The following is a 57013-nucleotide window of genomic DNA, read 5'->3' as shown; positions in this document are numbered from 1 at the left end:
GGACCTCCCGACGCCGGCCGCGCCTGGGATTCCGTTCCCGGATTCTGCTAGGAGCGCGGCGATGAAGCGGATCGGACACCGGGTTGCCGGAACTCCCGGACCCGAGGACGAGCGTTTGCCGCTCGGAAAGTCGTACGTCTACGGGTTGCAGCACATCCTGACGATGTACGGCGGCGTGATCGCGCCTCCCCTGATCGTCGGCGGCGCCGCCGGGCTGACCGGCGTCGAGATCGGCCTGCTCGTGTCGGCGGCATTGCTCGTCAGCGGTGCGGCCACACTGCTGCAGACCCTCGGCGTTCCGTATTTCGGGGCAAAACTTCCCCTGGTGCAGGGCATTTCCTTTGCCTCGGTGTCCACGATGGTGGCGGTGGCCAGCGGTCCGGGTGGACTGCGCTCGGTGTTCGGAGCCATCATGGTCGCCGGCGCGATCGGACTGTTGATCAGCCCGTTCTTCTGCAGGATCGTGCGCTACTTCCCGCCCGTCGTCACCGGATCGATCATCACGGTCATCGGCATCTCCCTCCTTCCGGTCGCGGTGCGCTGGGCGATGGGCGGCAACGCCAAGGCGCCGGACTGGGGTTCGATGTCCAATATCGGGCTCGCCGGATTCAGCCTGTTCGTCGTGCTGCTGGTGAGCCGGCTGGTACAGGGAACCCTGTCGCGGCTGTCGATCCTGATCGGCATCGTCGTGGGAACCCTGTTCGCCGCGCTGATCGGCAAGGCCGACTTCGGTGCCGTCGGGAAGGGCGCGATCTTCGAACTGCCGCAGGTGTTCTCGTTCGGCACTCCGCTGTTCCAGATCGGCGCGATCATCTCGATGACCGTGGTGATCCTCGTGATCATGACCGAGACGACGGCGGACATCCTGGCGGTCGGCGAAATCGTGGGAACGAGGGTCGATGCCCGCCGGGTCGGCGACGGTCTCCGCGCCGACATGCTCGCCACCACCGTGGCACCGGTGTTCGGCACGTTCCCGGCCAGCGCGTTCGCTCAGAACGTCGGGCTGGTCGCGATCACGGGGATCAAGAGCAGATACGTTGTCGCGGCCGGAGGTTCGGTTCTGTTCGCTCTCGGGCTGTTCCCCGTCCTGGGGCGACTGGTGGCGTCCGTGCCACTGCCGGTCCTCGGCGGTGCGGGGATCGTCCTCTTCGGTTCGGTGGCCGCGAGCGGAATCCGGACACTGTCCAAGGTGTCGTACGACGGCAACCTCAACCTGGTCATCGTCGCGGTGGCCCTCGGATTCGGGGTCATTCCGATCGCCGTGCCCGAGTTCTACTCGGCCTTCCCGGAGTGGGTGCACATCGTCTTCGACTCGGGCATCAGCGCCGCCAGCATCGTCGCGGTGCTGCTGAACATCCTGTTCAACGAGATCAAGGCCGGCAACCGGCCCACACCCTCGGTGGTCTCGGCGGCACCGCCCGTCCTCGTCCACCCAGCCGAGGACTCGGAGCACCCGGCAGACACGGCGCGCACCTCCGCCGTGCGCAATGAGTAAACAGGCGGAACAGGCCACCCCCCGGTCGAGCGGTGCAGTCGCGACGCTACCGGTCCGCGACTGCACCGCCCTCCCGGCGAAGATCGAGCAGGCGCATCACCCGTGTCGCACTCACCCCGTGGACGAGAACGGAGAGGACGACGGTAAAGGCCACCGTCGACCACAACCATTTCTCGTCGTCCACGCCGGCTTCCGCAGCGGCGTAGGCGAGATAGTAGATCGACCCGATTCCGCGAACCCCGAAGAAGGCGGTGACCCGGCGCTCGGGACCGGACATCTCCTCGCAGCCCAGCAGTGAAAGCCATCCCACCACCGGCCGGATGACGAACACGAGGGCTGCCGCGACGAGAACCCCGCCCCACGTCAGTCCGGTCAGCAGACCGGAGGTGAGTGCCACCCCCAGCAGGAGCAGGACGGCGAGGGTGAGCACGTGTTCGAGTTGCTCGATCAGGCTGTGCATCTCGGCGTGGTAGTCGTGGGCCCGCTCCGTCCGACGGATCGCGACGGCGCAGGCGAAGACGGCGAGAAAGCCGTATCCCCCGGCCAGTTCGGTGAGTCCGTACACGGCGAACGTGGCGGCGAGCGCGAAGATGGGTTCGCTGCGTTCGGCGAGGCGCATGTGGGTGATCGGGAAGCGGAAGACCGCGCGGCCGAACAGATCACCGGCAATCCACCCCAGAGCCGCGCCGATGACGACCTTACCGATCAGCTCCCAGGCCACCCACTGCACGATCCACTGCTCGATCGGCCCCTTGCCGATCATGAACAGTGCCAGATACACGAACGGGAAGGCGAGAGCGTCGTTGAGCCCGGCCTCCGAGGTGAGCGCGAACCGGACCTCGTCGTCCTCCCGATGGGACTCGCCGCCCGAGGTGGGACCTTCGACCTGCACGTCGGACGCCAGAACCGGGTCGGTGGGCGCGAGGACCGCCCCGAGCAGGATCGCGACGGCGGGAGTCAGTGCCGCCACCCACCAGCCGAGCAGCGCGACAGCGGCGATTCCGAGAGGCATCGCGATCAGCAGCAGACGCCACGTCGAATTCCACGTCCGCCAGCCCAGAGGCCTGTCGATCGCCAGTCCCACACCCATCAGGGCGACGATGACGCAGGTTTCACTCAGGTGCTCCGTCACGGCCGGATGCAGTGCCGGCGACAATGTGTCCGTGCCCGACTCGCCGAGCAGCAGGCCGCCGCCCGCCCCGACCGCCAGGACGATCAGCGGCGCCGAGACGGCACGGTCCTGGAACAGGCGTGGAACGGTGGCGGCCAGCAGAAGAGCCAGTCCTGCCGTGAGATACACGAAATCGGTGTTCAGTGCGGTCCACCGCCTCCGCGTGGGGAAGATCCAGTCCGGTCGCCTCCGGTTACCCCCGTGCGCAGATCCGAACCAGCGCCGTCACCCCACCTCACCCCGCAGCAGGGACGCCATCCGTGCGTCGAACGCCACGAACAGCACCCGGGGAATTCCGGCGTCCGACTCACGGACGGCACCAACCGCCTGCCGGACGGCGTCGTCCGCGGGCCAGCCGTACACCCCGGACGAGATCAGCGGGAACGCAACGGACTGTGCGCCGAGATCGGAGGCCACCGCCAGGCTGCTGGTGTAGGCGCTGCGCAGGGTGGCCGACCGATCGTCCGACGCGGAGTACACGGGGCCGACCGTGTGGATCACCCATCGAGCCGGCAACCGGCCCGCCGTCGTCGCGACGGCCTGCCCCGCCGGGAGTCCGTCCTGCAGTGTGGTGGCCCGCAGATGCCTGCATTCGGCCAGGATCTCAGGGCCACCGGACCGGTGGATGGCGCCGTCCACGCCGCCACCCCCGAGCAGTCCGGAGTTGGCGGCGTTGACGATGGCGTCGACCTCGACCGTCGTGATGTCACCCTGCACTACCTCGATGGTGGTCATCACCCCATTATCGCCGCGAGCTCACCGCGACCCGGACGATCAGTCCGGCGACCAGCGCCCAGAACGCGGACCCGATGCCGAGGATGCTCACCCCCGACGCGGCGATCAGGAAGGTGACGACGGCGCCTTCCCGTTCGCGGACGTCGTCGAGGGCGGAGGCCAGTGCCCCGCCGAGGGTGCCGAGGAGCGCGAGACCGGCGACCGCCTCCACGACGCCCTCGGGTGCCGCGGCGATGAGCGTGGCCACCGCGGCGGAACAGGCGGCGAGCACCAGGTAGGCCCAGCCTGCCGTGAAGGCCGCAACCCAGCGCTTTTTGGGATCGGGGTGTGCGGACGGCGCGGCGGCGAGGGCGGCGCTGATGGCGGCGAGGTTGATGGCGTGTCCGCCCGCGGGCGCGCCCACCAGGGTCCCGACTCCGGTCACCAGCATGGCCGGCCGCCACGGCACCCGGTAGCCGAACGAATTCATGACGGCGGTCCCGGGGATGTTCTGGGATGCCATCGTCACGATGTACAGCGGGATCGCGATCCCGATCATCGCCTGCCACGTCCAGGCCGGTGCGGTGACGTCGAGTCTCGGCAGGAGCGCGCTGGTGTCGAGTCCGTCGCTGCCGGAGGCGAGACCGACCGCGATCACCCCTGCGGCAGCCGCGAACGCGGCCGGCACCGCCCACCTCGGCGAGTACCGCTGCAGAACCAGCCACACGAGAACCACGGGCGCGACGGCCAGCGGAGCGTCACGCAGCGCCAGCACCGGCGCCAGGCACAGCGGCAGCAGCACCCCCGCGAGCATCGCCTGCGCCAACGCCGAGGGGATGGCCGCGATGAGCCGTCCCAGCCGCGGCCACAGCCCGGTGAGGATCACCGCCGCCCCCACGACGACGAACGCCCCGACCGCAGCCGGCCAGCCGCCGCTCACCGTCCCCGCACCGGCGAGGAGAGCGGCGCCCGGCGTCGACCACGCCAGCGTGATCGGCATACGGTAGTGCCGCGACATCCACAGCATGCCCAGCGCCTGCGTCACACACAACGCCAGCAGTCCCGACGCGGCCTGGGCGGAGTTCGCTCCCACCGCCGTCAATCCCGTGAGGACGACCGCGAACGAACTGGTGAAGCCCACCAGGGCGGTGACGATTCCGGCGCTGATCGGCTGGGCGGCGGAATCGGGTGAACGCACATCGCTGTCGGGCACAGACATAGGACGCGATTCTGCCCGACGCGTGGTCCGGGGGATCCGTGGCATTAGGGTCGGCACGGTGAAACACGACGACGCCCCCGCGCTGCCGACCGCCGCCGACTTCCCCGCCCTGTGGCCGGTGCCGACCCGTTGGGAAGACAACGACCACTACGGGCACGTCAACAACGTCACGTACTACTCGTACTTCGACACGGCCGTCAACGGCTGGCTGATCGCGACGACGGGCACCGACATCCGCGATCTGCCCGCCATCGGCGTGGTCGCCGAGACGTCCTGCAAGTACGTCAGCGAGTTGACGTTCCCGGACCGTCTGCAGGTGGGGTTGTCCGTCGAGAAGCTGGGCACCCGGAGCATCGTGTATGCGCTCGCGATCTTCCGCGAGAACGACGACGCACTCGAACTCGCGGCTCTCGGCCGTTTCGTGCACGTGTACGTGGACGCGAAGACCCGGAGACCCGTGCCGATTCCCGACGAAATCCGGAGCGCTGCAACCCTTCTGGTGGTGCCGGACGCCGTCTGAACGTCCGGCACGACCAGGCGGTTCAGCGCAGTCCCTCGGCCTCCGCCGTGGCGACCGCCCGGGCGATGATGCCGTCGATCAGCGCGACCGTGGGCGCACCGGTCTCGGCCTTGTTCCGGGGGTCGTCGATCACCCGGCGCAGGACGCCCTCGGCGATGATCGCCAGCTTCCACAACGCCAGCACGTGCCAGTACCCGACATGCGTGACATCGCGTTTCGTGTGGTGAACGTAGGCCTCCACGAGGTCGGCCCGGGTGGGGAATCCCTCCAGGGTGGAGGCCGGGAACGGTCCGGCGTCCTCGTCGCCCGCTTCGGGCCAGTAGGCCAGCAATGCGCCGACGTCGGCGAGGGGGTCGCCCAGCGTGCACAGTTCCCAGTCGACCACCGCGACCACCTCACCTTCCTCGGGCGAGGTGATGACGTTGCTGAGGTGAAAATCACCGTGCACCAACGACAGTTCGGTCTGCTCCGGCATGTTGCGCTCGAGGATGCCCGCCAGGTCCTCGATTGCCGGGACCTCGCGGGTACGGGACTTCTCCCACTGATCCGTCCAGCGCTTCAACTGCCTTGCCGCGTACGGCTTGTGACTGGCCAGATCCTCCAGCCCGGCATCTCCGAGATCGACCGCATGAATCTTCGCGAGAGCCTTCGGCATCGCCAATCCGACGGCATTCCGCTGTTCGGGTGTCAGCTTCTTCGCCACGCCGACACTGTCGATCACCACCCCCGCGACGTAACTCATCAGCACGAGCGGCGCGTCCGTGACCTCCGGATCGTCGGTGAGCCCGAGGATCTTCGGCACCGGAACGTCGGATCCCTGCAGAGAGGACAGAATCCGATGTTCGCGGACCACGTCGTGCGCCGACGCGAGCAGATGTCCGAGCGGTGGCCGCCGCAGCACCCACCGACCACCACCCGCGTCGCTGACCGCGTACGTGAGATTCGACTGACCGTTCCCGATCCTCTCGAAGCTCAGCGGCGCGATCGCTCCCACGCCGAGTCCGGCAATCCACGCAGAAACGGCATCTTCGTTCAGCCCCACAGCATTCACGCGCTCGATGCTAACCGCTCGGAAGCCCGATGCGGAGGGAACCGGTCCGCACCGCAGGTCGCGGCCCTAGGGTGGCAACAGTGAGGCCGATTCGGCCGGAACTGGAGGGACCGACGTGGAAGTTTTCCTCATCGTGTGCGGCGTGCTCCTCGCCGTGAGTGCCGTCGCCGTGAGCATTCCCAAGCTGAGGCTGAAGGGAACCGCGTGGACGGGGTTGCAATCCCGGGGCCTGAGCGGACAGCAGGTGCGGCTGATCGGCGTGGCGGAACTCGCCGGGGGTGTCGGCGTTCTCGTCGGCCTCTACTGGACTCCACTGGGAGTGATCGCGGCGGTGGCGCTGCTGATTCTCCTCTTGTGCGCAATCGCCTTCCACGTCCGGCACGGCGACTACGGCAACCCCGACACCCGGGCCGTCGCGATGCCCGCGGTGTACCTCGCGGTGCTGGCCGTCCTCGCCTCGATCGGGTTCGTGTTCGCGGGGTGATCCGGGGTTCTCCGACCCTTGCAGCAACAACCTGGCGTCGGCTGTGTCCGAATTGGTCATTGGACGCAGCATGACACCTCAACGCCCCCTGAAACTGGGCATTCTGCCCGGAGCCGGCGGTGCCACTTGCGCACTTCGCATTCTCGTGGATGCTGTGAAGTAGGACACACCCTTGCCCTACCGCAGTACCCGTCTCCTACGAACCCACAAGGTTCACGGACTCGACAACGCGAGGTGACCCCGATGGTCGACAAGATTGCCTATCCGGTCCAGCTCATCCAGCCGGACGGCCGACGGGTCTTCAGACCCGACTACACGAGCCTGGTCCGCGACATCGGACCCGACCAACTGCGCGGCTTCTACGAGGACCTCGTGGTCGCGCGTCGGATGGATGTCGAAGCCGTCGCCCTGCAACGCCAGGGCGAACTGGGACTCTGGGCCCCCATGCTCGGGCAGGAAGCCGCACAGGTCGGCTCCGCCCGCGCCCTCCGATCCGACGACTACGCGTTCATCAGCTACCGCGAACACGCCGTCGCCTACTGCCGGGGCGTGGACCCGGGGGTGATGACCCGCATGTGGCGGGGATGCGCCCATTCCGCGTGGGATCCGAGTTCCGTGAACGTGACGAATCCCGCGATCGTCGTCGGCTCCCAGGGGCTGCACGCCACCGGGTACGCCATGGGCGCCCATCTGGACGGCGCGGAGATCGCGACGATCGCCTATTTCGGCGACGGCGCCACCAGTCAGGGCGACCTCGCCGAGGCCCTCGGCTTCTCGATGAGCTTCAACGCGCCGGTCGTATTCTTCTGCCAGAACAACCAGTTCGCGATCAGCGAACCGGTCCACCTGCAGAGTCCCGTCCCCATCGCGCAGCGCGCCGCCGGTTACGGCATGCCCGCCCTCCGAGTGGACGGCAACGACGTTCTCGCGGTCCTCGCGGTCACCCGCCAGGCCACTCAGCGGGCGCGCGAAGGCAGTGGGCCGACGTTCATCGAGGCCGTCACGTACCGGATGGGCCCCCACACCACATCGGACGATCCCACCCGGTATCGGGCGGCAGCCGAGACCGAGGTCTGGAAGGCCCGCGACCCGATCGACCGGATGAGGCGCCTCCTCGACCGGGAGGGCCTGCTCGACGACACGTTCCTCGCCGGGGTGCAGGCCACCGCCGACGACGTCGCGGCGCGACTGCGGTCCGGGACCATCGGTGCTCCCGATCCGGAGCCGCTCGACTTGTTCGAGCACGTGTATTCCGCCGACCACCCACTCATCGACGAGGAACGCGAGCAGTACGCCGCGTACCTCGCGGGCTTCGCAGGCATCGAGGAGGCACTGTCATGACCACCACCACACTGTCGCTCGGCGCCGCACTCAACGCAGGCCTCCGGCGCGCCCTCGAACACGACCGCAAGGTCGTGATCATGGGTGAGGACGTCGGACGCCTCGGCGGGGTCTTCCGCGTCACCGACACCCTGCAGAAGGATTTCGGCGACAACCGGGTCATCGACACCCCACTCGCCGAATCCGGAATCATCGGCGCCGCGTTCGGCATGGCCCTGCGCGGTTACCGGCCCGTCTGCGAGATCCAGTTCGACGGCTTCGTCTACCCCGCGTTCGACCAGATCGTGTCCCAGGTGGCCAAGATTCACTACCGCACGCAGGGCCGGGTCACCGCGCCCCTCACGATCCGGATCCCGTACGGCGGCGGCATCGGCGCGGTCGAGCACCATTCGGAGTCGCCGGAGGCGTACTTCGCACACACCGCAGGACTGCGCGTCGTCACACCCAGCAACCCGGCGGACGCGTTCCACATGATTCAGCAGTCCGTCGCGGCGGACGATCCGGTGGTGTTCTTCGAACCGAAGCGGCGGTACTGGGACAAGGCCGAGTTCGACGTGGACGCCGAACCGGACCTGCCACTGCACCGGGCCCGGGTGGCCAGAGAGGGCACGGACGCCACCATCGTCGCGTACGGCTCCGTCGTGCCGACGGCCCTGTCGGCCGCGTCCATCGCCGCCGACGAGGGGCACTCGCTCGAGGTGATCGACCTGCGCTCCCTCTCGCCGATCGACTTCGACACCATCGAGGAGTCGGTTCGCAAGACCGGAAGACTCGTCGTCGCGCACGAGGCGTCGACGTTCCTCGGCCTGGGCGCGGAGATCGCCGCCCGCATCTCCGAGCGGTGCTTCTACCAACTGGACGCGCCCGTCTTGAGGGTCGGCGGATTCGACGTTCCGTATCCCCCGGCGAAGCTGGAACTGCACCATCTGCCGGACGCCGACCGCCTGCTCGACGCGGTCGACCGCAGCCTCGCGGCCTGATCGCACTCATCGGAGGAGAGGAGCCGTCCGTTGGCGCAGGAATTCCGCCTACCCGATCTCGGTGAGGGGCTGACGGAGGCCGAGCTGGTCTCCTGGGCCGTCGAGGTGGGCCAGACGATCGAACTCAATCAGGTGATCGGAGAAGTCGAGACAGCGAAGGCGCTCGTCGAGTTGCCTTCGCCGTACGCGGGTGTCGTAGAGGAACTGCTGGTTCCGGCGGGCGCGACGGTGCCGGTCGGGACGCCGATCATCCGGGTTGCGACGAATGCGGCCACCGAGGAACCTCCCGCGCGCACGCCCGTTCTGGTGGGGTACGGGCCCGAGGCCGCCGCCGAGAGCAAACGGGCTCGGCGGAGGCTGGTGACCGCTCCGGAGACCGGCACGTCCGGTCCGGACCGTCGGCGCCCCGACGCGTCGCCGGCGGCCCGGGCGACCGCCCGTGAACTCGGGGTCGACCTCGCCGTCGTCGCGGGGACGGGGCCGTCCGGCGCCGTCACCCGGAACGACGTCGAATCCCACGCGGGTTCGGCCGGGCAGTCCGTGCCGTCGACACCGGAGCCGCCGGAACCGTCGGAGCAGTCGGAGCGCGAGACCCGCACCCCGATCCGCAGCGTCCGGAAGCAGACCGCGGCGGCAATGGTCCGCAGCGCGTTCACCGCCCCGCACGTCACCGAATTCGTGACCGTCGACGTGACCCGGTCGGTGGAACTGCTCGAACGACTGCGAGGCCTCCCCGACTTCGAGGGACTGTCGGTGACACCGCTAAGCCTGGTCGCGAAGGCGATGATCGTCGCGCTGCGCGAGAACCCGAGTCTCAACGCCTCGTGGGACGAGGAGAACCAGGAGATCGTCACCAAGCACTACGTCAATCTCGGTATCGCCGCGGCCACGCCCCGCGGTCTGGTGGTCCCGAACATCAAGGAGGCGCAGTCGCTGAGCCTGCTCGAACTGTGCCGCGCGATCACCGAACTGACTGCTACCGCGCGCAGCGGCAGAGCCGAACCCGCGCAGCTGACCGGCGGCACGGTGTCGATCACCAACGTCGGAGTGTTCGGTGTCGACGCGGGCACGCCGATTCTCAACCCCGGCGAATCGGCCATCCTCTGCCTGGGCAGCGTCACCAGGCGACCGTGGGTGCACGAGGACGAACTCGCGGTGCGGTGGGTCACCACCCTGAGCGTGTCGTTCGATCACCGGGTGGTCGACGGCGAGCAGGGGTCGAGGTTCCTGTCGTCCGTGGCGGCGATGCTGCACGATCCCGCCTCACTGCTCGCGCACCTCTGATCCTCGGTACGTTTGGTCGGTGAGCACTTCCCGAGCGTCCGCGGTCGACACGCGCGAACCAGTGGCCGAGCCGCTCCGCCGGGCGCGCGCGGGAACGTTCGGGATCTTCGGGATCAACGGATTCCTGCTCGGCATGTGGGTCGTGCACATTCCGGCGATCGAGGACCGGATCGGCATCAGCCACTCGACGCTGGGTTCGCTGCTGCTCCTGCTCGCGGTCGGCGCGATCGGCGGCATGCAGGTCAGCGGTCCACTGGCCGACCGGTTCGGCAGCAGGCGCATGGTGATCATCGCCGGACTCGCACTGTCGGCCGCCACCGTGGGCCCGGGGCTGGCCTCCGCGGCCTGGCAACTCGGTCTCGCCCTGCTCGTGTTCGGCTTCGCGAACGGCGCACTGGACGTGTCGATGAACTCGCAGGCCGTCGAAGTCGAGCAGCGGTACGGACGGCCGATCATGTCGGCGTTCCACGCCCTGTTCTCCGTGGGCGGGGTGGCAGGATCGCTGCTCGGAGCGGCGACGCTCGCAGCCGGGTGGGCACCCGTGACGGCGTTGCTGGTCGCCGCAGGTGTCGGGGTCGTCACCGTCGCCGCGGGCTCGCGGTGGCTGATGGCGGACCGTCCCCGCTCTCGGCACGACACCGCTCCCGCCGACAAGGCACAGGGCCGGCTGTCCACCCGGGTCCTCGCGCTCGGTGGCATCGCCTTCGTCCTCATGCTGTCGGAGGGTGTCGCGAACGACTGGAGCACCCTGCAGGTCAAGGAACACCTCGGAACGTCCGATTCCGTCGCCGCCCTCGCGTTCGGTGCCTTCTCCGTGATGATGACGGTGGGCCGGTTCACCGCGGACCGTGTGAGCGGAGCGCTCGGTCCCGTCGCCGTCGTCCGCTACGGCACCCTGATCGCGGCCCTCGGAATGCTGCTCGTCGTCGTCTCCGGGCTGCTCCCGCTCACCGTCCTGGGCTGGGCGTTGTTCGGCCTCGGGTTGTCGGGCTGTGTCCCGCAGATCTTCACCGCCGCGGGAAACCTCGGCGCGGGTTCCGCGGGCACCAACATGTCCCGGGTGGTGGGGCTGGGGTACGTCGGATTCCTCGCCGGCCCGGCCACCATCGGCTGGATCACCCAGGTGGTTCCGCTCACCGTCGCGATGGTGGTCCCCCTGGTCTGCGTGCTGGTGGCCGCCACGTTCGCGGGGGCGGTCCGGCGCACCTGACCTTTCAGGCCGGCGTGCGGTACCTGAGCATCATTTCGTGATCCTCGTGATCGAGGATGTGACAGTGCCAGACGTAGCCCTGCAGCGGTCTCGGACCACCGGTGGGTCCGTGTCCGTGGGCGTCGTGTGATTCGCTCCCGAACACCGCGTCGGGGTCGAAGCCCAGCCCCTCCGCCGTGGGAAACCGCACGACGATTCTGGTGACGGAATTGGCGTTCGCCAGCACCGTGTCCTTGAATCCCCGCTCCCACGGTTCCGCCGGAAGGAGCGGAGAGATCGTGAACGCGTCCGCCGACGGAGTCCACCGGATGCCGAGCGGCGGCTGCGGGGTGGCGAACGCGAATCGCAGAGTCTCGATGACCTGACGCCCCAGCACCCGGAAGTTCGCGAGATGCAGATGCACGGGATGCGGATCATTGGTCGCGTTGATGATATTCCACTGCTCTACAGTGCCCTGGCGCGGCAACTCGATGTCCTCGGTCGAATACCGGAGATTGTTCAGGGACATGATCGACGGCGGAAGCCGCACGTCGCTCGGCTGGCTGAGCGTGACGTTCCGGAAGACCTCGGGCCGCGGGATCGGCGGCAGCAATTCCGGCTGCGCTGGTCCTCCGCGCAGTGTCGCCGGGGGCGCGCCGGCGAATCCGCGGGCAGTGCCCACCCGGAAACGGCAGAACCTCGGCATCGTGCGTTCGCCGATCAGTGCGGCCTGGAACGGCGGCGGCTCGTCGTTGCAGAGTTCCACCGTCGATCCCGGTTCCAGAGATCCGAAGTCGGCTAGGACGTCGATACGCTCGGCTGGGCTCAACCGCACCCGCGTCACCGCGACCGGGGCGTCCAGCAGCCCGTTGTCGCCGCCGATCACCCAGAACCGCATGCGGTTGCCGAAGTACAGATTCCACACACTCAGCGAGCCCGCGTTGACGAGTCGCATTCGATACAACCCCCGGGCCACGTCGAGTTCCGGCCACACCTTGCCGTTCACGACCCCGACGTCGCCGACCGCGCCCCCTTCCCAGCTCCCTCGCGGGACGGCGGGCGTCGAGCGGATCCGTTGCCTGCCCTCGGCGGTGAACATCTTCTCCTGCAGCACGAGGGGAACCTCGAACTCCCCCGCCGGCAGACGCAGCGGATTGTCGGCGCGCCCGGTGTCGAAGTCGTCCCGCAGCAGGTACTGCCCGACGAGGCCCGCATAGATGTTGAGTCTGGTCACCCCCATGGCGTGGTCGTGGTACCACAGTCCGGCCGCGTCCTGCCGGTTCGGAAGATAGTGCAGGTACTCCTGACCCGGCCGGAGCACCTGCTCGGGGTGCCCGTCGAACTGCGGCGGATTCACCCCGCCGTGCAGATGCGTCGCCGTGGGCACCTGCGTGCGGTCCCGTTCGCTCAGCCCGTGCAGTGACGTATCGAAATCGACGGCGAACGGGTGGACGGTGATGCTGTTCCCGAAGGCGATCGTCGTCGGCTGATCGACGTGCGCCTCGATCGTCGCGCCGAGATAGTCCGCTCCGCTGTATGCCAACGCCGGCGAGGGCGGCAGATCGGCGTGGAACTGGTGGAGTGTGCTGCTCGCGTGGACGTCGACGGTCGTCCCGGACATCGTCGGCAGGATCGGGAGCCGATCACGAAAAGGTTCGAGCGGGGGCGAGGAGAACATCAGGGGTCGCAGCGGATCGATGTCGAAGGGGAAGGCGCTCGCCGACCCGGCCGAAACCGCGCCCAGCCCACCGCCGAGCGCCACCGCACGCAGGAACGATCGGCGCGAGATCCGTCCACTCATATCGGTCACATCGTGTGTGTTCACGCGGAAAGACGATTCGAGATCGGTCGGCGACGACGTTACTCCGCCGGGTGCGGCACCCACCCGCGATCGGGACACACACTCGCCGCACGAACAGGGCCGTTCACCGACCTCACAGCGGCCTCTCATCGATCGTTCAGCGTCGGTTGGCACACTGTGTGTCGTGACCGAATCGACTAGCAGGCTGCGTCGCAGTCTTCGTCGCCTCGCCTTCGCCGCGGCGGGTGTGGCGGCACTGTGCGCGCTGTACCTCATCCGCCCCGAATCGTCGGGTCTCGTCCTCCCGGAGGCACTCCGACCCGTCGCCGATCCTGTAATCCAGGCGATCGACATCACCACGGTGCTCGCAGCGACCGTCGTACTCGCCATCGTCGCGGCGATGCGAAAACTTTCGTACGGCATGGGTGCGGTACTGCTGCTGTGTATCGGCGCGAATCTCACCAGCGCCGCAGTCCGGGCATGGGAATCGGATGCGCCGTCGGTGCTCCTGCCGAGCGGGCACGTCGTCGCCGTCACCGCGCTGTACGGTTCGGCGCTGCTGGTGTCGGCGCCGCGGTTCCGGCCCGTCATCGCGGGACTGGGTTTCGCCGTCGTCCTCGGTGTCGCGGGGGCAGCCGCGCTGGTCGAACCGATCGGCATCTTCGGCCTTGCGGCCGGCCTGATCATCCTGGCGATCTGGTGGGCGCTGGCGTCCACCCTGATGCTGTACTCCCCCGTGGCCGCCGAGCGTGAAGAGCGACGGCCCGACACCGCGGCCATCGCCTTCTCCCGGCACCGCGGCAGTCTGCGCCTCTGAGGCGCTTCGCGCCCGTGCGTGGTCTGCGAGTCTCTGCACTCGTCAACCACGCACGGGCCCGGAGGGCCTACAGGGCCTTGAGTTCCTCGGTGACCTCGGAGACCGACTTCTTCGCATCCCCGAACAGCATGGAGGTGGTGTCGGCGAAGAACAGCGGGTTGTCGATGCCGGCGAACCCGGAATTCATCGACCGCTTGAGCACGATCACCGACTTCGACTGATCCACATTCAGGATGGGCATCCCGTGGATCGGCGACGACGGATCGTTGCGGGCGGCGGGGTTGGTGACATCGTTCGCACCGATCACCAGGGTGACATCGGTGCGGGCGAACTCGTCGTTGATGTCGTCCATTTCCTTCATCGCGTCGTACTCGACGTCGGCCTCCGCCAGCAGCACGTTCATGTGCCCGGGCATCCGGCCGGCGACCGGGTGAATGGCGTACTTGACCTCGACACCCTTCGACTCGAGCATCTTGGCCATGTCCTTGACCGCGTGCTGGGCCTGCGCGACGGCCAACCCGTAGCCGGGGACCACGATCACCTGGTTGGCGTACGCCATCTGGATCGCCGCATCCGCCGCCGAGGTCGACTTCGCCGTCTTGACGGTGCCGTCCCCGACCGCCGCCGCGACGCCGCCGCCACCGAACCCGCCGGCCACGATCGCCGGGATGGACCGGTTCATCGCCTTCGCCATCAGGTTGGTCAGGATCGAACCCGACGCACCGACGATCATGCCGGCCACGATCATCGCCTGATTATTGAGCGCGAGACCGGCGGCCGCCGCGGACAGACCGGTCAGCGCGTTGAGCAGCGAGATCACCACGGGCATGTCGGCGCCGCCGATCGGCAGCACCACCATCAACCCGAGCACCGCCGCCAGCACCAGCACACCCACGATCCACCACTGCGACGTGGGGCCGGTCGGCTCGATCGCCTTGACCCCGATCGCCACCGCCAACGCGACGGCCCCGATCAGCAGCACCGCATTGAGCGGCTGCTGCAACCGGCCGATGCCGATCGGCCGGCCCGGCAACGTTTCCTGCAGCTTGAGGAACGCGATCACCGAACCCCAGAACGAGATCGATCCAATGATCGCCGCGAACAGCGACGCGATGACGATGTGCACCGTCGGCAACTCACCGTGCTGGAACGCGGTGAACCCGTCCGAGTCCAGGAACTCGGCGTACGCGATCAGCGCGACCGTGCCACCACCCACACCGTTGAACAGGGCCACCAGCTGCGGCATCGCGGTCATCTTCGTCCGCAACGCCGGCGGCACACCCAACACCACACCGATCACCAGACCGGCGACGATCAGCACCCAGTTGGAGGTGTCCCGGATCGCGATCAACGTCGCGACCACCGCGACACCCATGCCGACCGCGGCGATCTGGTTACCGCGGACCGCGGTCTTCGGGCCGGTCAGACCCATCAGACCGTAAATGAACATCGCGAACGCCACGATGTACAACACGTTGACCAAATACTCCATTACCGGTCCCCACCCTTCTCAGCAGCAACAGGGGCGGTGGGCTTGGACTTGAACATCGCCAACATCCGGTCGGTGACCACGAAACCACCGACCACGTTGATCGTTCCGAAGACCAGGGCCACGAACAGGATCACCTGCAGCCCCCACGGCGGGTTGTCGACCTTGCCGAGCACCACCAGCGCGCCGAGGACGACGATGCCGTGGATGGCGTTCGTGCCCGACATCAGCGGGGTGTGCAACGTGTTCGGGACCTTGGAGATCACCGCGAACCCCACGAACCCGGACAACACCAGGATCGCGATGTTCGCCAACAATTCGGTGTACATCTAGGACACACCCTCCTCACGGGTGACGCAGGACGCGGCGAGGACCTCGTCCGAGAAATCGGGGGCCAGCGCCCCGTCGACGAGCATCAACTCGAGCAGCGCGGAGATGTTCTTCGAGTACAGCTCCGAGGCGTGCTCAGGCATGCTGGCAGGCAGGTTCAGCGGCGAGCAGATCGTCACCCCGTGCTTGACCACGGTCTGACCGGGCTCGGTGAGCTCGCAGTTACCGCCGGTCTCACCGGCCAGGTCGACCACCACGGATCCGGGCTTCATGCCCTCCACCGCGGCGGCGGTCACCAACCGCGGCGCCGGACGGCCGGGCACCAGAGCGGTGGTGATGACCACGTCGAAGCCCTTGATCGCGTCCTCGAGCGCCTGCTGCTGCTGCGCCCGCTCCGCCTCGGTCAGCTCGCGGGCGTACCCGCCCTCACCGGCGGCGTCGATCCCCAGATCGAGCCACTGCGCACCGACCGAGCGGACCTGGTCGGCGACCTCCGGGCGCACGTCGTAGCCGGTGGCCCGGCCACCGAGACGCTTCGCCGTGGCCAGGGCCTGCAGGCCGGCGACACCGACCCCGAGCACCAGCACCGTGGCGGGCTTGACGGTGCCCGCGGCGGTGGTGAGCATCGGGAAGAACCGGGTCGATTCCGACGCCGCGAGCAGCACCGACTTGTACCCGGACACGTTCGCCTGCGACGACAACGCGTCCATCACCTGGGCACGGGAAATCCGCGGGATCGCCTCGACCGCGAACGCCTGCACCCCGGCCGCCTTCAGCGCGGCGACCTGATTGTCCTGGTTACGGGGGGCGAGGAACCCGATCAGGGTCTGCCCGGCATGCAACCGGCCCACCTCCTCGTCCGACGGCGGCGCGACCTTCACGATCACGTCCGCCGCCCATGGATCGGCGATGGCGGCTCCTGCCAATTTGTACAACTCGTCCGGGATCAGCGCGCCCAAACCGGCACCCGACTCGACCACCACGTCGACGCCCTTGGCGATCAACGACGCCACGACCTTGGGCACCAACGCGACCCGACGCTCACCGTCGTTCGACTCCCGAACGACGCCGACCGTCGGGCGCGCAGTGGACGCGCTCTGCGATGTATCCATGTATCGACTTCCTGCGGTAGATGGTGTGTGTGCCGCGACGAGCGGCGATCAACCGATGATGAGCGGAAATATTTCCCCCGACTCGACTGAGTTAGCTGATAGTAGCCAGAGAACGCGTGACGTAGGGAACAGAGAAGTCCGTGAGTAGGCGTCTGAATCGAGTCCGAACAGTCGTTCTCACAGATCTTTCTGCTCGTTTGTGAACCCGGTCACAGGGTGTTTGGTCGTAGTCTGACGGTAGACAGCCGCACGGAAGCGGAGGTTCGGCCATGAGCACACCGAAGGAACGGAACGCGGAGGACGTCACCGCGGATCCGCCGGTCGTCGTCGAGCGGGTGTACGACCATCCGACCGAGGGCGACGGACTGCGGCTGTTCGTGGACCGGCTGTGGCCGCGGGGCCTCCGCAGGGACGCGTTCCATTTCGACGACTGGGCCAAGGACCTCGCTCCGTCGACGGAGTTGCGTCACTGGTACTCGCACGACGTCGCCGCGTTCAGCGAGTTCCGCGAGCGGTACGTCCACGAACTCGATTCGCCGACCGGCCGGAAGGCCGTCGCGCGGGTGCAGGAACTCGCGCAGGGGCGGCCGATCGTTCTCCTGACCGCGACGAAGGACGTCAGTCACAGTCACGCCGAGGTACTTGCCGAATACATGCTGGATCGGTTGTGACCGCCCACCGCGACGACGCCGCGCCCGTCACCGAGCCGGACGACGACCTCGGCGGCGACCCCGTCTGCTGGCTCGACCGCGTGTGCCCCGACTGCGGGTTGTTCCTCACCGATCACACCGCGGGCACCTGCCCGCGCTGCGGGGCGGCGCGCGGCAGGTGACGTGCGGGAGTTCAGCCGGCGTTCAGGTACCGGGCACGGAGTTTGTGCTTGACGAGTTTGCCCGTGGGTGTGCGCGGCAGGTCGTCGGAGAAGTCGATGCTGCGCGGCGCCTTGAAGTGACTCACCCGGTCGCGCACGTAGTCGAGTAATTCGCGGGCGACGGCATCGGACGGCTCCACCCCCTCGACGAGTTGCACGACGGCTTTGACCTGTTCGCCCATCTCCTCGTCGGGCACGCCGATCACCGCGACGTCGAACACCTTGGGATGCATGGTGAGAACGTTTTCCGACTCCTGCGGGTAGATGTTCACCCCACCCGAGATGATCATGAACGCGGCGCGGTCGGTGAGGTAGAGGAAGCGGTCGGAGTCGATGTACCCGATGTCGCCGCTCGTGGTCCACGTCGGATGGTCGGGGTGCGTCGCGGATTCGGTCTTGACCGGGTCGTTGTGATACTCGAACGGCCGTTCCTCCCTCTCCCAGTAGACGGTCCCGATGTCACCGACGGGCACGTCCGCACCGTTGTCGTCGCAGATGTGCACGATGCCCATGACCCCGTCGTGGCCGACCGATCCCGGCTTCGCGAGGGCCTGGGCGCTGTCGATGAACGTGGCACCGGCCCCTTCGGTGGATGCGTAGTACTCGCGGATCACCGGGCCCCACCACTCGATCATCGAACGCTTCACGTCGGGCGGGCACGGCGCCGCCGCGTGGATCGCCACCTTCAGACTCGACACGTCGAACTTGTCGCGAACGTCCTTGGGCAGCTTCAGCATCCGGACGAACATCGTCGGGACCCACTGGCTGTGGGTCACCCGATACTCCTCGACGAGCCGCAGCGCCTCCTCGGCGTCGAAGCGGTCCATCAGGACGATCGTGCCGCCGACGGAGGTGATGGTGCCGCAGAAGCGCAGCGGCGCTGCGTGATACAGGGGTGCGGGGCACAGATAGACGGTGTCGGAATCGAATCCGTACATCGGGGCGAACACGGCGGTGTACGGATCCATCGTGGTGTCCACCTCGCCCTCCGGGAGAGCGGGTTTGATCCCCTTGGGCCTGCCGGTGGTGCCCGACGAGTACAGCATGTCCTGCCCGCGGGGCTGCGAATCGAGCGGTTCGGCCGACTGCGCCGCCACGGCGTCGTCGTAGCTGTCGAATCCGTCGAGTTCGCCGCCGTACACGAGACGGTGACGGATGCGGGGCAGCTGATTCTCCTCGCGCGGCACGGCGCCGCCCGCGTCGGCGGAAACGATGAGCACCTCGGCTCCGCAGTCGTCCACGACGTAGCCGGCTTCCTCCGGGGTGAGATGCCAGTTCACCACGGTGATGTACAGCCCCGATCGCAGCGCTGCCCAGTACACCTCGAGAACCCGGAGGTCGTTGCTCGACACGAGCGCCAGGTGGTCGCCGACCTTCAGGCCGAGCGAACGCAGGTGCCGTGCGAGGCGGGTGGACCGCTCGTCCAGCTCCCGGTAGGTCAGCTGCTCCCCCGTCGAGGGACGAATGACAGCGGGCTTGTCCGGGGTGGTCGCCACGAAGTTTCCAGGGAACATCCGCACTCCTTTGTTAATGGAGATTCTCACCACGGGTCTACCACACCGGACCCGGGACGGGGAGGTCTTCGACGCCGTCACCGGCGCATTCGTCCGCCCGCGGCGAAAACGCTCGGACGCTCCGGCGGGAGGTCCTACAGTTGAGGCAAAAGGAGGCGTACGACCCGTGAATGCCCTGCAGAAGGAACCGATCCTCGACGCATTGTTCGAGGAATGGGACGTACTCGACGACGTGCTGTCGACGTTGTCCGGCGACGCGTGGTTCACGCCCACCGCGCTCCCGGGCTGGACCGTCCACGACGTGACCGCGCATCTCATCGGCACGGAGTCGCTCCTTGCCGGAATCTCCGCACCGCACACCAGTATCGACGTCCGCTGCCTCGCGCACGTGCGCAACGAGATCGGTGCGTTCAACGAAGAGTGGGTCGAGGGCCTGCGGGGGTGCTCCGGCCCCGAAATGCTCGAGCGCTTCCGGGTGATCGTGGCCCGCAGGCGGTCGGAGCTGAGCGAGATGACCGACGAGGCGTTCGAGGCCGAGACCACCACACCGGTCGGTCCGGCGCCCTACCTCCGGTTCATGCGCATCCGCGTGTTCGACTGCTGGATGCACGAGCTCGACCTGCGCGACGCCCTCGCGCTGCCCGGCGACGAGGGCGGCCTGCGCGGGGAGACGGCGTTCGAGGAGATCGCGGGCGCTGTCGCGTTCCTCGTCGGCAAGCGCGGCAAGGCCCCTGACGGGTCGAGGATCACCCTGGAGCTGACGGGACCGCTTGCGCGGAACATTCACGTCGCCGTCGACGGCAGAGCCGCGGTGGTCGACGCACTGCCGTCCGAGGCCACCGCGACCGTGACTCTCGACTCCCGGCTGTTCACCCGGTTGGCGGGCGGCCGGACGACGGCGGCCGATCACCGCGACGAGATCGCGTTGAGCGGCGACACCGCCGTGGGCAAGAGGATCGTCGACAACCTCGCGTTCACGATCTGACCGCGGTGCGCCTGTTCCTGTCCTCGTATCGGTTCGGCGCGGATCCCGCGCCGCTGCTCTCGCTCGTCGGCAACCCGGGGCGCGTGGGGGTGATCGCCGCGGCCGCGGACGCGTGGCCGCGGACGGCGCGGACGTCCGCGGTCGTGAGTGACGTGATGCCGCTGACGCGGCTGGGCTTCACCCCGGAAGAGGTGGATCTGCGCGACTACATCGGCTGCGACGGACAGGCGCGGTCGGCCGCGCTGAGGGAGCGGCTGGAGGGGTTCGGCATGCTGTGGGTGCGCGGTGGGAACACGTTCGTGTTGCGCGCGCAGGCCCGGAGCGGGGCGGACCGGGTGATCCCGGAACTACTGCTGAGCGATTCGCTGGTGTACGCCGGCTACAGCGCGGGGGCGTGTGTGATGACTCCGACGCTGCACGGTCTCGACTCCTCCGATGACCCGGCGGAGGTGGTCGCAACCTGCGGCATGGAGCCGCTCTGGGACGGCCTGGGCGTGGTGGGCTTCGCGATCGTGCCGCATCACCCGCCTGCGGAGCTTCCAGGGGCCGAAGACGCCGTGCCCTTGGAGGACGCGGCAGCCGTTCGGCGCACTGTCACCGCTTTGAGGCTCGCCGGCATCGAGTACCGCACCTTGACGGACGATCAGGCGATCGTCGTGAACGGAGATCGAACCGAACTCGTGTGACGACGGCGAGCCCTGCGGCGGGAAGGCCTTCAGCCGAAGACGGCGACCGGCACGGACGGAGTGAACGGGGCGACGCGGTCGAGTGCGGCCCAGGTGACCTCGCAGCGCTTGGCGGTGACTTCGTCCGCGTCGGCGAGGAGCGTGTTCAGGAGGGTCTTCGGGTTCAGGCGCCATTCCTGCACCATGCACCGAACTTCCTCGTTGGTGAACAATCCCGAACCGGCCAGTGCGAAGATCCATTCGTCGAACTCGCCACGGTGGATCTGTTCGATGGAATCGTAGTCGATGCCACCGTCCAGGAACTCGTACGAGAACATCGCGGAGATGTAGCTGCTGGGATCTCGGTGGAGTGCATTCATCGGTGCGGGTCCTTCCAGGGTCGGTGCGGCAAAACCCGGCCCCAACCGTGTTCTAGCTCACATTTCGTGAGAATCTCCGTTTGGGTGTAACGCCTCGCCGGTGTTTGACGATGCAAGACGCTAACCCGTAGAAGTGAGTTTTTGCATTGCCTGGTCGATACGATCCGGTAACAGAGTGACGAATGTGACCTGTGTTACACCCGATTCGTCCGGGTCCTCACGGTTCACGGGACGCCCCTACCTGCATTTTCTCCTCCGGACCGACGTGCATACCCCATCGCCGGAACCCCGGAAAAAATTCACCCCCCTGATCCCACATCCTGAGACTCCTACGCGTAAGTAACTAACAGATGGACTATTGGGGTGTCGCTTCTGCACCGAACGTCCAGGTTGGAGCGATATCCGAACAATCGGGTCGGAATCGGTTCAGTTGGACGTCTGACCAATTCGAGGACACCTGCGGCCCGCTGGGTTACCGTCGGGGCGCCCGACACCCGCATTTCAGGAGTCACGATGACGGTCACCGACGACGCACTCGCGACGCTCGCCGCCGCGCTCCCCCAGGGGTGCCTCGTCACCGATCCGGACATCCTGGTCTCCTATCGCCAGGACTGGGCGCGCGACCCCGACGCCGTCCGCCCCCTCGCCGTCGCCCGCCCCGCGACCACCGAGGACGTCCAGGTGGTGATGCGCTGGGCGACCAAGCACCGGGTCCCCGTGATCCCGCGCGGTGCGGGATCCGGGCTCAGCGGCGGCGCCACCGCCGTAGCGGGGTGCGTGGTGGTCAGCACCGAGCGCATGCGCCGGATCGAGGTGGACCCGGTGACACGGACCGCCGTCGTCGAACCGGGACTGCTCAACGCGGAGGTCAAGGCCGCCGCCGCCGAGCACGGACTCTGGTACCCACCGGATCCGTCGTCGTTCGAGATGTGCTCGATCGGCGGCAACGTCGCGACCAACGCCGGCGGGCTGTGCTGCGTCAAGTACGGCGTCACCACCGACTACGTCCTCGCGCTGCGCGTGGTCCTCGCGGACGGGACGGACGTACGCCTGGGCGGGCCGCGTCTGAAGGACGTGGCCGGCCTGTCGCTGACCAAGCTGTTCGTCGGAAGCGAGGGAACCCTCGGCATCGTCACGGAGGCGACGCTGAGGCTGATCCCTGCCCAGCCGCCGTCGAGCACCCTCGTCGCGTCGTTCGCCTCCGTCCAGGCCGCCGCCGACACGGTGCTGGCCATCACCCGCACGCTGCGGCCGTCGATGCTCGAATTCATGGATCGCGCCTCGATCGGCGCCGTCGAGGACGCGCTGAAGATGGGCCTGGACCGGACGGCGGAGGCGATGCTCATCGCCCGCTCGGACGCGCCCGGTGCGATTGCGGCCGAAGAGATTTCCGTGATGGCGGACGCGTGCACGGCGAACGGCGCATCCGAGGTGTTCACCACCGACGACCCCGAGGAGGGCGAAGCCTTCGCCGCGGCAAGACGATTCGCGATCCCCGCGGTCGAGAGACTCGGCAGCCTGCTCCTCGAGGACGTCGGGGTCCCACTCCCGAAACTGCCTGCGCTGGTGGAGGGAATCGCTGCCATCTCCCGCGAGCGTGACGTGATGGTGGCGGTGATCGCGCACGCGGGCGACGGAAACACGCACCCGCTCATCGTGTTCGACCCTGAGGACGCCGCGATGGCCGAGCGTGCTCACCTCGCCTTCGGCGAGATCATGGACCTCGCAATCTCTCTCGGCGGCACGATCACCGGCGAGCACGGCGTCGGCCGGCTGAAGAAGGCCTGGCTGCCCGACCAGTTGGGCGAGGACGTCATGGAATTGACGCATCGAATCAAGAACGCACTGGACCCGCTGGGGATCCTCAACCCCGGAGCGATTCTGTAGCTACGCCGGCGGGATGCGAGACCCAATGGTTACCCAAGGGACTGGTGTGGCAGGTGAGGTATTGCTAGCGTGACCGGACCCGACTCGATTCCTCGCAGAGAGGTGCGCTCGTGACCAGACTCCGCCGTGTCGCCTCCCTGGCGATGCCCGCCTTACTTGCTTCTACCTGCACGTTTTTCACGATGACGCCCCCCGTCGCGACGGCGGCGCCGTGCCTCGGCGGAACCGGCAGCCTCGGATCGAGCGGCTCCAACCAGGGCATCAACCCCATTCCCTGGCTCAACGGAAGCGACGGTCGCCTTCCCGAGTTGCGTGGCAAAACTCAGGCTATCGCGCACATCACCGGACCGCGCAGCTCCAACGACACGATCGGCAGGTTCCGGGTGCTCGGCACCGACCTCGGCATCATGTGGGACAACGGCGGCGGTGAGATCCTCACCGCGTTCGGTGACACCGTCGGGCTGAGCGACAACCCGCTGTGCGGTCTGGTCGGCGACTGGCGCAGCAACATCCTGTTGCGCAGCTCCGACAAGGACCTCACCGACGGGATGCGCATCGACAATTCCCCGGTCGATACCCCGAACCATTCCAAGGAGATCATCCAGAGCAAGAAGATCCCGGGTGTGGAGCAGACCGTCATCCCCACCACCGGCATCTCGGTCGGCGAGGGCCCCGGCGCGACGCAGTACATCAACTACATGTCCGTGCGGAGCTGGGGTGCCCCCGGCGAGTGGGACACCAACGCGTCCGGCATCGCGTACTCCGTGGACAACGGCGAGAACTGGGTCACCGATCCCCTGACGCTGCGGCCCAACGTGCCCGGCACGGGCGCTGAGAACTTCCAGATGGGCTCGTACGTCAAGCACGACGGGTTCGTCTACGGTTTCGGCACGCCGTCGGGTCGTTCCGGCGACGCCCGGTTGTCGCGGGTGAAGGAAGCGGATATCCGGAACCTCACGTTGTACGAGTACTGGGACGGCAAGGCGTGGGCGAAGGCCAACGCCACCGTCGCCGCACCCGTCATACCCGGACCCGTCAGCGAGTTGTCGGTGCAGTTCAACCAGTACCTCGGTCAGTTCGTGGCGATGTACACCGATGCCGGCAATTCGGTGGTCATGCGCCGGTCCGACCACCTCGAATCCGGCTGGAGCGAACCCGAGGTACTGGTGAGCAGCCGGGACGTGCCCGAGCTGTACGGCGCGTACATGCACCCGTGGTCGCAGGGATCCGATCTGTATTTCCTGGCCACCACCTGGTCGGACTACAACGTCATGCTGCTGCGCACCAACCTCGCGGACTGACGGTAATCTGCGAGTGACAGCGTGCGCGGGTCAGCGCGCACGCCACACGAGCAGAGGAGCGGTCTGTGGCGGCCACGGTGGAGCACGACGTGTCGGAATCCCGGTTCGAGATCTACCTCGACGGCCAGCTGGCCGGATACGCCGACTATTTCGAGCGGAACGGTGCCCGCGACTTCCACCACACCGTCACGTACCCCCAGTTCCGCGGTCAGGGTCTGGCCGCGGAAGTGGTGAAGGCCGCCCTCGACGATACGAAGGCCAGCGGGCTCACCGTGATTCCGTCGTGCTCGTACGTCGAGAAGTACATCGCCGAGAATCCGAGCTATGCGGAGCTCGTCTGATCCGGTCCGCCTGACCGTCCGCGCGTCGTGTCTGGTCGCCGCGGCGGTCGTGCTGGCCGGCTGCGGTGCCGGCGACGGTTCCGAGACCGATCCGGCGGTGTCCACCCAGACCACGACGGTGGCCGCGCAGCCCGGCGCGTTCGTGGGTGAATGCGGATCGCTGACCGACGCGGAGGTGTACGAGCGCGCCGGGATCACCGCGCTCACCCCGGTGTCACGCAACGGCATCAAGTGCCGGTGGGAAGCGGACGGCGGCGAACGGTACGTGATGTTCACCTGGTACCGCGGCAGCCCCATCGACCGGGAGCGGTCGGTGGCCAAGGGCATCGGTCACGAGGTCCACGACCTCGAGATCGCCGGGCACCGCGGGTTCTCCTCGCAGAACGTCGGATTCTGCGAGGTCGCGCTCGGCACGGGTTCCGACTTCGTGCACTGGCTGGTCCGCTACGGCACGGCCACCGCACCCTCCGATCCGTGCGCGGCCCCGACCGCGCTCGGCCGGCTGACGTTGGAGAAGGTCAAGTGAGCGCCGGCCGCCGGGTCGCCGCGGCGCTGGCGTCGGCGATGATCCTGGCCGGCTGCGGCACCTCCGTCACCGGTAGTCCCCTGCCCGAGGGCGCCGCAACCACCGACGACGGCGGCTCGCCGCAGTTCGACAAACTCCTCCGCGAGTGCGACGCCGTCCCCAACGACAAGATCGCGGAGACCCTCCACGGCGCCGGCATCGACCAGTACTTCTTCGGCGCGGTGTGCATGTGGACGGTGTCGTCCGCCGCCGGTTCGATCGACGTCACGTTCGGCTGGTTCGAGAACAACTCGCTGCAACGCGAGCGGAGTGTGGCGGATGGGCTGGGCTACCAGGTGGAAACAACGTCGATCGCGGGCACGTCGGCGTTCAGCGCCCGGCGTCCGGGTGATTCGGCGACGTGCGGGATCACCGCCGCCTACTCGGGCGTCATCACCTGGTGGGTGCAGCAGCGGTCGGGCACCGGCGACCCGTGCGACGGAGCGCGTACCCTCGCCGAACTGACCCTGCAACGCAACCAGTAGCGGCCGAAATTCGCTCGCGGTGGCCCCGACCTCGCTGTTAGCGTCGAAGGACCACCGATCGAGCCGACCAGAGGACCCTTGCCGTGACCGCCACCGAGACGGCTGTGACTCGCCGGTTCGGGCCCCTGATCCTCCTGAACCTCGCGACGCTGTTCTCGTCCACCGGCAACGGCATCGCGATCGTCGTGCTGCCCTGGCTCGTGCTCGAGAGGACAGGTCGCGCGTCCGACGCCGCGATCGTCGCGGGCGCGGCCACCCTCCCGCTGCTGGTGTCGAGCCTGTTCGCGGGCACGTTCGTCGACCTGTTCGGACGTCGTCGCACGTCGATGATCTCCGACTGCCTGTCCGCCCTGTCCGTGGCGGCCATCCCGGTGATCGCGAACACGACGGGCCTCACCGTCACGGTGATCGCCGTCCTCGCCGCGATCGGCGCCGCGTTCGATCCGGCCGGAATCGCGGCGCGGGAGTCGATGCTGCCGGCCGCCACGAAGTCCGCGGGCTGGTCACTCGACCGGATGAACAGCCTCTACGAGGCCAACTACAACGTGGCGTATCTCGTCGGACCGGGCATCGGTGGTGTCCTCATCGCGACGGTGGGTGCGGTGAACACGTTGTGGGTCACCGCCGTCGGCTTCGTGCTGTCCGTGGTGACCATCGCGTTCCTGCGACTGGAGAACGCCGGCAGACCCGACACCTCCACGCGCCCGACGTCCATCTGGCACGGCACGCTCGAGGGCCTGAAGTTCGTGTGGCACAACCGGCTCCTGCGCACGATCGCTCTCGTCGACATGGCGGTGGTCGCGCTGTACATGCCCGTCGAGTCGGTGGTGTTCCCGGTGTACTTCACCGAACTCGACAAGCCCGCGCAACTGGGTTCGGTGCTGATGGCACTCAGTATCGGCGGTGTGGTGGGTGCCCTCGCGTACGGACCGCTCGCGCCGTACGTGTCGCGCAGGATGCTGATGGTGGTGGCGGTGACGGTGCTGGGCGCTGCCATGGTCGCGATGGCGTTCCTGCCGCCGCTGTGGGCGATTCTGGCGCTGGCCCTCCTCCAGGGTCTCGTGTTCGGTCCGGTCGGCCCGATCGCCAACTACGCCATGCAGACTCGCAGTCCGGAGCACATGCGGGGGCGCGTCACCGGGGTCATGACGTCCACCGCGTACGCCGCGGGTCCGCTGGGTTACCTGCTAGCCGGTCCCCTCCTCGACAAGTGGGGAATTCAGCCGACGTTCTTCGTGCTCGCGATCCCGGTCCTGATCATCGGGCTGGCCTGCTTGGCGCTGCCCGTTCTGAAGGAACTGGACGACAAGGTGCCCGTCAGTTGAAGCCCATGACGTCGTTGCCCCAGGCGATCCGCATCTCGTGGTCGGGGTCCTTCACGAGGGTGTCCGCGCCGTCGATCAGCAACGTCGAGCGGTTCTCCTCGTCGTAGGGGGCCCAGTGCTTGGACCCGTCCAGCGCGGCGGGGACACCGTGTCGCGCGAACGCGAGCCACCGGCGCTGGATCCGGCCCGACACCTCGAGCGCCGTCTTCCGGCCGCCGAGCCAGAACGTCGGGTCGATGTTGAGGGTGTCGAAATTGCCGAAGACGTACGGGAGTTCGGTGGCGTGGCCGGCTCCGATGCGCGCGGCCTTGAGCATCGGCGTGGCCTGATCGAACCGGTACATCCACGTCGGCGAGTGCCTGCTGTGGGCGTCGGCCACCCACAGGGCGGGCATCCGGAACGCGGCGTCCCGCGACATCGCGAGCGCGCCCTTCGGCTTTCCGCGGTCCGGGTACGCCGACAGGATGTCGGCGAGGCGGGCGGCGGGCAGTTCGGGGTGATCGGCCGCGATCGCCCTCAGCATCTCCTGCACCGAATCCGACGTGACCGGCAGCAGAGGCGATTTCATGAACTTGAAGATCGACGACTCGTCCTTGTTGGAACCGATGATGAGAGGGATGCGGTGGGAGTGGCCCTTCTGGAACGCGGCCACCGGATAGCGGGGCAGGAAGTCGCGGTCCACCACGGGCGCCATGGCGAGCGTGCCCGGAATCCTCGTCGGCACCTCGTTGACGAGTGTGTCGCTGGCCTCTATCACCGTGCGGTACGGAAGGTGCAGCAGTGTGTCGATCTGCGCGGGTTCCACCTCGAGGATGTCGAGGAACTGTTTCGCGACGGTGGCCGCCCGCTCGCTCCCGTAGACCGACGTGGCGGGCGGGCTCTGGGCGATCGCGCGGTGGAAGAGCCCCTCCGCGCTCGGACACGTCATCAGCGTGGTGATCGATCCAGCCCCGGACGACTCCCCGAACACCGTCACCTCGTCCGGGTCACCGCCGAACGACGCGATGTTGTCGCGCACCCATTCGAGGGCCGCGACCTGGTCACGCAGCCCGCAGTTGGTCTCGAACACCCGCTCGGCCGTCGAGAACGACGACAGGTCGAGGAAGCCGAGCGCTCCCACCCGGTAGTTGAACGAGACCAGCACGACGTCGCCGAGAGTAGACAGGATGCGCCCGTTGTAGATGCCCTGAGCTGCGGTTCCCAGGCAGTAGGCACCGCCGTGGATCCACACCATCACCGGCCGCGGGGTGCCGTCGGGTCTCGGGGCCCAGACGTTGACGGACAGGCAGTCCTCGTCCATCTCGAGTCCGGCATCGATGGGGACGGCGGTGCCGTGCCCCTGCGGCGCCATCGGGCCGAAGTCGACGCAGTCGCGCACACCGTCCCACGGTGTGGGCGGGGTCGGGGCGCGGAACCGCAGATCGCCGACGGGGGCCGCGGCGAACGGAATGCCCTTCCACGCGTAGACGTCGCCCTCGGGGTACCCACGCACCTCACCGTCCCGGGCGCGGACGACGAGCGTGTCGCCGGACTTGTCGACCTCCACGGACGAATCTCCTCACGCAGCACGTTCCGGGAATCTCTCGCCAAACTACCAACGATGAGCAGGCAGGACCGATCGAACGCGACATAGATCAACAGTGCGCTAACATTCCCGCGTGGCCGCATGGACCGATTCCGGGGGCAAGAGCCTCCTCGACTACCCGCGCCCGTCCGTGGCGGTCGACGTCGCCATCCTCACCGTCGACGGCCCGGGAACTGAAAGTTCTTGTGGTTCCGGATCGTTCGGGCCGGCTCGCCCTCCCCGGCACGTTTCTCCACGAGGGTGAGCGACTGCGGGACGCCGCCGAGCGGTGCCTGCGGATCAAGGCCGGTCTGACGGGCACCGAATTCCATCAGCTGGCGATGCTGGACGATCCCGGCCGCGACGATCGCGGGTGGGTGCTGTCGATGACGCACGGCGCCGCGCTGCCCCGCACGGCGCTCCCCCGCGACACGATGTTGATCACCGTCGACGACGACCGGGTGACGCAGGACCTGGCGTTCGACCACGCGGACGGCGTCACCCTCGCCGTCGCCGACCTGAGAGAGCGATACGCGCGGGCCGTCGACCCGTCCGGCCTGGCCGGCGACACGTTCACGGTGCTCGAACTCCGCCGGGTGTACGAGGTGGTGTTCGGGCGTCCCCTGCCGAAGGACTCGTTCCGCCGGCACCTGATGCCGGCCCTCGAGAACACCGGTGACATGGCCGTCGTCGGGACCGGCCGGCCCGCGGAGATCTACCGGCGCGGACCCGCACCCCTTCCGCCGAGCGCGGCCGCGTTCCTCGCCGGCTGAGCCCGTCCACCGACCCGGGCCTTTCCGCCCGCGGCAGGGCCGGTGCTAGGGTCGGCTTGTTCTGACACGGGGTGCTCCGCACGGGCGGGGCTGAGAACACACCCGGGAACCTGCTCAGGTAATGCTGACGAAGGGATGTCAACGTTGTGAATAGCTCTGTCCAAGATGCTGCCGGCGCCGGCCAGCACGCCCGATTCACGGACCACTTGTGGGACCGGACCAAGGTGCTGCGCGAGGCGATCGACGAACTCGAGTTCCTGCGCCGCCTCGGCGACGGAACGCTGCCGCTGGACGTGTTCCGCACGTACATCGAGCAGGATTTCCTGTACCTGACCGGGTACGCGAAGGCCCTCTCACTGGTGGCCGCGCACGCCCCGGGCCCGGTCGAGGCCGGCTTCTGGGCGGGTTCGGCCGCCGAGGCCGCCACGGTCGAGGCCACGCTGCACCAGAATCTGCTGACCAGCGGACAACTCCCCGAGTCGGACGTGGAGCCGCTGCATTCGCCGGCCTGCCTCGGGTACATCTCCTACCTGACGGCCGTCGCCGCCACCGAGCCGTACGCGGTGGCCGCCGCGGCGGTGCTGCCCTGCTTCTGGATCTACGCCGACGTCGGGCACCGGCTCGCGGCGAGCGCCCGCGAGGTGCTTTCCGCCGACCCGTCGCACCCGTACGCACAGTGGGTGACCACCTACGACGCGGAGGAGTTCCACGCCGCCGTCGCGAGGGCCCGCGAACTCGTGGATGCCGCGGCCGAGGCCGCGACCGACGCCCAGCGCGAGGCGATGACGGAGGCGTTCGTGATCGCCAGCCGCTACGAACTCATGTTCTGGGACACCGCTCTCAACAAGCAGGAATGGCCGGCGTCGTGACACTCTTCTCTCGTACCAAGCGCGCTGCCACCGCAGCCGTCATCCTGGTCTCCGCCCTGTCGCTGCTCACCGGTTGCGCCGGTGACTCGCAGTCCGGCGACACCATCCGGTTCGCACTCGACTGGACACCGAACACCAACCACACCGGCCTGTTCGTCGCCCAGCAGGAAGGCTGGTTCGCGGACGCCGGCCTCGATGTTCAGGTGCTGCCCTACAACGACACCTCGCCCGACACCCTGGTCGACGCCGGTAACGCGGAGTTCGGGGTGAGCTTCCAGAGTTCCGCGACGTTCTCGAAGGCCGCGGGCGCACAGACCACGTCGGTGATGGCTCCGCTGCAGCACTGGGCGACGGGCATCGCGGTGAAGGCGGATCGCGCCGACATCACCCGCCCCCGGGATCTGGACGGCAAGATCTACGCCGGGTTCGCGGATCCGGACGGCGAGGAGACGCTGAAGCAGATCATCCGGAACGACGGCGGCAAGGGCGAATTCACCACCGTCACGCTCGGCACCTCGGCGTACGAGGCCGTGTACTCCGGCACCGCCGACTTCACCGTCTCGTTCTTCGGCTGGGAGGGCATCGAGGCCGAACACCAGGGCACCCCGATGCGCTACTTCCACTACACCGACTACGGCTTCCCGGATGCGTACGCGCTCGTCATCGAGGGCAACGAGCAATGGATGGCCGACCATCCCGAGCAGGCCCGCAAGTTCGTCCAGGCCCTGCAGCGCGGATACCAGTTCGCCGCCGACCGGCCGGACGAGGCCGCGCAGATCCTGATCGACGCCAACCCCGGCGCCTTCACCGACGAGTCCCTCGTGCGGGAGAGCCAGCAGATGCTGTCCTCCGAGTACATGAAGGACAGTTCCGGCAAGGTCGGGACCCAGACGGCCGAGCAGTGGGCGGGGTACTCCGGTTTCCTGTTCAAGCACGGCCTGCTCACCGGCCCCGACGGGGCACCGCTGACCACGGAACCCGACTGGTCGACGTATTTCACCAATGAGTACCTCACTCAGCCCTGACCCGAGTCTGCGCACTACGGCCCCGGGCACGTCCCCGCTGCTGCGGCGGGTGCTGCCCGCGGTCGTGGTCGTGGCACTGCTGGTCGTCGCGTGGCAGGTGTACGTGACGGTCAGCGATATCCGGCCGCAGGTGCTGCCGTCGCCGCTGCGGGTGGTCCAGCAGGGTTGGCGGGCGCGGGACGCCATCTCCGGTCACGCCTCCGCGACACTGCAGGTGACGCTGATCGGGTTCGCCGTCTCCCTGCTCTTCGCGTGGGCCCTCGCGGTGCTCGTGGACTTCTCGCCGTGGCTGCGACGCGCGTTCGTTCCACTGTTCGTCGTGTCGCAGACGCTGCCGATCATCGCGATCGCGCCGCTGATGATCATCTGGTTCGGATTCGGTCTGCTGCCGAAGATTCTCGTGATCGCCCTCGCCACGTTCTTCCCGATGACGATCGGTCTGATCGAGGGTTTCGCCGCGGCCGACCGGGAGGCGGGCGCGTTGTTGCGCAGCATGGGCGCCTCACGGTGGCAGGAATTCCGCTACGTGCGGCTTCCGTCGGCGATCCCCCGGTTCTTCACCGCCCTGCGCATCGGCATCACGTACGCCGTGGTGGGTGCCGTGTTCGCCGAATACGTCGGGGCCACGTCCGGTCTCGGCATCTACATGGCGACGCAGAAGAACTCCTTCCGCACCGACCTCGTGCTGGCGGCGGTGCTCGTGACCGCCGTGATCAGCGTCAGCCTCTACCTGCTCACCTTCGCGGTCGAGCGCGTCGTCGCCCCGTGGATCAAGAACGAGAGGGCCCGGCATGAGTGAGACCGCGCGCGTCGCACTGTCCGGTCTGAGCAAGGGATTCCCGGTCCGCGGCGGCATCCGGCCCGTCCTCGACGACGTCTCGTTCACGGTCGAACCGGGTGAGTTCGTGTCGGTGATCGGCCCCAGCGGGTGCGGGAAAAGCACCGCGTTCTCCATGCTCGCCGGTCTCGACCAACCCGACTCCGGCACCGTCACGATCGGCGGCGAACCGGTGCGTCCCGCGGGGAGTGGCCCCGCGAAATGCGCGTACATGCCGCAGAAGGACCTGCTGTTCCCGTGGCGCACCGTCCTCGACAACACCACCCTCGGACTCGAGGTGCAGGGCGTGCCCCGGAAACAGGCGCGGGACAAAGCCCGGGAATTATTCTCCGTGTTCGGTCTCGGCGGGTTCGAGGACGCCCGTCCCAGCCAGCTGTCCGGCGGGATGCGACAACGGGCCGCGATGCTGCGGACCGTCGTCCAGGACCGTCCGGTGCTGCTGCTCGACGAGCCGTTCGGCGCCCTGGATTCGTTGACCCGCACCGAGATGCAGACCTGGCTGCAGGATGTGTGGCAGCGCTACCGGTGGACCGTCCTGATGATCACCCACGACATCCGGGAGGCCGTCTACCTGTCGGACCGGGTGGTCGTGCTGTCCGCGCGGCCCGCCACCGTGCGGCGCGACGTGACGGTGGGCCTGCCCCGTCCCCGCGAATTGTCGATGATGACGTCGCCCGAGTTCGCGGACGTCGAACACGAACTGCTCGGGGTGCTCCACGAGGAGTCGCGGCGAGCACTCGTCGAGCAGGAGTCGGCCCGGCACTGAAACAGGCCGCGCCTCAGAGCAATGCCGCCTCGAGCTCACCCAGAGCAGTCTCGAGATAGAAGAGGATGCGCTGCAGGCTCGGCACCGACCGACGGCACCCGATGACACCGAAATCGAGGTTGCCGCCGTTCGTGGTGAGCGTGATGTTGAGTGCCTGCCCGTCCAGCACCACCGACGTCGGGTAGATGCCGTCCAGCCGGGACCCGTTCCAGTACATGGTCTTCCGCGGTCCCGGGACGTTGGAGATGATCACGTTGAACGGCGGCGGCGTGAAGCGGACGAACCCCGGCACCGGTGTCAGAGCGATCGGCGACATGTTGACCGCGGACCACGCCAGCGCCTGCATCGAGGTGAGGCTGCCGAACAGCTCCTTCCCCTGGGACATGGAGGCGGAGATCGCCGTCAGGCGCTCGGCCGGGTCGTCGACGTCCGTCGCCAGGTTGCACAACGTGACCCCCACCGCGTTGCCGCCGGCGTCGGCCTGCTGCTCGTCGCGCAGCGACACCGGAACCATCGCGATCAGCGGCTCGTCGGGCAGCGCGTTCTGTTCCTCCAGATACCCCCGCAACGCCCCGGCGCACATGGCCATCACGACGTCGTTGACACTGACCCCCGCCACCTTCCGGACGGCGTGGACGCGTTCGAGCGGCCAGGACTGCGCGGCGAATCGGCGCGCGCCACCGATCGGGACGTTCAACATGGTGCGGGGCGCCTCGTACGGAAACCTCATGTCGTGCTGCCCCATCGCGGTGCGGGCGATGCGCAGCGACGCAGGCGCGAGACCGGCCACCTCACCGACCGTGCGGCGGACCCCGTTCATCACCGACCAGAGGTCGGGGGCGGGGGCGGCACCGTTGGCCGACGCCCTGCGCGGCAGGTTCCACGGCGGCGGTGCGTCGCGCACGTCCGGGTCGGTCGACAGCGTCCGCATCAGCAGCCGCAAACCGGAGACCCCGTCCATCAGCGAGTGGTGCAGCTTGGTGTAGATCGCGAACCGGCCGTCGCTGAGACCCTCGATCAGATACATCTCCCACAGCGGGCGATGACGGTCCAGAAGCGTGCCGTGCAACCGGGACGTCAGCGTCAGCAGTTCCCGGACCCGATACGGGGCCGGCAGCGCCGAATGACGCACGTGGTATTCGAGATCGACGTCCGACTCGTCGGCCCACCACAGGTTCCCGAGACTGCCGACGGGGCCCGCAGGTTTCTTCCGAAAGGCGGGGTCGACGTCCGTGTGCTCGAGCAGTGTTTCGTGCATCGACTTCACGTAGTCGGGGCCGGCATCCTCCGGCGGTGTGAACAATTCGAGCGATCCCACGTGCATCGGATGCTCTCGCGATTCGCCGAGAAGGAATATCGAATCGGTAACCGGCATGATCCCCACCTGGACGTTCACCCCCGCTCGGTCACTATCCCATTACGACTTCCGTCTGGATGCTACGTCGGGCGTAGCGTCCGTGCGACCAACTTCGATGTAGACCGTACGGCGCAAAGAGGTGGAAAACCTAAAGGAAGCAAGTCGACGGGCACCGAGGCCGGATCGGAGGCAGGCAATGAGCACTGCGACTTACGAATTCTGCCCGTCACCCCTCCCGGTGACGCGGCGGGAGTTCGCCGGAACCAGCCTGCAGTCGACGGCCCTCGCCCACACACTCCGACGCACGGTCCGGCCGTTCCTGGACGGGTGGGCGCGCTACCCCGAACTGCCGTGGCCCACGGGAGTCGTCGACCTGTTCGGGTACTCGCTCGGTCCCATCCGCGGAACCGTGCGCAGGCCCATCCGGCTGCCGCACTGCCGCGCCGAATGGATCCGGCCGCCGGGTGAGCTCGGCGACCGGGCGATCCTCTACCTCCACGGCGGGGCGTTCCTGTGCTGCGGGATCAACTCCCACCGCCAGATGGTGTCCCGGATCTCGGCGGAGTCGCAGGCGTCGACGCTGAACGTCGCGTACCGGATGATCCCGCGGAATCCCATCCGGGCGGCCGTCGAGGACGGTGTCGACGGGTACCGGTGGCTGCTCTCGCACGGCTACACCGCAGACCGGATCGTCATCGCCGGCGATTCGGCGGGCGGGTTCCTGACGTTCATGGTGACGCTCGAAGCGCTGCGCCAGGGGTTGCCGCGTCCCGCCGCCGACGTCGCGCTGTCGCCGCTGACCGACCTCGATCCGGTGAACAAGCTGGCCCATCCCAACGCCGACCTCTGCGCTGTCTTCCCCAAACGCGCGGTCGGTGCCCTGTCCAGGCTGATCGAAAGGCTGGACACCAGGGGCGGGCACGAGCCGTCCACGTCACCCGTGGACGGCTCCCTCGCCGCCATGCCGCCGGCGCTGATCCAGACCGGCTCGCAGGAAATGGTCTACGTCGACGCGGAACTGATGTCCGAGCGGCTGTCCCAGGCGGGCGTGCCGTGCGAACTGCAGGTGTGGGAACGGCAGGTGCACGTCTTCCAGGCCGCCGCCGGACTGCTCCCCGAGGGCACCCGCGCCATCCGCGAGATCGGCCGGTTCATCCGCAAGGCCACACCCGTGAGTACTTCTTGACCGCCGGACGTTGACAAGTACTCACGGGGTGAAGAGGTGGTTCCGGTCGAGCGTGGACCCCGGCGTGCGACGGCCACCCCACCCGATCACGGCGCGGTAGGCGCCGAGCGCCCCGGACTCCGCCAAACCCTCGGCGTCGGTGTGCGTCGAGTCCTCGGGAACCGGGGTGTCGAACGGCGCGACATACAGCGCGTCGGTCGGACAGTTCGCTTCACACATGAAGCATGTCTGACAGTCCTCCTGATGCGCGACGACGGGAACCCCGTCCGTGCCGCGGCGGAAGACGTCCGTCGGGCAGACCTTGATGCAGATGTCGCACTGCACGCAGCGGTCGGCGACGACGACCTCGATCACGACGCGACCGTCCGGGCCTCGGCGGTTCCGTGTTCCGGCCGCACCCACACCTCGCCCAGTCCGCCCGACAGCAGTCGACGGGTCTGCGCCGGATCGGTGTCGGGCAGGTCGGTGCGCACGTGCATTCCCCTGGTCTCGGTCCGCGCCAGCGCGGAGTGCGTCGACCACCGCGCGACGGCGAGCATCGCGGCGGCCGAACGTGCCTGCAGCAGCTCCCGTTCGGTGCCGCCGAGCAGATCGGCGGCACCCGACCAGGCCTCGTCGAGGGCGGTCACGCTGTCCTGCAGGCTCGTCGCGCTGCGCCGGTAGCTGCGTCGCAGCGGCAGGGTGTGCTCCTGCACCAGTCCGACGATGGAGCGCGACGCCTGCCGGCGGGCCGACGGTCCGCGCAGTCCCGCCGCGCCCGCGCCGCGCACCCTGTCGGGGACGGGACGCGTCCGCGCGAACCGGGCGGCACCCGCGCCGGCCCACGTCCCCGAGGAGATGGCCCACGCCCCGTTGTGGCTGCCGCCGCCGCTGCGACCGCCGGTGATGAGCTCCCGGGTGGCCGCGTCGCCCGCCACGAACAGGCCGGGAACGTCGCTGGCGCAGTCGGTGCCGGCGACCCGGATGCCGCCGGTTCCGCGCACCGTACCCTCCAATACGGCTCGCACGGGATACTTCTGCGTGAACGGGTCGATGCCCGCCTTGTCCAGCGGCAGAAAGTAGTTCGGTTGCGAGGTGCGCATGGCTGCGCGAATGTCGGGTCTGGCCCGGTCCAGTCGCGCGTACACGGGGCGGCCGGCGGCGAGGTGCGCCATCGCGGCGCCGCGTGCGGAGAAGCCGCCGTCGCCCAGCGTCCGACCGTCCGCGTCGTAGTAGGTGGCGAACTGCATCATCAAACCCTTGGTGTGGCCACTCCACGCCGGTGCCAGCGCGTAGGCCGTCGAGAATTCCATGCCCGAGAACGATGCCCCGACCTCGGCGGCCATCAGCAGTCCGTCGCCGGTGTCGACGTTCGTCCCGAAGCTTCCGGACAGGAAGGCGCAGCCGCCGGTCGCGACGACCACCGCCCCGGCGCGCACCGACCACGGCGCGTATCCGTTCTGCCGTTGCAGGCCCGCGGCACCGGACACGACGCCGTCACCGGTGGTGAGCAGTTCCAGGGCGGGGCTGTGGTCGAGGATGGTGACCCCGGCGCGGTGCACGCGCCTGCGCATCCGGCGCATGTACTCCGGCCCCTGCAGGCTGGTGCGCACCTCTCGGCCGTCGTCGCCGGACGGAAACCGGTAGCCGGCGCCTGCCAGTTCGTCCACCCGGTGGTGGGTCTCCTCGAGGACCCGGTACATCCAGGCCGGCTCCGACAGCCTGCCGCCGTCCTCGAAGCGAGCCTGCACCGACCGTTCGCGTGCCGGCCCGGGCGGGACATTCCACAGGTTGTTGCCGCCCGACGCGGTGGGACCGCTGGTGCCGCAGTACCCCTTGTCGGCGAGGACGACCCGCGCGCCGTCCCGGGCCGCCGCCAGTGCCGCCCACGTTCCGGCGGGTCCGCCGCCGAGGACGAGGACGTCGGCGTCGATCTCGAGCCGGCTCACGAAGCGAACAGCATCGCCGACGCGGCGACGGCCGCCCCGGTTCGTTCGGACAGCGGGCGGCGGAACAACCAGTCGAGTAGAGACATCGTTACCCCCGGTCGGAGCGGTATGGACACCGCTCGATCGTCGGCTGACCGGCTCGTCCGAACAAGGGTTCTCGTCAGCGTGCGCCGAACCCCGGCAACCATCCAGCGAACCCGCCCCGACGACTTACCTTCCGGACACATGCGGCAGCAGGCGGCACCGCCCTCTATGGTGGACGCATTTGCACGCCGAGGACGGGTAGCGCATGGACGACAGGACTGTAGCGATCGGGGCACTCGCGATTGCCACCGTGTCGGCGGTCTCCGGCCTGATGATCGGCGCCGCGGGCGGCGCGTTCGGCAACCGCGGGCCGGCAGTCGCGCCACCGCCGCTGACGTCGGAGGGCCTGCAAGCCGCCGGGCCCTACAGCGCCGCACCGGCCACCTTCCAGGTGTTCGTCCCGCCGACCCCCACCTGGCAGATGGCCGACCTCACCACCCCGCGGGCCGTCACGCTCACCACCGAACCGGCGCCGGTGACCACGGCGCCGCCGCCCGCGCCCTCGACGACCCCCGCCCCGCCTCCGCCGGTCCGGACCACGGTCGCGCCGCCTCCGCCGACGATCAGCCTGGCCCCGGTCACCACACCCGTCACCCGGCCTCCCGTGATCGCGACGACCGAGCAGTCCGTGCCCCGGATCGCCGCCCCGCCGTCCGCGGCACCCGCGGAGCCGACGCTGCCGCCGGTCACCACCACTACGACGACGACGCGTCCGGTGATCACCATCCCGCCCGTCACCACCAGACCGCGGGGCTGACGCTCACCCGAGCCTTTCCGAGAGCAGCAGTCGGTAAGGTGGCTTCCCGCCGGATTGGGGGGTCCACTCCGGGACCGTGAGTGTCCAGTATCGGAGGTCGGGATGAATGGCGGGGAGAATTTTCGGTCGGGCGAGTGGGATCACCACGCCATCAGGAGTGCGGTCGACGCGCTGAGGCCCGCCGAGTCCGGTGCGGTCGCCGCGGCCTGGGACGACCTCGGACGGCGATTCCAGGAGTCGGTGACCGCGTTCCACGACGCGACCCGGGCCGCGGTCGACACCGGCTGGCGTGGGCCGACCGCGACCGCGGTGGCTTCTTCACTCGACGACTACGCCGCCCGCGCCGGGCAGGTCGGTGGCCGGTTCACCGATGTGGGCGATGCGTTGCGGCACGCGACGGCCGGAGCCGAAGCGGTGCGCGGCGCGGTCGGCAGGCCCGGCGACCACCCGGCCGACTGGACCCGGGTGCTGCCCGTCAACTGGACCGCGGAAGCCGACGCCGATGCCGCGGAACAGAACGCGAAGGCCGCCATGGACAACCTCTACACCTCGGCGTATCGCGTTGCGGACGAACAACTCCCCGCTGCCGGCCTCGCCGCGACCCACGCCGCGGCAACGGCCCACGGTCAGCCGGTGGGCTTCGACATCGGACCGAACGGGGTGCACGGCATACCCAGCGATCAGCAGGTGGCCGAGCCCGAATCCGATTCCGTCCCGCGCAATGAGCACCGCAGGAGCGGCGAGGTGCCGCTCGAAGACTCGCCGGCGACCGCCCAGGCCGCGCCGGGTTCGATCGCGGGTGCGGCGCTGGCCGGGGCCGTCGGCGGCGGGGTGGCGCAGTACGCGCGCAGCATCGTGTCCGCTCACCGGACGATCACCCCCGAGCGGCCGGGCGGCCCGGTCCTGCCCGCCGCCCGGGAGGACGAGGCGGAACCCCCGACCTACCTCGAAAGCATCGACGAGGAAAGCGAACTCGTCGGGAAACTGCCCCTCGTCACACCCGCGGTGATCGGCGAATAGACGTGGGGCACTGGGTGTTGAGCGGTCCGCAGTTCTCGGCGTTGTGGGCACGGACCGGACAGGACCGCATTCCGTATCCGTTCAAGGTCACGAGCACGCTGGCCACCGCCGACGAGTACGCGGCGGAGCAGCGTCGGATCCGCGCCGACTTCTCCGGCCCCGAACACGACCCGCTCGGGTCGGCGCTGCTGGTGCTCGCCGAACCCGACCTCCGGATCGAGATCTCCGGTTCGGCAGGTGCGGACGGCGGTACCTCGATCCGCATGACGGGCGCCCTGGCACGCGGGCACGGGATCGCGGCGATGCAGCATCCGGGCGCCGAAGTGGTGATCCGGAGCTGCGAACCGTACGACGTCGGCCGGCAGCTGATCGCTCAGCTCCCCGACACCGACGCGGGCACGGCGGCGGGCATCGTGGTCCCGCCGACACCGGCCGGGAGCACACGGGCGGCCCGGATCCTCGACAGGCCGTCGACGGGCCAGGGGGTCGTCACCGTCGTCCGCGGCTCGCGGCACTCACCACGCCCGGTCGGCGGTCTGGCGTGGCGGGACATCGAGGGCGACGGCCGGTACCTCGTGTGGGGCGACACCGCCGTGGCGGTGGAACCGGGCACGGCGTGGGACCTCCTCGACGCCGTCACCCGGCTGACCGGACGGATCGCGGCCGGTCACCCCGTCTGAGCCCGCCACCCCCTCCTGCGCTGCGGTCTCGGCGCTCGCCGCTACCGTATAGAGCGGAAGTAGGTGACTCGTGGTCGACCCGGACGGAGCAGACATGCAGGACTTCGATCTGGATTCGAGCGTGAACCGCGACTGGGCCGAGTTCCAGCGGCGCCTCGCGGACTATCTCGCAGCGATGCAGGACGAGGACCTTCTGGTCCTCGAATCGGGGTTCGAGGAGCTCGACGAATCCCAGGGGCTGATGCCGTGCATCCAGTTCGTCGTGTGGGACGGGGACACGGTGCGCTGCGAGGTGCCGTCGAACCATTACCTGCACCCCGACCGCGCACTGACCGAGGCCGAGCAGACGTACCTCACCGAGCTGGGCTGGAACCGGCCGACCCGTGGTCCGGACGACGAACCCGACGACGGCTCCCCCGCGTTCTACGTCGACAAGAAGCTGTCGTGGTCGGATCAGCTGGCCGCGATGGCCGTGGCCGCGTTCCGCGACGTCTGGGGAATCACCCATCCCGCGTTCCTGAGCACCGAGACGTCGAGTACGGATCCCGAGGCCACGTTCGACCCGGTTGCAGTGCGGCCACCGCTGGTCGCGCAGCTCGACCCCGCAGCCGCCGTGGTCCCGCGCGACGTCGAGCACCTCCACGAACTGATCACTCTCGCGTTGGTCCCGATGCTCGGGCTGCTGCCCGAACGCGACCCGGACGGCGACGTCCCGATCCGGATGGGCAACACCATCCTGTTCGTCGGCCCGCTCGCCGACACCGTCGACGTGCAACTGTTCGCGCCGCTGGTGCACGACATCAGCGACCGCACCCGGGCCGCCGAGGTCACCGCCGACCTCAACCGCACGTGGTCGCGGATCAAGTTCGTGCTGGTCGACGACCGGTTGTCGGCGTTCCTGGAAGTGTCGGGCAACCCGTTCGTCCCGCAGCACCTCACCGACAGCTGCAAGGCGTTCTCCGATTTCCTGCGCACCGTCGACAACGAGTTCGCGTCGCGGTTCGGTGGCGAACTGTTCTTCAACCGCGACTCCGGCCCCGACGAGGAACCCGAACCGGACGCGTCGCCTGGCACCGAGAGCCGGATGTCGTCGACCGACCTGCCGAAGGAACTTCAGACGCTGTTCCATCTCGACCCCGGGCCCGGGAGCGACACCGATCCGGCTGTCGTCGCCGACGTCTGCGGTCACGACCGCGATCGGATCCTCGTGCTCCTGGACACCGGCTCCGCCTGGGTGTCCCGGTTGCGGGAGACCGACGACGCGTCCGCCGATCAGTGGGAGCGCGTCGTCGGCGCCCTCCGCCACGCCCTCCGGACCGTCGTGCTGCCACCGACGACGGGCGCTCCCGACACCAAGCCACGGCCCGAGCAGATGGGACTGTTCACCAATCCCGAGGAGCAGACCCTGTTCGACGATCCGTCGTCCTAGTAGCCGCCCTTTCGACGATCGGTCCGGGTTTCCCGGGATGTGGCGTACTGTCAGCACTATCGGAGCCGTCCAGGTTCCGCATTCAGGGATGGTCCATGGCTGACAAATCGCCCCGCAATTCCATGTCGAAGAAATCCGGTAAGTCGCTGAAGGAGAAGCGCGCCGACAAGAAGATGAAGACGAACGGACAGAGCGATCCGGAAATCGTCTCGCACGTCAAGAAGCGCTAGCGCCCGTGCGCCTTTCTGGTAGCGGCAGCAACCACAAAGGCGCACAAGCCGTCAGGCGACGACGGAGCGCTGGGGGACACCCGAGTACTCGCTGAGCGGGCGAATCGAACTGTTCGACACGCCCTGCCCGATGATGTGGGCGGTCCACCCGGTGATCCGGCTCATCACGAACATCGGCGTGAACATTTCCACGTCGAATCCCATCAGGTAGTACGCCGGACCGGTCGGGAAGTCGAGGTTCGGCGCGATCCCGGTGGCGGCGGCGATCGTCTTCTCCAGGATGTCGTACATCCGCATCCACTTCTCGCCGCCGGTGGCGGCGGCGATGTCGAGCAGTGCCGCCTTCATCGTCGGCACCCGCGAGTCACCGTTCTTGTAGACCCGGTGACCGAAACCCATCACCTTCTCCTTGGCAGCGAGTTTGCCCAGCAGCCACTCCTCGGCGCGGTCGGGCTCGCCGATCTCGAGCATGTCGTGCATGACGGCCTCGTTGGCGCCGCCGTGCAGCGGACCCTTCAACGCCCCGATCGCCGCGGTGACCGCACTGTAGATGTCGGACAGTGTCGACGTCACCACGCGGGCCGCGAACGTGGACGCGTTGAAACTGTGCTCCGCATACAGGATCAGCGACATCTCGAACGCTGTGACGACGGCCGCATCGGGCACCTCCCCGAAGCACATGTTCAGAAAGTTCTCCGCGAACCCCAGGTGCGAGTGCGGTGCGATCGGGTCCTGTCCGCGCCTGCGCCGGAAGTCTGCGGTCACGATCGTGGGCAGCACCGCCGTCATGCGCAGCGCCTTCGCGAGGTTCTCGGACGGCGAATTGTCGTCCCCCGCCGGGTCTTCCGCGCCGAGTAGCTGATCGCCGTGCGCACCACGTCCATGGGGTGGCAGTTGTCGGGCATCTTCGCCAGCAGTGGCAGCAGAGAGCGGTCGGCCCGGCGTGCCGCCCGCTCACGCTGGCAGAGTAGTTCCAGTTGCGCAGGGTAGGGAGTTCGCCGTACCAGAGCAGATACGCCACCTCCTCGAAGCTGCAGTGCGCTGCCAGGTCCTGCACCGCGTAGCCCCGGTAGGTCAGCGAATTGGTCTCCGGCACCACCTTGGAGATGGCGGTGGTGTCGAGGACGGTGACGGTGCACGCCGCGCTCATCGGTTCCCCGAACACGGTGTCGGCGTCGATCAGGACCGTCAGGTCGGTGACGCGGGCGATCTGCTGCCCCCGTCCCGCGACCTCGGTCAGAGTGGTCAGCCCGATGTCGGGCAGGGCGAGATCCGCGGAGACGACGGCGCCTGAGACGTACACGCCCTCGAAGCCGATCCCCTGGATCGGTTTGGCCACCAACGGGTTGAACGCTCCGGGCAGACGTTGCAGCGTGCCCGAGTCGAGCCCGGCCCGGAATGCTTTCCACTTGTCCGCCGCCGACGTGGCCGCGGCGATCAGCCCGCTCATCGGAACAGTCCCGTGTCGTTGGCGGAGATCGACGAACTCGTCGCCCGGATGCCCGCCGTGGGGCGCACGCTCGTGACGCTGCACCGCCGGTTGCGGGCGACCACCGATCAGCTCGACCAGTTCTCGGCGCAGATCTCCGGGGACGCGGCGCCGGACCCGGCGCACGTTCCGATGCCCTACGAGGAGGTGCGGGACTTCCTCTAAGATCGGCGCAACCATATCGGCCGCCTCGACGACGCCGCCGCCGCCGAGGAGATGTTCAGGGGCAACGGACTGTCGATCGGCGCGCTGGACCTCCAGTTGGCCCGCATCCTCCGCGACCGGCACGGGGTGACGGTGCGCATCCGCACCGACTAACCGGATCAGCTGGGCCCCAAGCGGCTTTACGACGCCGAGGCAGGAAGACTGACGCTGGCCCGTCGGCTCTCCGCCGGTCAGCGCGCATTCCAGATCGCGATGCAGGTGGCGTTCTTCACGCAGTCGGAGACGATCGACGCGATCGTCGCGGAGGACGAGTCGCTGACCGCCGAATCCGCCGCGCTCGCGCGAATCGGGTTGGCTCACTACTTCGCCGGGGCGCTGATCCTGCCGTACACGCTGTTCCTGGGTGCCGCCGAATCGCTCCACTACGACATCGACCTGCTGAGCCTGAAGTTCGAGGTGGGGTTCGAGACGATTTGTCACCGGCTGTCGACGCTGCAACGGCCGGGTCAACGCGGCGTCCCGTTCTTCTTCGTCCGCACCGACCGCGCCGGGAACATCTCGAAGCGACAGTCCGCCACAGCGTTCCACTTCTCCCGGGTGGGCGGCAGCTGCCCGCTGTGGGTGGTCCACGAGGCGTTCGCGAGCCCGGGGAGGATCCTCACGCAGGTGTCGAAGATGCCCGACGGGCGCGCCTACCTGTGGATCGCGCGCACCACCCACAGCGGCGGTCTGGGATATCTCGCCCCGGAACGCAATTTCGCGATCGGCCTCGGCTGCGACATCGGGTACGCCGATCGGCTGGTCTATTCACGCGGAATCCAGACGGACGACCCGAGCACGGTCGTCCCGATCGGCGCGGGCTGCAAGGTGTGCGACCGGCCCGCGTGCGCGCAACGCGCCTTCCCGCAACTGGGCCGGGCCGTCCTCGTCAACGAGAACAGCAGCGGCCATCTCCCGTATCCGCAGGGCCGGTAGGCGCTCCGCGCCCGTGCGCGGTTAACGAGTCCAGGGACTCGTCAACCACTCACGGGCGGTAACGCTGCTCGCAACCGTGACGACTAGGACTTCGGATGCTCCTTCGTTCGGGGTGAGCGCCTGCGACACGGGTGGGGGCACATGGGCGACGGCGCGGACAGGCGCAAGGACCGCTGGACGACGGGACTCGTCGTGGTGTCGATCATGGCGTGCGGGGTGATCGTCGCGGGACTGCTCGATTCCGGATCCGGCCCGGCGACCGTCGACCTCAACGCGGACAGTCCCGCCGGAGCCCCGTCGTACGTCACCCCGACGGTCGAGTATCCCGTCGACATTCCCGGTTGTGCGACGGTGGAACCGCCGTCGGAGGGGGAAACCTTCGCCATGTGGGTCGGAGGTGAGCAGAGTTACGACAACCCGCGCTACCCGTGGTTCTCGGCACTCAAGGCCTCGGCCATGACTGCCGCCGTCCTCGACGCCCTGCCGGAGGCCGTGGAGATCCCCCTCGTCAGCCCCACGGAGTCGTTGCTGTTCGAGCCGATTCCGGAGTACGAGCAGCCACCGGACGTCGAGGACGACTTCGGCGGCGTCACCAGCGCCCGGGGACCACTGCTCCGGGACTCGACTCCCGGGTCGCTGTGGTTGTCGGTCAGCAAGGCGGACAGGCCGATTCCGCCGTGCGTGGCCGGCGAACTCGACCGTCGCACGACGCTGCCCGACGGCACGGTGCTGGATGCGGACGACACGTGGTCCGAGTACGACGGCCACCGCACCCTGTCCCGGAGCGTCGCCGGCTACTTCCCGGACGGCACGTGGATCCATGCCGACGCCACCGACGAGAACTTCGCCGAGGCCGACCCCGGCGCGAAGTACAGCGGCACCATCCCACTGAGCCTCGACGAACTCACCGCCATCGTGCTGCGCCCCGAACTGAGGGTGAGCACACCGGTTCCGCCGGGCACCCCGCCTCCTCCGACGGCATGCGGGTCGGGGGACGGCTCCGAGGACGAGGGACCGGCGCTGACCCGCGCCGATCTGGACCGGTTGAATGCCGTGCTCGACGACGCGTGGCGCGATCATCGCGTCGCGCTGTCGAGACCGCTCGGGTCGCTGCAACTGGCCGAGTACAGCGACAACGCGGTGTGTGAGAGCATCGACGTCACCACACGAGGATCCGAGGGGACTCTGCGGATCTCGATCGAGGGCGGTTACACCGTTCCGCCCGAGCCGGACAAGTACGACCCGTCCTACGACCCGCAGGCCGCGAAGGCCACCCGACTGCCGGACGGTTCCGTATTGGAGCGACGGGACGGGTACACCTCCGCGGTGTCCGAGCCCGGTGAACCCGCCGTCGACGAGGCCGGCCGTTACGTGACACTGACACGGCCGTCGGGTACCCGGGTGTCGGTCAGCTCGACCTCCACGCTGCCGGCCACTCCGCTCCCCTACGAACTTCTCGAATCCCTGGCCACGACCCCCGGACTGGAGCTGTAGCCGACATGGGCCTCGACACGAGCACCCGAAACCTTTGGGCCGCAGCGCTCATGGCGGTCGTGACCGTCGCCGGCGCCGTCACCACCGTGATCGTGCACGAACCGGAGTATCCGGAGGTGAACATCCCCGGGCTCACCGGTTTCGTGGGCCCCGACGCACCGGAGGCGTCGCCCGATGCACCGGGCGCCGAGTGGTCGCTGGATGCGGCCGCCACCTACGATCGACAGTTCGCCGTCTTCCGCAACCCGGTGTACGGCAGCGGATTCGACTCGGGCGAGCCGGGATTCGTCGACGCCGGACAGGTGCTGGTCACCATGATCGGGCTGGTGAACCAGCAGACGTCGGGGCTGGACGAGACGCGGTTGGTCGGGGTGGACGCCGACACCGGATCGGTGCGCTGGGAGACGCCCGTCGAGTCGCTGGGCGGGTGCGCCGACACCCTCGCTGCCGGGCGGATGGTCTGTTACACGACTCCCTTCGAGGACGCACCCGACATCCTGGCGGTCGACACCGAGAACGGCTCCGTGACCCGCACTCCCACCGACTGGACGATCCTCGCGATGACGGCTGCCGACGACTGGCTGTACGTGATGGAGGGCGACCCGGAATCCGAGGACGTCCAGGTCCACAGCGGTGTGCCCACCGACCCCGATGCGAGCTGGTCGCAGCGCTTCGACCTCGGCTCGGCGTGGGAGGAGGCGTTCGGTCACCTCATGAGCACCGAGCACGGTCAGGGTGTGCTCGAACTCGGCGGGGAGATGGCGGGGTTCGACCTCGCGACCGGGACACCGACGTTTACCCGCACCCTGCCCGACTGCACGCAGTCCGCCCGGGCCACCGAGGGCGGGGTGGTCGTCCGAGTCCACAGCGACTGCACCCTCAGCAAGGTGCTGGGCTCCGAGGCCGTCGATCGCACCGGTCGAGTCCTCGCGGCATCGGATGTGGAGGCCGCACACACCCTCGCCGTCGATCGCCCCGCCGACAGTACGATTCCGGTGCTTCTCGGTGACGGCGCCTACGACCGGACGACGGGCGAACTGCGGTGGACGAGCCCCGCTCTCGTATCGACGCCACGTGTCGACACTGCGGAGTCGTACGGCCCGAACACCACGCAGGGCACCGCCGTGGCCGTGCTGGGCGATGTGGCATTGCTGCGCGACTACGAGGGCAAGACGGAAGCCGCACTCGACCTGAGGTCCGGAGAACGGTTGTGGCAACGACACTCCGACTCGTACGGCACCGTCGTCGTCGCGGAGGGGGATACCGCAGTGTTGCTGGAATCCGATGTCCTGCGCGCCGAGAACGTCCGGTCCGGCGAGGAACTGTGGGTACTCCCCCTGCAGACCGTGATCGACGACGACTCGTGGGGCAGCACACCCGTCGTCGCGGCGTCGAGCAGCCGCCTGGTCTACCTGACGTCGGGGACGATGGTCGGGTTGGGCGCGTCCGAGTGAATCACTCCGGGGCTATCCGGTCGGCGCGGCCCGCGCGCCGAGCCGCCACAGCGACGTCACTTCCCGTTTGCGCGCGGCGTGCAGCGCATCCGAGCGGTCCGCGACCTTGCCGTGCCGGGGCGCCACGTCCCGGCGTCCGAGGACGGTCAGTCCGGCGTCGTCGATCAGGGTCAGTAATTCCTCGCGGGTCCGCAGTCCGAGGTGCTCGGCGATGTCGGACAGGATGAGCCAGCCCTCTCCCCCGGGCTCGAGGTGCTCGGCCAGGCCGCCCAGGAATCCGCGGAGCATCCGGCTGTCCGGGTCGTAGATCGCGTACTCGATCGGCGAGGTGGGACGGGCGGGAATCCACGGCGGGTTGCACACGACCAGCGGTGCCCGGCCCTCGGGGAACAGATCGGTTTCCACCACCTGCACCTGACCGCCGTAGCCGAGCCGGTCCAGATTCGCCCGGGCGCAGGCGAGCGCATTCGCGTCGAGTTCGGTCGCGATCACCTTCTCGACACCGCGGTGCGCGAGGACGGCGGCCAGCACACCGGTGCCGGTGCCGATGTCGAACGCCTGCGTGTGCGACGGCAGCGGGGTGTCGGCGACGAGGTCGACGTATTCGCCGCGAATCGGCGAGAACACGCCGTAGGCGGGGTGGATGCGCGCACCGAGGGCCGGAATGTCGACGCCCTTCTTCTGCCACTCGTGGGCGCCGATCGCACCGAGCAGGTCGCGCAGGGTGGTGACGGTGGGCTGGTCCGTCGGTCCGTACGCCTCGAGCACCGCTTGCCGCACGTCGGGGGCGCGCCGCAGCGGGACGGTCTGGTCGGCGTCGAACGGCACCAGCAGCATCCCGAGGATCCCCGCCCGCCGCGACTGCGTCTGTCGGTGCAGGTGGAACGCGGTGGCGGGGTCGGTGGACGTCTTGCGGGTCTTGCGGTCGGTGCGGGCGGCGACGGCGGTGCCGAGCTGGCGGGCGTTGTGGAAGTCGCCGCGCCACAGCAGCGCCGTCCCCTCGCACGCGAGGCGGTAGGCCTCATCGGCGGTCATCGAGTCGTCGGCCACCCGGATCTTCTTCGGGGGCGTCGCCCCGCTGGTGGACCGCCACACCGCCGAATGCTCGGTGCCCTCCTCGGTCCAGCGGACGAACTCGGTTTCCATGAGGGAGAGCCTAGGCCTTCGGCCCGTGAGTGGTTAACGAGTGCAGGCACTCGTCAACCGCGCACGGGCGGCGGAGCCGCCTCACCGGAGGGTGAGGACACTCTTCCCGACGGTTCGGCGGTGTTCGAGGTCGAGCAGGGCCTCGGCTGCCGCTCCGAACGGGTACCGCGTCGGCTCCGGGATCGTCAAGGCGCCCGACGCCAGGAGTGGACACAATTCGCTCCACTGCGCGGACAGTCGTCGGGGGTCCTCGGCCCACCACGAGCCCCACGCGACTCCGACTGCGGAGGCGTTCTTCAGGAGCAGTCGGTTCACCTTCACCGAGGGGATGTCCCGGCCGGTGAAGCCCATCACGAGAATCCTCCCGCCCGTCGCCAGGGATCGGACGCTGTCGGTGAATCGATCGCCCCCGACCGGGTCGACCACGACGTCCACCCCGCGGCCGTCGGTGATCGCGAGGACCTTGTCCCGCCAGTTCCCGGTGGCCACGACGTCGGAGGCGCCGAGACTCCGCACGTACTCCGCCTTCTCCTCACTGCTGACGACCGCGATGGTCCGCGACGCGCCGAGGTGAGGCGCCAGTGTGACCGCGGCGGTGCCGATGCCTCCAGCCGCACCCTGGACGAGCACCGACTCCCCCGCCTCGAGGCGTCCACGACATACCAGCGCGAAATGCACGGTGAGGTAGTTGAACAGCACGGCGGCTCCCGCGGCCATCGAAATCGTGTCCGGGAGGGAGAACGTCGTCTCCGGCGGCAGTGCGACCACTTCGGCCATCGCGCCGCCCACACCGGTCAATCCGACGACCCGGTCGCCCGGAGAATATCCGCTGCCGTCAGGGGCTGACCGCACGATCCCGGCGACCTCGCCGCCCGGGACGAACGGCAGTTCCGGCTTGTACTGGTACCTGCCCTGGGTGAGAAGCAGATCCGGGAACGACACCCCGACCGCGTGAACCTCGACGAGGATCGCGGATTCGTCCGCGACGGGTTCGTCGACCTCGACCGCGGCGAGCGCCCGGGGACCGTCGAGCGCGGTGACCATCAGTGCGCGCATGCGGTTGTGCCCGTTCATGTGACCGGGAGTTCGCGGACGGCCGCCCGGCGCAGCTTGCCGACTTCGGTGCGCGGAAGGTCGGGCCGGAAGTCGACGACTTTGGGTGCCGCGTAGGGTCCGACGCGCTGCGCGACGAGGTGTGTGAGTTGCGTGACGAGGTCGCTGTCGTCGGCCCGGGTGTCCGCGCGGACGACGACGGCCCGGACCACTCCGCCGCGGATCGGATCGTCGTACGCGACTGCCGCGGCGTCGGCGACCGCCGGGTGCTGTAACAGCGCGTTCTCGACCTCGACCGGGCTGATGTTGTGGCCCGACGCGATGATCATGTCGTCGTCCCGGCCCAGTATCTGCCACCGTCCCTCGGGGTCTGTGACGGCTCGGTCCTCGGTGAGGAATACGTCGCCGCGCCAGCGGTCGGCCCACAGGTCGGGGGTGTTCTCGTAGCCGCTGGACATCTGGTACCGGGGCTGCCGTACCGCGATCAATCCCGGTTGCCCGTCGGCCACCGGTTGCCCGTCCCGGTCGGCGAGGAAGGTGTCGAACCCCGGAATCGTGGCGGACATCCAGCCCGGACCGGACCTCGTTTCGGTGCCCTGGGTGTCGCCCAGGAGCATGCCGACCTCGGACAGTCCGTACCCGTTGCGCACGGCGGGTGCACCGGTGCCGGCCCAGGTTGAGGCGACCGCTGCGGTGAGCGGTTCGCCGGCAGCGGCGACGGTGCGGAGCGTCGGCGGCACCCCGTCCTGCGCGAAGGTCGCCGTCAGGCGCCGCAGGGCGGCCGGCGCGGTGGTGAGGATCGTGGCCTTCTCTTCCCGGATGACGCGATGCCAGGCCTCGGGGACGAACTTCCCCGAGTACATGACGCGCGGCACGCCCAGCGCCATGACGGCAGCACCGGTGCTGTACAGCCCGAACGCCCACGCCGGGTCCGACGTCGAGAAGACGACGCTGCCGCGGGTCGCCCCGAGAACGCTCTTCGCGTAGGGCATGACGGAGACGAAGGTGGCGTGGGTCATGGTGCACGCCTTCGGCGTTCCGGATGTTCCGCTGGTGAACAGCAGGGTGGCGGCGTCCCCGAGTGCCGTCGTCGCGAGCGGGCCGTCGGCGTCGGCCCCGTCGATCTCGGTCCAGAAGGACCGGTCGCCCGTGCCGGCCGCGACGTCGCCGACGACGAACACGGCGGGATCGAGTCCGTGGGTCGCCTGCGCCTGCGCGAGCGCAGGCCGGTACTGCTGATCGACGACGACCGCGCGGACTCCCGCCGCGTCGAGGCGCAGGCCGATCGCATCCGGGGCGAACCCGCCGAACAAGGGCACGTACACCAGCCCGGAGCGCCACACCGCAATTGCGGTGATCCAACTCTCGACCTGTCGCGAGAGCAGTCCGCCGACGCGATCTCCCCGCTTCAGCCCCGCGCGTGCGAACACCCGTGCCGCCTTGGCGGCGAGCCTGTCGAGTTCGCGGTACGTCCAGCGGTCGGCCGAGCCGTCCTCGTGCCGGACGGTCAGCGCCACCCGATTCGGGTCGGCCGCATAGCGGGTGCAGATTTCGTGGGCGGTGTTGAAGTCGCCGCCGAACGGGTCGCGGTCCAACAGGGATTCGATGTCCTGCCAGGCATCGGCGAGTGTGGACGATGCGAGTCTGTCGAGAGACATCAGTGATTCACCTTTGCAGTTTTCGTCAGGGTCAGGACCAGGACCGTGATGGCGCACGCCGCGGCGATATACGCGGCCAGGGCCCACGCACCGTCCGTCTCTGCAGCGATCGCCACCGCGATGAACGGTGCGGGAGCACTGAACACGACACCACCGAACTGATAGGCGACGGACGCGCCGGTGTACCGGACTTCGGCCGGGAACAGACCGGTGACGTATCCGGCCACCGCGGAATAGGTGACGGCGTGACCGATGGTGATGATCAGAATCATCGCCAGCAGGACGGCGACACCCACGCCGGTGGACAGCAACCAGAAGAACGGATAAGCGATCGCGGCCATGTAGAGGGACCCGTAGATCAACATCTTCCGTGCTCCGATCCGGTCCGCGATCATCGACGCGTAGGGCACGGACAGGATGTCGAGGACACACGCGACGAGGATGCTCAACAGAATCGTCTGCCGCGAGATGCCGAGTTCCTTCGGACCGTACGACAACACGAAGACGGTGACAAGGTAGAACGGCACGAGGGAGGCGGCCTGGGTGAGAATCCCGACGCCCAGCGCGCGCTTCTCACCCCGCAGGACCGCGAGGATCGGGAAGTCGGCAATCTTCTTGTTGCGCTTGACGTTCTCGAACTCCGGCGATTCGACGACCTTCAGTCGCACGTACATGCCGACCGCGACCAACCCGGCACTGGCCAGGAACGGAAGCCTCCATCCCCACGCCTGGACCTGGTCCTCCGGAAGCTGCTCGACCAGGAGGAACGCGAGCGTCGCGAGAACGAGTCCGGCTGGCACGCCGGCCTGCGGCCAGCTGCCGTAGAACGCCCGCTTCTCGCGCGGTGCGTGTTCGACTGCCATCAGCACCGCGCCTCCCCATTCTCCGCCGACCGCGAAGCCCTGTGCGAGGCGCGCGAGGACGAGCAGCACGGGTGCCGCGAGACCGATGGCTCCGTAGGTGGGGATGAGTCCGATCGCGACCGTCGACGACCCCATCAGCACCAGGGAGAACACCAGCATCTTCTTGCGGCCGATCCGGTCTCCGAAGTGCCCGAAGACGATCGCGCCTGCGGGACGCGACACGAACGCGACACCGAACGTCGCGAAGGCTGCCAGCGTTCCCGACAGCGGACTCAATGACGGGAAGAACGCCTTCCCGAATACCAGGGCGGCCGCGGTCCCGAAGATGAAGAAGTCGTACCACTCGATTGCCGTTCCGACGAAGGACGCGAAGGCAACCTTCCGGGGTTTGACCCGAGTGACCTCCAGGTCGTCGATGACTCTCATATCGAATCTCCCATCGCTGCTGATGTGGGGCGGTGCGGCAGCCGTGTGTCGATCCGGTGCCACCGCGGTTGTGATCGGGCCGTCGGGCCTCGTCCGGGGTTCGCCGATCGGACATCGTCCGCGCCGTCGCCCCGTGTGGCCACGGTCACAGGTCTAGCACATCCCGGACGTCGATCGCAAGCATTCTTGTACCGATCGATCCATTTCATGACTCCACCTAAATATCGAGCTAACACGATGTTCAGACGGACTTTCACGAACACTCTGGACTATTTTTGTATCGATCAGTACATTTCTGAGCATGAACGAGAACGATCACGACGATCCCCGCGTCGCGCTGGTCTCCGGCGGTTCCCGCGGCATCGGAGCCGCCGTCACCACCGCCCTGACGCAGCGCGGCTGCCGGGTGGGCTGCACGTACCGGACGAGACGTGAGGAGGCCGAGAAGCTCGCCGCGGACGCTCCCGAACAGGTACTTCCGATCCGCTTCGACCTGCACGACGACACCACGGCGCCCACGGCAGTGGAGCGCGTCGTCTCGCACTGGGGGCACCTCGATTCCCTCGTCCTGAACGCGGGCCAGTGGTCGGGCGGGCGGCTCGTCGAGACGGAGCCGGACGCCTGGTGGAGCGTGATCGAGACGAACCTCCGCGGCACCGTCGCCCTCGCGCGGGCCGCGTTGCCCCACCTCGTGCACGGCAGGTCACCGAGCATCGTGCTGGTGTCGTCGGTCGTCGGCGTGATCGGTCACGCCGGCGACACCGCATACGCGGGTGCGAAGTCCGCGATGATCGGCTTCGGTCGCTCACTCGCCAAGGAGGTTGCACGTGACGGCATCCGGGTCAACGTGCTGGCACCCGGCTTCGTCAGCACGGACATGACCGACGCGGTGCCCGACTCCGCACGCAGGCGCATCGAACGAGAAACCGTCCTCGGCCGCTTCGGCACCGTCGACGAAATCGCCAAGGCCGCAGTCTTCCTCAGCGAAGACGCCACATTCTGCACCGGCTCCGTCCTCACCGTCGACGGTGGCTGGGCGCTGTGACACACCACGACCGCAACGACCAACAACGAAGGGACACAACACCATGACCGCGACACTCACGCATTCGGTCGGCATTCCGGAGTCGGAGTACCTGGCGCTCCGGGACCGCATTTTCGAGGCGATCTGGGCCGAACTCGATCCACTCGAACAGCGGATCGAGGACGACGAGCAGGTTCCGCACGACATCGTCATGCCCATTCTCGAGCGGATCGGCGCGCTCGGCCTGCTCGTCCCCCGCGAGTACGGCGGCAGCGGCCTCTCGATCGCCCAGTACCTGCCGATCATCGCCGAGTTCGCCAAGGTGCAGGGCGGGCTCCGGGTCATCGTCCACGTGCACAACTCCTTCGCCCACGCGCTCTCCGAGATCGGCAGCGACCGGCAGAAGGCGGACGTCCTCCCGGGCACGGCCACGGGCCGGAACTCGGTCGCGTTCGCGCTGACGGAACCGGGTTTCGGGACGGGCGCCGACCTCGGGTCGACCGCGGTGCGCGAGGGCGACAGCTACATCCTGAACGGCGAGAAGTGGTTGATCACCAACTCCGACATCGCTTCTCACTTCATCGTCTTCGCGAAGACGACCGCGACCGACGTCTCCGCGTTCCTCGTTCCTCGCGAGACCGACGGTCTCTCGATCGCAGCGCTTCCCGAGACGATGGGATGCAAGGGCACCGAGCACGGACGCGTCACCCTCGACTCCGTCCGGGTGCCCGCCACCGCCCTCGTCGGCGTGGAGGGGCAGGGAAACGAGCACCTCGAACGCGCACTGGAGATCAGCCGGGTGTTCATCGCGGCAAGCTCCCTCGGCACGTCCGAGCGCGCCCTCGAACTGTCGATCGCCCACGCGAAGAGCCGTGTCACGTTCGGCAAGCCGATCGGCACACGGCAGGCCATCCAGCGCTACCTCGCGGAGATGGCCACCGACGTCTACGCCCTGCGCGGGATCCTGGCCGACGCAGCGCAGAAATGGGATGCCGGCGAACGGATACCCGCCGAGGCCAGCATGTGCAAGCTGTTCGGCCTCGAGGCCGTCGGCCGGGTGACCGACCGCGCTCTGCTCATCCACGGCGGAATCGGATACACGCGCGCGCATCCGATCGAGCGCCTCTACCGGGATGCCCGCCTCAATTGGCTCGAGGAGGGTACCCCGACGATCCAGTACCTGGTCACGGCGGGCCGTCTGCTCGACGGGTACGCGTTCTCCGACGCCTTCGAGACGTCGCGCACCAACTGACATCAGCCGCCCTGCGGCCGGGAACGGGCGCAGGGCGGCACCACGCTCTCGAAGGAGACGAACAATGACGGACCACGACCCCACCGTCCTCGTCGCGGGGGCACGAACCCCATTCGGACGCTTCATGGGATCGCTGTCGAGCCTGAGCGCCCAGGAACTGGGTGGCCACGCGATCAGCGGTGCGCTGCAATCCGCCGGCGTCGACGCACGCGCCGTCGACCACGTCGTCATGGGTCAGGTGCTCACGGCAGGCAGCGGCCAACTGCCGGCGCGCGTCGCGGCGGCGGCTGCCGGAATCCCCATGTCGACACCGGCACTGAACATCAACCGGATGTGCCTCTCCGGAATCGATGCGATAACGCTGGCGCACCAGATGATCGTCGCCGGTGACGCGGACGTCGTGGTCGCCGGCGGTCAGGAATCGATGAGCACGGCGCCGCACCTCCTGACGAACAGCCGTCGCGGGCACAAGTACGGCGACACGGTTCTGATCGACCACCTCGCGTTCGACGGGCTCCAGGACGCCTTCACCGGGTCGTCGATGGGGGCGTTGACCGAGTCGAGGAATCCCGAGTACGGGATCACCCGGGAGGCCCAGGACGACTGGGCCGCACGCTCGCACCGTGCGGCCGCACGCGCGCGCAAGGACGGCGTCTTCGCGGCCGAGATCGTTCCCGTTCCGATCACGTCCGGCAGGGGTGAGACGACCGACGTGAGCCACGACGAGGGCATCCGGGCCGACATCTCGGCAGCGGACCTCGCCGGGCTGCCTCCGGCTTTCGCCGCGGGCGGCTCGCTGACTCCGGGCAACTCGTCACCGATCTCCGACGGTGCCTGCGCCGTCGTGGTCACGCGGAAGTCGACGGCCGTCCGGCTCGGCCTGTCGTGGCTGGCCGAGATCGGATCACGCGCCGTGGTCGCCGGACCCGATTCGGGTCTGCACGAGCAGCCGTCGAACGCCATCCAGGCCGCGTGCCGACGCGAGGGGATCGCGCCCCGCGAACTCGATCTCGTCGAGATCAACGAGGCGTTCGCCGCGGTCACACTCGTCTCGTCCGAACACCTCGGTCTCGACGCGGACCGGGTGAACGTCAACGGCGGCGCGATCGCGCTCGGCCACCCGATCGGTGTCTCCGGGGCACGGATCGTCCTGCATCTCGCGCTCGAACTGCGCCGCCGCGGCGGTGGTGTCGGCGCAGCGGCGCTGTGCGGGGGCGGCGGCCAGGGGCAGGCCCTGATCGTGCACGTCGAACGGTGATTCGATGAGCACCAAATACGACCTCAACCGCACCGAGATTCTGCGCGTGTCCGCCGAGCTGTTCGCGAGGTCGGGCTACCACGGCACCGGGATCGCCGACCTGGGCACGGCGGTGGGGCTCGGCCGCGGGGCCCTGTACCACTACATCGGCAGCAAGGAGGAAGTCCTGTTCGCGATCAGCAGCCGGCAACTCGCGCAGATGAACGACGTGGCCGACGAACTCGCCCTGACCGAACCGGATCCGGAGCTACGCCTCCGCGGTCTCGCCCGGGCCCTGCTCCGCAACATCGCCGAGCACCGCGCGGAGTGGACGGTGTTCTTCCGCGAGTACCACGCCCTGACCGGTGATCGGCGGGTGCGGGTCGTCGCGGCGCGCGAACGGTACGAATCGCATTGGCGGCATGCGTTCGAGCAGGGCGTCCGGGACGGCGCGTTCACCCTGTTGCCGCCGTTGATGATCAAGGGTGTGCTCGGCATGTTCAACTACAGCTACCTCTGGCTCACCGCCGACGGCCCCCGCACCCCCGAGGAGATCGCCGACGGCTTTCTCGACGCCCTGATCACCGGGCTGGCCGCGCCGAACCCGTGATCTGGGCCGTCTAGACTCACATCTTCGACCGCCGGGAGACAAAGGGGCCCTTCGATGAGCGACAAGTACGACGCCAACCGGGACCGAGTCCTGCAGGTGGCCGCCGAATTGTTCGCGAAGTCTGGCTACCACGGCACCGGGGTCGCCGAGATCGGTGAGGCCACCGGGCTGGGCCGGGGCGCGCTGTACCACTACATCGGCAGCAAGGAGGCAATCCTCTACGAGATCAGCAGCCGGCAACTCGCGCAGATGAACACGGTCGCCGACGAACTCGCGCTGTCCGAGGCCGATCCGGAGAAACGGCTGCGCGGCCTCGCACGGGCGCTCATGCGGAACATCGCCGAA

At 68.5% G+C, this 57013-nt stretch carries 53 protein-coding genes, 5 pseudogenes and 1 riboswitch (2 of these 59 cut by a window edge); of the genes and pseudogenes, 38 read left to right on the top strand and 20 right to left on the bottom strand.

The genetic code is table 11. The features are described from left to right. Positions 1-51: pseudogene (pucL, locus tag JVH1_RS29495) on the top strand (factor-independent urate hydroxylase) (it extends 842 nt beyond the left edge of the window). 10 nt (positions 52-61) lie between these two features. Next, the gene (locus tag JVH1_RS29490; RefSeq protein WP_043778559.1) at positions 62-1495 is read left to right on the top strand and encodes a nucleobase:cation symporter-2 family protein; all 1434 of its coding nucleotides are present in this window, start codon (positions 62-64) and stop codon (positions 1493-1495) included. Between the two features lie 46 nt (positions 1496-1541). Here the strand turns inward: JVH1_RS29490 and JVH1_RS29485 are convergent, their stop codons facing one another. The 3 genes from JVH1_RS29485 to JVH1_RS29475 all read right to left on the bottom strand — a co-directional run bounded on the left by JVH1_RS29485 (position 1542) and on the right by JVH1_RS29475 (position 4599). Next, entirely contained in the window at positions 1542-2795 is a 1254-nt protein-coding gene (locus JVH1_RS29485; RefSeq protein WP_009474254.1) for a sodium:proton antiporter, read from the bottom strand. A 96-nt stretch (positions 2796-2891) separates the two neighbouring features. Then, the gene (locus tag JVH1_RS29480; RefSeq protein WP_043778561.1) at positions 2892-3401 is read right to left on the bottom strand and encodes an O-acetyl-ADP-ribose deacetylase; all 510 of its coding nucleotides are present in this window, start codon (positions 3399-3401) and stop codon (positions 2892-2894) included. Positions 3402-3408: 7 nt separating this feature from the next. Then, complete coding sequence (locus JVH1_RS29475) at positions 3409-4599, bottom strand: benzoate/H(+) symporter BenE family transporter (protein WP_085998399.1); 1191 nt, start codon at positions 4597-4599, stop codon at positions 3409-3411. A gap of 58 nt (positions 4600-4657) precedes the next feature. On the opposite strand from JVH1_RS29475, the gene JVH1_RS29470 reads away from it, so the two are divergent. Continuing rightward, a complete protein-coding gene (locus JVH1_RS29470; protein WP_009474257.1) occupies positions 4658-5119 on the top strand; it encodes a thioesterase family protein in 462 nt (153 codons plus the stop codon). A gap of 22 nt (positions 5120-5141) precedes the next feature. On the opposite strand, the gene JVH1_RS29465 is transcribed toward JVH1_RS29470, so the two are convergent. Next, a complete protein-coding gene (locus tag JVH1_RS29465; protein WP_037197187.1) occupies positions 5142-6170 on the bottom strand; it encodes a phosphotransferase family protein in 1029 nt (342 codons plus the stop codon). Between the two features lie 115 nt (positions 6171-6285). Between JVH1_RS29465 and JVH1_RS29460 the strand changes: the two genes are divergently transcribed. From JVH1_RS29460 to JVH1_RS29440, 5 genes are all read left to right on the top strand, one after another. Then, the gene (locus JVH1_RS29460) at positions 6286-6654 is read left to right on the top strand and encodes a DoxX family protein (RefSeq protein WP_009474259.1); all 369 of its coding nucleotides are present in this window, start codon (positions 6286-6288) and stop codon (positions 6652-6654) included. 243 nt (positions 6655-6897) lie between these two features. After that, the gene (pdhA, locus tag JVH1_RS29455; RefSeq protein ID WP_009474260.1) at positions 6898-7995 is read left to right on the top strand and encodes a pyruvate dehydrogenase (acetyl-transferring) E1 component subunit alpha; all 1098 of its coding nucleotides are present in this window, start codon (positions 6898-6900) and stop codon (positions 7993-7995) included. Continuing rightward, positions 7992-8975, top strand: a complete 984-nt coding sequence (locus JVH1_RS29450) for an alpha-ketoacid dehydrogenase subunit beta (protein WP_009474261.1) — start codon at positions 7992-7994, stop codon at positions 8973-8975. The genes pdhA and JVH1_RS29450 overlap by 4 nt, the downstream gene beginning before the upstream one ends. A 30-nt stretch (positions 8976-9005) precedes the next feature. Continuing rightward, a complete protein-coding gene (locus tag JVH1_RS29445) occupies positions 9006-10259 on the top strand; it encodes a dihydrolipoamide acetyltransferase family protein (protein ID WP_009474262.1) in 1254 nt (417 codons plus the stop codon). 61 nt (positions 10260-10320) lie between these two features. After that, the gene (locus JVH1_RS29440) at positions 10321-11469 is read left to right on the top strand and encodes an MFS transporter (protein WP_009474263.1); all 1149 of its coding nucleotides are present in this window, start codon (positions 10321-10323) and stop codon (positions 11467-11469) included. A 4-nt stretch (positions 11470-11473) separates the two neighbouring features. Here the strand turns inward: JVH1_RS29440 and JVH1_RS29435 are convergent, their stop codons facing one another. Beyond that, positions 11474-13249 (bottom strand): multicopper oxidase family protein, encoded by a 1776-nt coding sequence (locus JVH1_RS29435; RefSeq protein ID WP_043778657.1) that lies wholly within the window; start codon positions 13247-13249, stop codon positions 11474-11476. A gap of 184 nt (positions 13250-13433) precedes the next feature. On the opposite strand from JVH1_RS29435, the gene JVH1_RS29430 reads away from it, so the two are divergent. After that, entirely contained in the window at positions 13434-14066 is a 633-nt protein-coding gene (locus JVH1_RS29430; RefSeq protein WP_009474265.1) for a hypothetical protein, read from the top strand. A 67-nt stretch (positions 14067-14133) separates the two neighbouring features. Here the strand turns inward: JVH1_RS29430 and JVH1_RS29425 are convergent, their stop codons facing one another. The 3 genes from JVH1_RS29425 to JVH1_RS29415 are packed head-to-tail and all read right to left on the bottom strand — an operon-like array spanning position 14134 to position 16997. After that, positions 14134-15558: an NAD(P)(+) transhydrogenase (Re/Si-specific) subunit beta gene (locus JVH1_RS29425; protein ID WP_009474266.1), complete on the bottom strand. Its 1425-nt coding sequence runs from the start codon at positions 15556-15558 to the stop codon at positions 14134-14136. Beyond that, positions 15558-15884: an NAD(P) transhydrogenase subunit alpha gene (locus tag JVH1_RS29420; protein ID WP_009474267.1), complete on the bottom strand. Its 327-nt coding sequence runs from the start codon at positions 15882-15884 to the stop codon at positions 15558-15560. Before JVH1_RS29420 ends, JVH1_RS29425 begins: the two co-directional genes overlap by 1 nt. Continuing rightward, the gene (locus JVH1_RS29415) at positions 15885-16997 is read right to left on the bottom strand and encodes a Re/Si-specific NAD(P)(+) transhydrogenase subunit alpha (protein ID WP_009474268.1); all 1113 of its coding nucleotides are present in this window, start codon (positions 16995-16997) and stop codon (positions 15885-15887) included. Between the two features lie 269 nt (positions 16998-17266). On the opposite strand from JVH1_RS29415, the gene JVH1_RS29410 reads away from it, so the two are divergent. Then, positions 17267-17668, top strand: coding sequence for a DUF488 domain-containing protein (locus tag JVH1_RS29410; RefSeq protein ID WP_009474269.1), 402 nt, complete (start codon positions 17267-17269; stop codon positions 17666-17668). Beyond that, positions 17665-17829, top strand: a complete 165-nt coding sequence (locus JVH1_RS29405) for a hypothetical protein (RefSeq protein WP_009474270.1) — start codon at positions 17665-17667, stop codon at positions 17827-17829. Before JVH1_RS29410 ends, JVH1_RS29405 begins: the two co-directional genes overlap by 4 nt. Before the next feature lie 11 nt (positions 17830-17840). On the opposite strand, the gene JVH1_RS29400 is transcribed toward JVH1_RS29405, so the two are convergent. Further along, positions 17841-19382, bottom strand: coding sequence for an AMP-binding protein (locus tag JVH1_RS29400; protein ID WP_009474271.1), 1542 nt, complete (start codon positions 19380-19382; stop codon positions 17841-17843). A gap of 166 nt (positions 19383-19548) precedes the next feature. On the opposite strand from JVH1_RS29400, the gene JVH1_RS29395 reads away from it, so the two are divergent. After that, a complete protein-coding gene (locus tag JVH1_RS29395) occupies positions 19549-20367 on the top strand; it encodes a maleylpyruvate isomerase family mycothiol-dependent enzyme (RefSeq protein ID WP_009474272.1) in 819 nt (272 codons plus the stop codon). A gap of 5 nt (positions 20368-20372) precedes the next feature. Then, positions 20373-21053, top strand: coding sequence for a Type 1 glutamine amidotransferase-like domain-containing protein (locus JVH1_RS29390; protein ID WP_009474273.1), 681 nt, complete (start codon positions 20373-20375; stop codon positions 21051-21053). Between the two features lie 29 nt (positions 21054-21082). Here the strand turns inward: JVH1_RS29390 and JVH1_RS29385 are convergent, their stop codons facing one another. After that, positions 21083-21412 carry a hypothetical protein gene (locus tag JVH1_RS29385; RefSeq protein ID WP_009474274.1) on the bottom strand — a complete coding sequence of 110 codons (330 nt, stop codon included), beginning with the start codon at positions 21410-21412 and terminating at the stop codon, positions 21083-21085. Between the two features lie 513 nt (positions 21413-21925). Here JVH1_RS29385 and JVH1_RS29380 point away from each other — a divergent pair. The 6 genes from JVH1_RS29380 (at position 21926) to JVH1_RS29355 (ending at position 27316) form a co-directional block, all read left to right on the top strand. After that, the gene (locus JVH1_RS29380) at positions 21926-23299 is read left to right on the top strand and encodes an FAD-binding oxidoreductase (RefSeq protein ID WP_009474275.1); all 1374 of its coding nucleotides are present in this window, start codon (positions 21926-21928) and stop codon (positions 23297-23299) included. A 182-nt stretch (positions 23300-23481) separates the two neighbouring features. Further along, complete coding sequence (locus JVH1_RS29375) at positions 23482-24600, top strand: DUF4185 domain-containing protein (RefSeq protein WP_009474276.1); 1119 nt, start codon at positions 23482-23484, stop codon at positions 24598-24600. A 65-nt stretch (positions 24601-24665) separates the two neighbouring features. Beyond that, positions 24666-24941 carry a GNAT family N-acetyltransferase gene (locus JVH1_RS29370; protein ID WP_005252788.1) on the top strand — a complete coding sequence of 92 codons (276 nt, stop codon included), beginning with the start codon at positions 24666-24668 and terminating at the stop codon, positions 24939-24941. Next, complete coding sequence (locus JVH1_RS29365) at positions 24925-25467, top strand: DUF3558 domain-containing protein (protein WP_009474277.1); 543 nt, start codon at positions 24925-24927, stop codon at positions 25465-25467. Before JVH1_RS29370 ends, JVH1_RS29365 begins: the two co-directional genes overlap by 17 nt. Then, a complete protein-coding gene (locus JVH1_RS29360; protein ID WP_009474278.1) occupies positions 25464-25991 on the top strand; it encodes a DUF3558 domain-containing protein in 528 nt (175 codons plus the stop codon). Before JVH1_RS29365 ends, JVH1_RS29360 begins: the two co-directional genes overlap by 4 nt. Before the next feature lie 83 nt (positions 25992-26074). After that, positions 26075-27316 (top strand): MFS transporter, encoded by a 1242-nt coding sequence (locus tag JVH1_RS29355; protein ID WP_009474279.1) that lies wholly within the window; start codon positions 26075-26077, stop codon positions 27314-27316. Here the strand turns inward: JVH1_RS29355 and JVH1_RS29350 are convergent. Further along, on the bottom strand, positions 27309-28862 hold the full coding sequence (locus tag JVH1_RS29350) for a carboxylesterase/lipase family protein (protein ID WP_009474280.1): 1554 nt from the start codon (positions 28860-28862) through the stop codon (positions 27309-27311). The two genes, JVH1_RS29355 and JVH1_RS29350, sit on opposite strands and share 8 nt — an antisense overlap. A gap of 112 nt (positions 28863-28974) precedes the next feature. Between JVH1_RS29350 and JVH1_RS29345 the strand changes: the two are divergent. The 5 genes and pseudogenes from JVH1_RS29345 (at position 28975) to JVH1_RS29325 (ending at position 33151) form a co-directional block, all read left to right on the top strand. Continuing rightward, positions 28975-29653: pseudogene (locus tag JVH1_RS29345) on the top strand (NUDIX hydrolase). Between the two features lie 57 nt (positions 29654-29710). Further along, positions 29711-29806: riboswitch (TPP riboswitch) on the top strand. Further along, positions 29800-30522 (top strand): TenA family protein, encoded by a 723-nt coding sequence (locus JVH1_RS29340; protein ID WP_011594553.1) that lies wholly within the window; start codon positions 29800-29802, stop codon positions 30520-30522. (Overlaps the previous riboswitch by 7 nt.) Beyond that, the gene (locus tag JVH1_RS29335) at positions 30507-31547 is read left to right on the top strand and encodes an ABC transporter substrate-binding protein (RefSeq protein ID WP_051033661.1); all 1041 of its coding nucleotides are present in this window, start codon (positions 30507-30509) and stop codon (positions 31545-31547) included. Before JVH1_RS29340 ends, JVH1_RS29335 begins: the two co-directional genes overlap by 16 nt. After that, the gene (locus tag JVH1_RS29330; RefSeq protein WP_009474284.1) at positions 31525-32346 is read left to right on the top strand and encodes an ABC transporter permease; all 822 of its coding nucleotides are present in this window, start codon (positions 31525-31527) and stop codon (positions 32344-32346) included. Before JVH1_RS29335 ends, JVH1_RS29330 begins: the two co-directional genes overlap by 23 nt. Then, on the top strand, positions 32339-33151 hold the full coding sequence (locus JVH1_RS29325) for an ABC transporter ATP-binding protein (protein ID WP_009474285.1): 813 nt from the start codon (positions 32339-32341) through the stop codon (positions 33149-33151). Before JVH1_RS29330 ends, JVH1_RS29325 begins: the two co-directional genes overlap by 8 nt. Positions 33152-33164: 13 nt before the next feature. Here JVH1_RS29325 and JVH1_RS29320 read toward each other — a convergent pair whose 3' ends face one another. Beyond that, on the bottom strand, positions 33165-34526 hold the full coding sequence (locus JVH1_RS29320) for a wax ester/triacylglycerol synthase family O-acyltransferase (protein ID WP_011594556.1): 1362 nt from the start codon (positions 34524-34526) through the stop codon (positions 33165-33167). 178 nt (positions 34527-34704) lie between these two features. On the opposite strand from JVH1_RS29320, the gene JVH1_RS29315 reads away from it, so the two are divergent. Beyond that, positions 34705-35694 (top strand): alpha/beta hydrolase, encoded by a 990-nt coding sequence (locus JVH1_RS29315; protein WP_009474287.1) that lies wholly within the window; start codon positions 34705-34707, stop codon positions 35692-35694. Positions 35695-35715: 21 nt separating this feature from the next. Here the strand turns inward: JVH1_RS29315 and JVH1_RS29310 are convergent, their stop codons facing one another. Next, positions 35716-36048 carry a ferredoxin family protein gene (locus JVH1_RS29310; protein ID WP_009474288.1) on the bottom strand — a complete coding sequence of 111 codons (333 nt, stop codon included), beginning with the start codon at positions 36046-36048 and terminating at the stop codon, positions 35716-35718. Beyond that, positions 36045-37622, bottom strand: a complete 1578-nt coding sequence (locus tag JVH1_RS29305) for an FAD-binding protein (protein ID WP_009474289.1) — start codon at positions 37620-37622, stop codon at positions 36045-36047. The genes JVH1_RS29310 and JVH1_RS29305 overlap by 4 nt, the downstream gene beginning before the upstream one ends. A 289-nt stretch (positions 37623-37911) precedes the next feature. Between JVH1_RS29305 and JVH1_RS29300 the strand changes: the two genes are divergently transcribed. From JVH1_RS29300 to JVH1_RS29280, 5 genes are all read left to right on the top strand, one after another. Continuing rightward, entirely contained in the window at positions 37912-38463 is a 552-nt protein-coding gene (locus JVH1_RS29300; RefSeq protein ID WP_009474291.1) for a hypothetical protein, read from the top strand. Between the two features lie 102 nt (positions 38464-38565). Further along, positions 38566-39483: a hypothetical protein gene (locus tag JVH1_RS29295; RefSeq protein WP_009474292.1), complete on the top strand. Its 918-nt coding sequence runs from the start codon at positions 38566-38568 to the stop codon at positions 39481-39483. A gap of 14 nt (positions 39484-39497) precedes the next feature. Beyond that, a complete protein-coding gene (locus JVH1_RS29290; RefSeq protein WP_009474293.1) occupies positions 39498-40163 on the top strand; it encodes an ESX secretion-associated protein EspG in 666 nt (221 codons plus the stop codon). Between the two features lie 70 nt (positions 40164-40233). Next, complete coding sequence (locus JVH1_RS29285; protein WP_009474294.1) at positions 40234-41592, top strand: hypothetical protein; 1359 nt, start codon at positions 40234-40236, stop codon at positions 41590-41592. Between the two features lie 95 nt (positions 41593-41687). Continuing rightward, positions 41688-41822 carry a hypothetical protein gene (locus JVH1_RS29280; protein WP_005254130.1) on the top strand — a complete coding sequence of 45 codons (135 nt, stop codon included), beginning with the start codon at positions 41688-41690 and terminating at the stop codon, positions 41820-41822. Positions 41823-41873: 51 nt separating this feature from the next. Here JVH1_RS29280 and JVH1_RS29275 read toward each other — a convergent pair. Together JVH1_RS29275 and JVH1_RS29270 are read right to left on the bottom strand one after the other, a co-directional pair. Then, positions 41874-42921: pseudogene (locus JVH1_RS29275) on the bottom strand (bifunctional 2-methylcitrate synthase/citrate synthase). 3 nt (positions 42922-42924) lie between these two features. Next, positions 42925-43272, bottom strand: a pseudogene (locus JVH1_RS29270) (isocitrate lyase/phosphoenolpyruvate mutase family protein); the annotation flags it as partial. 6 nt (positions 43273-43278) lie between these two features. On the opposite strand from JVH1_RS29270, the pseudogene JVH1_RS29265 reads away from it, so the two are divergent. The 3 genes and pseudogenes from JVH1_RS29265 to JVH1_RS29255 form a co-directional block, all read left to right on the top strand. Beyond that, positions 43279-44451: pseudogene (locus tag JVH1_RS29265) on the top strand (short-chain fatty acyl-CoA regulator family protein); the annotation flags it as partial. 141 nt (positions 44452-44592) lie between these two features. Continuing rightward, entirely contained in the window at positions 44593-45945 is a 1353-nt protein-coding gene (locus tag JVH1_RS29260) for a hypothetical protein (protein ID WP_009474299.1), read from the top strand. Positions 45946-45950: 5 nt separating this feature from the next. Continuing rightward, positions 45951-47399: a PQQ-binding-like beta-propeller repeat protein gene (locus JVH1_RS29255; RefSeq protein WP_009474300.1), complete on the top strand. Its 1449-nt coding sequence runs from the start codon at positions 45951-45953 to the stop codon at positions 47397-47399. A 12-nt stretch (positions 47400-47411) separates the two neighbouring features. Here JVH1_RS29255 and JVH1_RS29250 read toward each other — a convergent pair whose 3' ends face one another. The 4 genes from JVH1_RS29250 to JVH1_RS29235 form a co-directional block, all read right to left on the bottom strand. After that, positions 47412-48545: a class I SAM-dependent methyltransferase gene (locus tag JVH1_RS29250; protein ID WP_009474301.1), complete on the bottom strand. Its 1134-nt coding sequence runs from the start codon at positions 48543-48545 to the stop codon at positions 47412-47414. Between the two features lie 81 nt (positions 48546-48626). Continuing rightward, a complete protein-coding gene (locus tag JVH1_RS29245; protein ID WP_043778662.1) occupies positions 48627-49601 on the bottom strand; it encodes an NADPH:quinone oxidoreductase family protein in 975 nt (324 codons plus the stop codon). Between the two features lie 14 nt (positions 49602-49615). Then, the gene (locus tag JVH1_RS29240; protein WP_009474303.1) at positions 49616-51256 is read right to left on the bottom strand and encodes an AMP-binding protein; all 1641 of its coding nucleotides are present in this window, start codon (positions 51254-51256) and stop codon (positions 49616-49618) included. Next, positions 51256-52545, bottom strand: coding sequence for an MFS transporter (locus tag JVH1_RS29235; protein WP_009474304.1), 1290 nt, complete (start codon positions 52543-52545; stop codon positions 51256-51258). Before JVH1_RS29235 ends, JVH1_RS29240 begins: the two co-directional genes overlap by 1 nt. A 301-nt stretch (positions 52546-52846) precedes the next feature. Here JVH1_RS29235 and JVH1_RS29230 point away from each other — a divergent pair, with 301 nt between their 5' ends. The 5 genes from JVH1_RS29230 to JVH1_RS29210 form a co-directional block, all read left to right on the top strand. Next, the gene (locus JVH1_RS29230) at positions 52847-53590 is read left to right on the top strand and encodes an SDR family NAD(P)-dependent oxidoreductase (protein ID WP_009474305.1); all 744 of its coding nucleotides are present in this window, start codon (positions 52847-52849) and stop codon (positions 53588-53590) included. A 43-nt stretch (positions 53591-53633) separates the two neighbouring features. Continuing rightward, complete coding sequence (locus JVH1_RS29225; protein ID WP_009474306.1) at positions 53634-54821, top strand: acyl-CoA dehydrogenase family protein; 1188 nt, start codon at positions 53634-53636, stop codon at positions 54819-54821. A gap of 64 nt (positions 54822-54885) precedes the next feature. Then, positions 54886-56079, top strand: a complete 1194-nt coding sequence (locus JVH1_RS29220) for an acetyl-CoA C-acetyltransferase (protein WP_009474307.1) — start codon at positions 54886-54888, stop codon at positions 56077-56079. 4 nt (positions 56080-56083) lie between these two features. Further along, a complete protein-coding gene (locus JVH1_RS29215; protein ID WP_009474308.1) occupies positions 56084-56668 on the top strand; it encodes a TetR/AcrR family transcriptional regulator in 585 nt (194 codons plus the stop codon). 54 nt (positions 56669-56722) lie between these two features. Then, positions 56723-57013 carry the 5' portion of a TetR/AcrR family transcriptional regulator gene (locus JVH1_RS29210; protein WP_009474309.1) on the top strand. The gene runs 285 nt beyond the window's last position, so the window shows 291 of its 576 coding nt (coding positions 1-291); the start codon lies at positions 56723-56725; its stop codon lies beyond the right edge, outside the window.

Origin of the sequence: Rhodococcus sp. JVH1, from assembly GCF_000280725.2 — a bacterium.
Lineage (GTDB): Bacteria > Actinomycetota > Actinomycetes > Mycobacteriales > Mycobacteriaceae > Rhodococcus_F > Rhodococcus_F jostii_A.
The sequence above is the reverse complement of the archived record's forward strand: the minus strand, read 5'-3'. Positions and strand labels throughout refer to the sequence as shown.

What these genes read in the sequence shown, in the direction of transcription:
- JVH1_RS29490 (WP_043778559.1), top strand. Translation starts at nt 62, where the DNA reads ATGAAGCGGATCGGACACCGGGTTGCCGGAACTCCCGGACCCGAGGAC.
- JVH1_RS29480 (WP_043778561.1), bottom strand. Translation starts at nt 3,401, where the DNA reads ATGACCACCATCGAGGTAGTGCAGGGTGACATCACGACGGTCGAGGTC.
- JVH1_RS29475 (WP_085998399.1), bottom strand. Translation starts at nt 4,599, where the DNA reads ATGTCTGTGCCCGACAGCGATGTGCGTTCACCCGATTCCGCCGCCCAG.
- pdhA (WP_009474260.1), top strand. Translation starts at nt 6,898, where the DNA reads ATGGTCGACAAGATTGCCTATCCGGTCCAGCTCATCCAGCCGGACGGC.
- JVH1_RS29450 (WP_009474261.1), top strand. Translation starts at nt 7,992, where the DNA reads ATGACCACCACCACACTGTCGCTCGGCGCCGCACTCAACGCAGGCCTC.
- JVH1_RS29435 (WP_043778657.1), bottom strand. Translation starts at nt 13,249, where the DNA reads ATGAGTGGACGGATCTCGCGCCGATCGTTCCTGCGTGCGGTGGCGCTC.
- JVH1_RS29425 (WP_009474266.1), bottom strand. Translation starts at nt 15,558, where the DNA reads ATGGAGTATTTGGTCAACGTGTTGTACATCGTGGCGTTCGCGATGTTC.
- JVH1_RS29420 (WP_009474267.1), bottom strand. Translation starts at nt 15,884, where the DNA reads ATGTACACCGAATTGTTGGCGAACATCGCGATCCTGGTGTTGTCCGGG.
- JVH1_RS29415 (WP_009474268.1), bottom strand. Translation starts at nt 16,997, where the DNA reads ATGGATACATCGCAGAGCGCGTCCACTGCGCGCCCGACGGTCGGCGTC.
- JVH1_RS29410 (WP_009474269.1), top strand. Translation starts at nt 17,267, where the DNA reads ATGAGCACACCGAAGGAACGGAACGCGGAGGACGTCACCGCGGATCCG.
- JVH1_RS29400 (WP_009474271.1), bottom strand. Translation starts at nt 19,382, where the DNA reads ATGTTCCCTGGAAACTTCGTGGCGACCACCCCGGACAAGCCCGCTGTC.
- JVH1_RS29385 (WP_009474274.1), bottom strand. Translation starts at nt 21,412, where the DNA reads ATGAATGCACTCCACCGAGATCCCAGCAGCTACATCTCCGCGATGTTC.
- JVH1_RS29380 (WP_009474275.1), top strand. Translation starts at nt 21,926, where the DNA reads ATGACGGTCACCGACGACGCACTCGCGACGCTCGCCGCCGCGCTCCCC.
- JVH1_RS29375 (WP_009474276.1), top strand. Translation starts at nt 23,482, where the DNA reads ATGACGCCCCCCGTCGCGACGGCGGCGCCGTGCCTCGGCGGAACCGGC.
- JVH1_RS29365 (WP_009474277.1), top strand. Translation starts at nt 24,925, where the DNA reads ATGCGGAGCTCGTCTGATCCGGTCCGCCTGACCGTCCGCGCGTCGTGT.
- JVH1_RS29335 (WP_051033661.1), top strand. Translation starts at nt 30,507, where the DNA reads ATGGCCGGCGTCGTGACACTCTTCTCTCGTACCAAGCGCGCTGCCACC.
- JVH1_RS29330 (WP_009474284.1), top strand. Translation starts at nt 31,525, where the DNA reads ATGAGTACCTCACTCAGCCCTGACCCGAGTCTGCGCACTACGGCCCCG.
- JVH1_RS29325 (WP_009474285.1), top strand. Translation starts at nt 32,339, where the DNA reads ATGAGTGAGACCGCGCGCGTCGCACTGTCCGGTCTGAGCAAGGGATTC.
- JVH1_RS29320 (WP_011594556.1), bottom strand. Translation starts at nt 34,526, where the DNA reads ATGCCGGTTACCGATTCGATATTCCTTCTCGGCGAATCGCGAGAGCAT.
- JVH1_RS29315 (WP_009474287.1), top strand. Translation starts at nt 34,705, where the DNA reads ATGAGCACTGCGACTTACGAATTCTGCCCGTCACCCCTCCCGGTGACG.
- JVH1_RS29300 (WP_009474291.1), top strand. Translation starts at nt 37,912, where the DNA reads ATGGACGACAGGACTGTAGCGATCGGGGCACTCGCGATTGCCACCGTG.
- JVH1_RS29295 (WP_009474292.1), top strand. Translation starts at nt 38,566, where the DNA reads ATGAATGGCGGGGAGAATTTTCGGTCGGGCGAGTGGGATCACCACGCC.
- JVH1_RS29280 (WP_005254130.1), top strand. Translation starts at nt 41,688, where the DNA reads ATGGCTGACAAATCGCCCCGCAATTCCATGTCGAAGAAATCCGGTAAG.
- JVH1_RS29260 (WP_009474299.1), top strand. Translation starts at nt 44,593, where the DNA reads ATGGGCGACGGCGCGGACAGGCGCAAGGACCGCTGGACGACGGGACTC.
- JVH1_RS29255 (WP_009474300.1), top strand. Translation starts at nt 45,951, where the DNA reads ATGGGCCTCGACACGAGCACCCGAAACCTTTGGGCCGCAGCGCTCATG.
- JVH1_RS29250 (WP_009474301.1), bottom strand. Translation starts at nt 48,545, where the DNA reads ATGGAAACCGAGTTCGTCCGCTGGACCGAGGAGGGCACCGAGCATTCG.
- JVH1_RS29245 (WP_043778662.1), bottom strand. Translation starts at nt 49,601, where the DNA reads ATGCGCGCACTGATGGTCACCGCGCTCGACGGTCCCCGGGCGCTCGCC.
- JVH1_RS29240 (WP_009474303.1), bottom strand. Translation starts at nt 51,256, where the DNA reads ATGTCTCTCGACAGACTCGCATCGTCCACACTCGCCGATGCCTGGCAG.
- JVH1_RS29235 (WP_009474304.1), bottom strand. Translation starts at nt 52,545, where the DNA reads ATGAGAGTCATCGACGACCTGGAGGTCACTCGGGTCAAACCCCGGAAG.
- JVH1_RS29230 (WP_009474305.1), top strand. Translation starts at nt 52,847, where the DNA reads ATGAACGAGAACGATCACGACGATCCCCGCGTCGCGCTGGTCTCCGGC.
- JVH1_RS29225 (WP_009474306.1), top strand. Translation starts at nt 53,634, where the DNA reads ATGACCGCGACACTCACGCATTCGGTCGGCATTCCGGAGTCGGAGTAC.
- JVH1_RS29220 (WP_009474307.1), top strand. Translation starts at nt 54,886, where the DNA reads ATGACGGACCACGACCCCACCGTCCTCGTCGCGGGGGCACGAACCCCA.
- JVH1_RS29215 (WP_009474308.1), top strand. Translation starts at nt 56,084, where the DNA reads ATGAGCACCAAATACGACCTCAACCGCACCGAGATTCTGCGCGTGTCC.